Source organism: Streptomyces sp. NPDC006743, from assembly GCF_040703815.1.
Lineage (GTDB): Bacteria > Actinomycetota > Actinomycetes > Streptomycetales > Streptomycetaceae > Streptomyces.
In genome coordinates this window covers 56013-112771 of record NZ_JBEYJA010000022.1, presented here as the reverse complement: position 1 = coordinate 112771, position 56759 = coordinate 56013, and the positions used below count along the sequence as shown (strand labels likewise).

The 56759-nt window shown below is 73.0% G+C and carries 51 protein-coding genes and 2 pseudogenes (1 of these 53 only partly in view); 34 read left to right on the top strand and 19 right to left on the bottom strand.

Annotated elements, in window-relative coordinates; all coding sequences use genetic code 11:
* The first annotated feature begins 224 nt into the window (after positions 1-224).
* The 3 genes from ABZ719_RS19930 to ABZ719_RS19920 all read left to right on the top strand — a co-directional run bounded on the left by ABZ719_RS19930 (position 225) and on the right by ABZ719_RS19920 (position 2486).
* Entirely contained in the window at positions 225-1163 is a 939-nt protein-coding gene (locus ABZ719_RS19930; RefSeq protein WP_037860712.1) for a PAC2 family protein, read from the top strand.
* A 45-nt stretch (positions 1164-1208) separates the two neighbouring features.
* Positions 1209-1838, top strand: a complete 630-nt coding sequence (coaE, locus tag ABZ719_RS19925) for a dephospho-CoA kinase (protein ID WP_366726488.1) — start codon at positions 1209-1211, stop codon at positions 1836-1838.
* Between the two features lie 267 nt (positions 1839-2105).
* The gene (locus ABZ719_RS19920) at positions 2106-2486 is read left to right on the top strand and encodes a tetratricopeptide repeat protein (protein ID WP_037860714.1); all 381 of its coding nucleotides are present in this window, start codon (positions 2106-2108) and stop codon (positions 2484-2486) included.
* A gap of 75 nt (positions 2487-2561) precedes the next feature.
* Here ABZ719_RS19920 and ABZ719_RS19915 read toward each other — a convergent pair whose 3' ends face one another.
* The gene (locus ABZ719_RS19915; RefSeq protein WP_366726487.1) at positions 2562-2828 is read right to left on the bottom strand and encodes a DUF6343 family protein; all 267 of its coding nucleotides are present in this window, start codon (positions 2826-2828) and stop codon (positions 2562-2564) included.
* A 330-nt stretch (positions 2829-3158) separates the two neighbouring features.
* Here ABZ719_RS19915 and ABZ719_RS19910 point away from each other — a divergent pair, with 330 nt between their 5' ends.
* Positions 3159-3629: a DoxX family protein gene (locus ABZ719_RS19910; protein ID WP_366726486.1), complete on the top strand. Its 471-nt coding sequence runs from the start codon at positions 3159-3161 to the stop codon at positions 3627-3629.
* A 383-nt stretch (positions 3630-4012) separates the two neighbouring features.
* Here ABZ719_RS19910 and ABZ719_RS19905 read toward each other — a convergent pair whose 3' ends face one another.
* Complete coding sequence (locus ABZ719_RS19905; RefSeq protein WP_366726500.1) at positions 4013-4558, bottom strand: RNA-binding S4 domain-containing protein; 546 nt, start codon at positions 4556-4558, stop codon at positions 4013-4015.
* A gap of 253 nt (positions 4559-4811) precedes the next feature.
* On the opposite strand from ABZ719_RS19905, the pseudogene ABZ719_RS19900 reads away from it, so the two are divergent.
* Positions 4812-5501, top strand: a pseudogene (locus ABZ719_RS19900) (uracil-DNA glycosylase); the annotation flags it as partial.
* Positions 5502-5648: 147 nt separating this feature from the next.
* Positions 5649-6617 (top strand): prolyl aminopeptidase, encoded by a 969-nt coding sequence (gene pip, locus ABZ719_RS19895; protein ID WP_366726485.1) that lies wholly within the window; start codon positions 5649-5651, stop codon positions 6615-6617.
* Positions 6618-6643: 26 nt separating this feature from the next.
* Here the strand turns inward: pip and ABZ719_RS19890 are convergent, their stop codons facing one another.
* Positions 6644-7108, bottom strand: coding sequence for a GNAT family N-acetyltransferase (locus ABZ719_RS19890; protein WP_366726484.1), 465 nt, complete (start codon positions 7106-7108; stop codon positions 6644-6646).
* A 547-nt stretch (positions 7109-7655) separates the two neighbouring features.
* Between ABZ719_RS19890 and ABZ719_RS19885 the strand changes: the two genes are divergently transcribed.
* Both ABZ719_RS19885 and ABZ719_RS19880 read left to right on the top strand, forming a co-directional pair.
* On the top strand, positions 7656-8441 hold the full coding sequence (locus ABZ719_RS19885) for a nucleotidyltransferase domain-containing protein (RefSeq protein WP_366726483.1): 786 nt from the start codon (positions 7656-7658) through the stop codon (positions 8439-8441).
* Between the two features lie 176 nt (positions 8442-8617).
* Positions 8618-8803 (top strand): hypothetical protein, encoded by a 186-nt coding sequence (locus ABZ719_RS19880; protein WP_360962722.1) that lies wholly within the window; start codon positions 8618-8620, stop codon positions 8801-8803.
* A gap of 173 nt (positions 8804-8976) precedes the next feature.
* Here ABZ719_RS19880 and ABZ719_RS19875 read toward each other — a convergent pair whose 3' ends face one another.
* Both ABZ719_RS19875 and ABZ719_RS19870 read right to left on the bottom strand, forming a co-directional pair.
* Positions 8977-9447, bottom strand: coding sequence for a hypothetical protein (locus tag ABZ719_RS19875; protein ID WP_366726499.1), 471 nt, complete (start codon positions 9445-9447; stop codon positions 8977-8979).
* A 635-nt stretch (positions 9448-10082) separates the two neighbouring features.
* A pseudogene (locus tag ABZ719_RS19870) lies at positions 10083-10562 on the bottom strand (ATP-binding protein); the annotation flags it as partial.
* A 259-nt stretch (positions 10563-10821) separates the two neighbouring features.
* On the opposite strand from ABZ719_RS19870, the gene ABZ719_RS19865 reads away from it, so the two are divergent.
* Complete coding sequence (locus ABZ719_RS19865; protein WP_037860728.1) at positions 10822-11682, top strand: helix-turn-helix transcriptional regulator; 861 nt, start codon at positions 10822-10824, stop codon at positions 11680-11682.
* Positions 11683-11973, top strand: coding sequence for a DUF397 domain-containing protein (locus ABZ719_RS19860; protein ID WP_037860729.1), 291 nt, complete (start codon positions 11683-11685; stop codon positions 11971-11973).
* Positions 11974-12284: 311 nt separating this feature from the next.
* Here the strand turns inward: ABZ719_RS19860 and ABZ719_RS19855 are convergent, their stop codons facing one another.
* Entirely contained in the window at positions 12285-13772 is a 1488-nt protein-coding gene (locus ABZ719_RS19855; protein WP_366726482.1) for a glutamate synthase subunit beta, read from the bottom strand.
* Between the two features lie 104 nt (positions 13773-13876).
* Positions 13877-14605, bottom strand: coding sequence for a DUF2293 domain-containing protein (locus ABZ719_RS19850; RefSeq protein ID WP_366726481.1), 729 nt, complete (start codon positions 14603-14605; stop codon positions 13877-13879).
* A gap of 63 nt (positions 14606-14668) precedes the next feature.
* Between ABZ719_RS19850 and ABZ719_RS19845 the strand changes: the two genes are divergently transcribed.
* Positions 14669-15301 (top strand): uridine kinase, encoded by a 633-nt coding sequence (locus tag ABZ719_RS19845; protein ID WP_366726480.1) that lies wholly within the window; start codon positions 14669-14671, stop codon positions 15299-15301.
* A 61-nt stretch (positions 15302-15362) separates the two neighbouring features.
* The gene (locus tag ABZ719_RS19840) at positions 15363-16166 is read left to right on the top strand and encodes a methyltransferase domain-containing protein (protein ID WP_366726479.1); all 804 of its coding nucleotides are present in this window, start codon (positions 15363-15365) and stop codon (positions 16164-16166) included.
* A 25-nt stretch (positions 16167-16191) separates the two neighbouring features.
* On the opposite strand, the gene ABZ719_RS19835 is transcribed toward ABZ719_RS19840, so the two are convergent.
* Entirely contained in the window at positions 16192-17085 is an 894-nt protein-coding gene (locus ABZ719_RS19835; RefSeq protein WP_366726498.1) for a PfkB family carbohydrate kinase, read from the bottom strand.
* A 256-nt stretch (positions 17086-17341) separates the two neighbouring features.
* Here ABZ719_RS19835 and ABZ719_RS19830 point away from each other — a divergent pair, with 256 nt between their 5' ends.
* Positions 17342-17536, top strand: a complete 195-nt coding sequence (locus ABZ719_RS19830; RefSeq protein WP_366726501.1) for a hypothetical protein — start codon at positions 17342-17344, stop codon at positions 17534-17536.
* Positions 17537-17555: 19 nt separating this feature from the next.
* Here ABZ719_RS19830 and ABZ719_RS19825 read toward each other — a convergent pair whose 3' ends face one another.
* Positions 17556-18461: a pseudouridine-5'-phosphate glycosidase gene (locus tag ABZ719_RS19825; protein ID WP_366726478.1), complete on the bottom strand. Its 906-nt coding sequence runs from the start codon at positions 18459-18461 to the stop codon at positions 17556-17558.
* Positions 18462-18560: 99 nt separating this feature from the next.
* Here ABZ719_RS19825 and ABZ719_RS19820 point away from each other — a divergent pair, with 99 nt between their 5' ends.
* Positions 18561-18989 carry a VOC family protein gene (locus ABZ719_RS19820; RefSeq protein WP_366726477.1) on the top strand — a complete coding sequence of 143 codons (429 nt, stop codon included), beginning with the start codon at positions 18561-18563 and terminating at the stop codon, positions 18987-18989.
* 27 nt (positions 18990-19016) lie between these two features.
* Here ABZ719_RS19820 and ABZ719_RS19815 read toward each other — a convergent pair whose 3' ends face one another.
* Together ABZ719_RS19815 and ABZ719_RS19810 are read right to left on the bottom strand one after the other, a co-directional pair.
* Positions 19017-19589: a methylated-DNA--[protein]-cysteine S-methyltransferase gene (locus ABZ719_RS19815; RefSeq protein ID WP_366726476.1), complete on the bottom strand. Its 573-nt coding sequence runs from the start codon at positions 19587-19589 to the stop codon at positions 19017-19019.
* 170 nt (positions 19590-19759) lie between these two features.
* Positions 19760-20632: a glycerophosphodiester phosphodiesterase family protein gene (locus ABZ719_RS19810; RefSeq protein ID WP_366726475.1), complete on the bottom strand. Its 873-nt coding sequence runs from the start codon at positions 20630-20632 to the stop codon at positions 19760-19762.
* A 318-nt stretch (positions 20633-20950) separates the two neighbouring features.
* Between ABZ719_RS19810 and ABZ719_RS19805 the strand changes: the two genes are divergently transcribed.
* The 7 genes from ABZ719_RS19805 to aroQ all read left to right on the top strand — a co-directional run bounded on the left by ABZ719_RS19805 (position 20951) and on the right by aroQ (position 30042).
* Positions 20951-21820: an MHYT domain-containing protein gene (locus ABZ719_RS19805; protein ID WP_366726474.1), complete on the top strand. Its 870-nt coding sequence runs from the start codon at positions 20951-20953 to the stop codon at positions 21818-21820.
* A gap of 40 nt (positions 21821-21860) precedes the next feature.
* Positions 21861-24008: an excinuclease ABC subunit UvrB gene (gene uvrB, locus ABZ719_RS19800; protein ID WP_366726473.1), complete on the top strand. Its 2148-nt coding sequence runs from the start codon at positions 21861-21863 to the stop codon at positions 24006-24008.
* Between the two features lie 241 nt (positions 24009-24249).
* On the top strand, positions 24250-24828 hold the full coding sequence (locus tag ABZ719_RS19795; protein ID WP_037860746.1) for a TerD family protein: 579 nt from the start codon (positions 24250-24252) through the stop codon (positions 24826-24828).
* A gap of 53 nt (positions 24829-24881) precedes the next feature.
* A complete protein-coding gene (locus tag ABZ719_RS19790) occupies positions 24882-26942 on the top strand; it encodes a TerD family protein (RefSeq protein ID WP_366726472.1) in 2061 nt (686 codons plus the stop codon).
* A gap of 267 nt (positions 26943-27209) precedes the next feature.
* Complete coding sequence (locus tag ABZ719_RS19785) at positions 27210-28214, top strand: TerC family protein (protein WP_366726471.1); 1005 nt, start codon at positions 27210-27212, stop codon at positions 28212-28214.
* Positions 28215-28365: 151 nt separating this feature from the next.
* Positions 28366-29466, top strand: a complete 1101-nt coding sequence (locus ABZ719_RS19780) for an ionic transporter y4hA (protein WP_366726470.1) — start codon at positions 28366-28368, stop codon at positions 29464-29466.
* Between the two features lie 102 nt (positions 29467-29568).
* Positions 29569-30042 (top strand): type II 3-dehydroquinate dehydratase, encoded by a 474-nt coding sequence (gene aroQ, locus ABZ719_RS19775; RefSeq protein ID WP_366726469.1) that lies wholly within the window; start codon positions 29569-29571, stop codon positions 30040-30042.
* A 238-nt stretch (positions 30043-30280) separates the two neighbouring features.
* On the opposite strand, the gene ABZ719_RS19770 is transcribed toward aroQ, so the two are convergent.
* A complete protein-coding gene (locus ABZ719_RS19770) occupies positions 30281-30937 on the bottom strand; it encodes an MBL fold metallo-hydrolase (protein WP_366726468.1) in 657 nt (218 codons plus the stop codon).
* Positions 30938-31047: 110 nt separating this feature from the next.
* The gene (locus ABZ719_RS19765; RefSeq protein ID WP_366726467.1) at positions 31048-31734 is read right to left on the bottom strand and encodes a maleylpyruvate isomerase family mycothiol-dependent enzyme; all 687 of its coding nucleotides are present in this window, start codon (positions 31732-31734) and stop codon (positions 31048-31050) included.
* A gap of 235 nt (positions 31735-31969) precedes the next feature.
* On the opposite strand from ABZ719_RS19765, the gene uvrA reads away from it, so the two are divergent.
* Positions 31970-34990 carry an excinuclease ABC subunit UvrA gene (gene uvrA / locus ABZ719_RS19760; protein ID WP_366726466.1) on the top strand — a complete coding sequence of 1007 codons (3021 nt, stop codon included), beginning with the start codon at positions 31970-31972 and terminating at the stop codon, positions 34988-34990.
* A 283-nt stretch (positions 34991-35273) separates the two neighbouring features.
* On the opposite strand, the gene ABZ719_RS19755 is transcribed toward uvrA, so the two are convergent.
* Together ABZ719_RS19755 and ABZ719_RS19750 are read right to left on the bottom strand one after the other, a co-directional pair.
* Entirely contained in the window at positions 35274-36185 is a 912-nt protein-coding gene (locus ABZ719_RS19755; RefSeq protein WP_366726465.1) for a carbohydrate kinase, read from the bottom strand.
* Positions 36182-37234 (bottom strand): LacI family DNA-binding transcriptional regulator, encoded by a 1053-nt coding sequence (locus tag ABZ719_RS19750; protein ID WP_366726464.1) that lies wholly within the window; start codon positions 37232-37234, stop codon positions 36182-36184. Before ABZ719_RS19750 ends, ABZ719_RS19755 begins: the two co-directional genes overlap by 4 nt.
* A 190-nt stretch (positions 37235-37424) precedes the next feature.
* Between ABZ719_RS19750 and ABZ719_RS19745 the strand changes: the two genes are divergently transcribed.
* Positions 37425-37850 carry a Rieske 2Fe-2S domain-containing protein gene (locus tag ABZ719_RS19745; protein WP_366726463.1) on the top strand — a complete coding sequence of 142 codons (426 nt, stop codon included), beginning with the start codon at positions 37425-37427 and terminating at the stop codon, positions 37848-37850.
* A gap of 27 nt (positions 37851-37877) precedes the next feature.
* On the opposite strand, the gene ABZ719_RS19740 is transcribed toward ABZ719_RS19745, so the two are convergent.
* Positions 37878-38825 (bottom strand): hypothetical protein, encoded by a 948-nt coding sequence (locus ABZ719_RS19740; protein WP_366726462.1) that lies wholly within the window; start codon positions 38823-38825, stop codon positions 37878-37880.
* 399 nt (positions 38826-39224) lie between these two features.
* Here ABZ719_RS19740 and uvrC point away from each other — a divergent pair, with 399 nt between their 5' ends.
* From uvrC to ABZ719_RS19685, 11 genes are all read left to right on the top strand, one after another.
* Positions 39225-41396 (top strand): excinuclease ABC subunit UvrC, encoded by a 2172-nt coding sequence (uvrC, locus tag ABZ719_RS19735; protein WP_366726461.1) that lies wholly within the window; start codon positions 39225-39227, stop codon positions 41394-41396.
* Entirely contained in the window at positions 41393-42529 is a 1137-nt protein-coding gene (gene rapZ / locus ABZ719_RS19730) for an RNase adapter RapZ (RefSeq protein WP_366726460.1), read from the top strand. The genes uvrC and rapZ overlap by 4 nt, the downstream gene beginning before the upstream one ends.
* Positions 42526-43620, top strand: a complete 1095-nt coding sequence (gene yvcK, locus ABZ719_RS19725) for a uridine diphosphate-N-acetylglucosamine-binding protein YvcK (protein ID WP_037860765.1) — start codon at positions 42526-42528, stop codon at positions 43618-43620. The genes rapZ and yvcK overlap by 4 nt, the downstream gene beginning before the upstream one ends.
* A complete protein-coding gene (gene whiA, locus ABZ719_RS19720; RefSeq protein WP_037860766.1) occupies positions 43611-44600 on the top strand; it encodes a DNA-binding protein WhiA in 990 nt (329 codons plus the stop codon). Before yvcK ends, whiA begins: the two co-directional genes overlap by 10 nt.
* A gap of 724 nt (positions 44601-45324) precedes the next feature.
* On the top strand, positions 45325-48375 hold the full coding sequence (locus ABZ719_RS19715) for a M14 family zinc carboxypeptidase (protein WP_366726459.1): 3051 nt from the start codon (positions 45325-45327) through the stop codon (positions 48373-48375).
* A 249-nt stretch (positions 48376-48624) separates the two neighbouring features.
* Complete coding sequence (gap, locus tag ABZ719_RS19710) at positions 48625-49632, top strand: type I glyceraldehyde-3-phosphate dehydrogenase (protein ID WP_366726458.1); 1008 nt, start codon at positions 48625-48627, stop codon at positions 49630-49632.
* Between the two features lie 166 nt (positions 49633-49798).
* Positions 49799-51010: a phosphoglycerate kinase gene (locus ABZ719_RS19705; RefSeq protein ID WP_366726457.1), complete on the top strand. Its 1212-nt coding sequence runs from the start codon at positions 49799-49801 to the stop codon at positions 51008-51010.
* Positions 51011-51015: 5 nt separating this feature from the next.
* Complete coding sequence (gene tpiA / locus ABZ719_RS19700) at positions 51016-51792, top strand: triose-phosphate isomerase (protein ID WP_366726456.1); 777 nt, start codon at positions 51016-51018, stop codon at positions 51790-51792.
* 107 nt (positions 51793-51899) lie between these two features.
* The gene (gene secG / locus ABZ719_RS19695; RefSeq protein ID WP_366726455.1) at positions 51900-52136 is read left to right on the top strand and encodes a preprotein translocase subunit SecG; all 237 of its coding nucleotides are present in this window, start codon (positions 51900-51902) and stop codon (positions 52134-52136) included.
* 209 nt (positions 52137-52345) lie between these two features.
* Positions 52346-52681: an RNA polymerase-binding protein RbpA gene (locus tag ABZ719_RS19690; RefSeq protein WP_003957010.1), complete on the top strand. Its 336-nt coding sequence runs from the start codon at positions 52346-52348 to the stop codon at positions 52679-52681.
* 132 nt (positions 52682-52813) lie between these two features.
* Positions 52814-54085 (top strand): MFS transporter, encoded by a 1272-nt coding sequence (locus ABZ719_RS19685; RefSeq protein ID WP_366726454.1) that lies wholly within the window; start codon positions 52814-52816, stop codon positions 54083-54085.
* 141 nt (positions 54086-54226) lie between these two features.
* Here ABZ719_RS19685 and pgl read toward each other — a convergent pair whose 3' ends face one another.
* The 3 genes in view from pgl to zwf are tightly spaced (each overlapping or abutting the next) and all read right to left on the bottom strand, a layout consistent with a single transcriptional unit that may run on beyond the window.
* Positions 54227-55009 (bottom strand): 6-phosphogluconolactonase, encoded by a 783-nt coding sequence (pgl, locus tag ABZ719_RS19680; protein ID WP_366726453.1) that lies wholly within the window; start codon positions 55007-55009, stop codon positions 54227-54229.
* Entirely contained in the window at positions 55006-56064 is a 1059-nt protein-coding gene (opcA, locus tag ABZ719_RS19675) for a glucose-6-phosphate dehydrogenase assembly protein OpcA (protein ID WP_366726452.1), read from the bottom strand. Before opcA ends, pgl begins: the two co-directional genes overlap by 4 nt.
* Positions 56061-56759: the 3' portion of a glucose-6-phosphate dehydrogenase gene (gene zwf / locus ABZ719_RS19670; RefSeq protein WP_037860779.1), read on the bottom strand. The gene runs 840 nt beyond the window's last position; the window shows 699 of its 1539 coding nt (coding positions 841-1539); its start codon lies beyond the right edge, outside the window; its stop codon occupies positions 56061-56063. The genes opcA and zwf overlap by 4 nt, the downstream gene beginning before the upstream one ends.

The window sequence follows — 56759 nt, the reverse complement described above, 5'->3', positions numbered from 1 at the left end:
ACCGCTGCTAGGCGCTAGCCGTTGACCGCGGCCCGTACCCCCCGCCCGGGGGTACGGGCCGCAGTCGTACCCGCACAAGGCGCGTCCGCCCCACCCGCCGGCCTCGCGCGTGACCGCGGCCGGAAGCCAGCGTCGTCACGATTCCGGGTGATCGTGCGGCATCGGGGAATGCCCGCGCCCCGCTCCTCGTTGTGAACCTACGAACACGAGGAGGGGCGGTCACAGTGCTTGATCCGCAGGGTTTGTACGCATGGGAGCCGAAAGGCCTGGCGGTCGTCGACATGGCGCTCGCACAGGAGTCGGCCGGGCTCGTCATGCTCTACCACTTCGACGGATACATCGACGCGGGGGAGACCGGCGACCAGATCGTCGACCGGCTGCTCGACTCCCTGCCCCACCAGCTCGTGGCGCGCTTCGACCACGACCGGCTCGTGGACTACCGGGCCCGCCGCCCCCTGCTGACCTTCAAGCGCGACCGCTGGACCGAGTACGAGGAGCCGGCGATCGAGGTGCGCCTCGTCCAGGACGCCACGGGAGCGCCGTTCCTGCTGCTCTCCGGCCCCGAACCGGATGTCGAGTGGGAGCGCTTCTCCGCCGCCGTACGGGAGATCGTGGAGCGGCTCGGCGTGCGCCTGGCGGTCAACTTCCACGGCATTCCCATGGGCGTCCCGCACACCCGCCCGGTCGGCCTCACCCCGCACGGCAACCGCAGCGACCTCGTCCCGGGCCACCGCAGCCCCTTCGACGAGGCACAGGTCCCCGGCAGCGCCGAGGCCCTGGTGGAGTACCGGCTGATGGAGGCCGGGCACGACGTCCTGGGCGTCGCCGCCCACGTCCCGCACTACATCGCCCGCTCCCCGTACCCCGACGCGGCACTGACCGTGCTGGAGGCCATCACGGCGGCCACCGGCCTGGTCCTGCCGAGCGTCGCCCACTCCCTGCGCAACGACGCCCACCGCACGCAGACCGAGATCGACCGGCAGATCCGTGAGGGCGACGAGGAACTCACCTCCCTCGTGCAGGGACTGGAGCACCAGTACGACGCCGCCGCGGGCGCCGAGACCCGGGGCAACATGCTCGCCGAGCCCGTCGAGATCCCGTCCGCCGACGAGATCGGCCGCGAGTTCGAACGCTTCCTGGCCGAGCGGGAGGGCGAGAACTGACGCCCGCCGGGCCGGCGGCGCACGCCGGGGCCTAAGCTGCGGCACATGCTGAAGGTAGGCCTGACCGGGGGCATCGGAGCCGGTAAGAGCGAGGTGTCACGGCTGCTCGTGGAGTGCGGCGCGGTGCTGATCGACGCCGACCGCATCGCGCGCGAGGTGGTCGCCCCGGGCACACCCGGCCTGGCCGCGGTCGTCGACGCCTTCGGCGAGGAGGTACTCGCCGCGGACGGCAGCCTGGACCGCCCCCGTCTGGGAGCCGTCGTCTTCGCCGACCCCGAGCGGCTCGCCGTGCTGAACAAGATCGTGCACCCCCTGGTGGGCGCCCGTTCCCGCCGGCTCGAAGAGGCCGCCGACGAGGACGCCGTCGTGGTCCACGACGTCCCGCTCCTCACCGAGAACGGCCTCGCACCGCTGTACGACGTCGTGATCGTCGTCGACGCGAGCCCCGAGACCCAGCTCGACCGGCTCGTACGGCTGCGCGGCATGACCGAGGACGACGCACGCGCCCGCATGGCCGCCCAGGCCACCCGGGACGCGCGCCTGGAGATCGCCGACATCGTCATCGACAACGACGTCCCGCTGGAGCGGCTCCGGCAGCGGGTCCGGGAGGTCTGGACGGAACTGGCCCGCCGGGCCCACGACCCGCGCCGCCCGTCCGCGAAGACCCAGGGATAGGTTCGCGGAGACATCCACGGACATGCCCTGGAGGGACCGAGGGAGAGGTCCGGCCCCGACCGTCCGCGGACACCCGGGGCCGGGCCGCCAGAGGAACCCAGGGACGGGCCCCCCCGGGGGTGCGGTGCGCGGGGCGCCCGACGGCCGCACGTACGGCCGTACGCCAGGGCCGGTGCCTGCCTGTGCCGCGCCCCACCCCGGGTGCCCGCCGGAATACGGTTGTCCGGCCGGGGCGTTGAACCCTTCCAGCAAGGGAAGGACTTTGCCGTGCCCGAGACCAGCGGTTCCCCCGGACGTACTCCGGAGACGCATGTCATCGACTTCCGTGCCGCCGAACAGCTGCTCGCCGCGCGGGACCCACGGGGCGCGGTGAAGCTGCTCGACGGAGTCATCGCCGCGCACCCCGAGAACACGGCGGCCCGGCTGCTGCGCGCCCGCGCGTTCTTCGCCGCCGCACAACTGAGACCCGCCGAGCTGGAGTTCACCATCGTCCTGGAGCGGGAACCGGACAACGCGTTCGCGCACTTCGCGCTGGCCCGCACCTACGAGCGACAGGGCCGTGCCGACCTGGCCAAGCGTCACTTCCGGCTGGCGGCCGCGCTGGACCCGAACCCCGAATACCTTCAGCGCGCCAAGTTCGACACCTGACCGACCGGCCCGACGCGCCACCGCGCGTCCCGCCGGATCCGCCGCCGTGCCTTCGTACCGCGGCGCCTCGGGCGGCTACCCGTCCCGCCCCTCCGGTGGCCGGTACGGCGGGACGTCACGGCCCGGCTGGTAGTGCGGGCCCTGCCGCAGATGCCGCACGATGATCGCGAAGTCGACGGCGATCACCAGCCACAGCACACCGCACGCCGCCGCCCACCCGGGCCGGCCGAGCAGTACGAACACGGCGGTGCCGAACACCGCCCAGGCCAGCCCCCACAGGCTCAGCCAGAAACGCGCCCGCAGAGCACTGCGCGCGGTCGTCGGTTCACTGCCGGTACGCATCACCGCTCACCACTTCTCCTTGCAACGTACTCTTCCGCGGGGCGTTCACCAAAGGGAGCACCGGCGGCCCGCCCCGCTCGCCGGGGCCCCGCCACCGGGGCTCACTCGGCCGGGTGAACTGTGCCAGGCCGCGGAACGGCGGTGCGGACGCGGCCCGTTGTAGGGATGGACGGGCCGGGCGGGGCCGGCCCGAGGACCGACCCGTGGCTCCCCTGGGGACGTGGTGCGGCCGGCGCCCGAGGAACAGGCCGGACGGCGATGAGTTCCGCCACGGAGACCGGTCTTCCTTCTGTACAGCAGCCCGCTGACCGCTTCCCGCAGGAGACCCCCATGCCCGAGACCGTCGCCGCCCCCGCAGCCGCCCGCCTCTCCCCGGCCCCGTCCACCGCCGCGGGCGGCGCACCCGGTGCCCGCGGCCGCCGCGCCCGCGCCGTGGCCCTGCGCGCCGTCCAGGTGCTGCTCGCGCTCTTCTACGCCTTCGCGAGCGCCCTTCCCAAGCTCATCGCGCACCCTTCGGCCGTCGAATCGTTCGACCGGATGGGCTGGGGCAGCGCGGGCATGTACGTCATCGGCGCACTGGAACTGGCCGGCGCGGTCGCCCTGCTGGTCCCGGTGCTGCAGTCGGTCGCGGCGCTGGCCCTCGGGGCGCTGATGGTGGGCGCGTTCGTCGTCCAGCTCACCGTCTTCGACGGGCAGAACGCGGCCACGCCGGTCGTGCTGATCGTCCCGCTCCTCCTCATAGCGTGGGCCCGGCGGGGCGCCACCGCGCGCCTGCTGCGGCCGGCCCGCCGGCAGCACTGAACCCGCCACCGCGCCAGGCCGCCGGCGCAGCGGGCACCGGCCGCGCTGCCGCCCGGGCGGCCATGGGGCCACCGGGGCGGCGCGGCGCCGCATTGTCGACATGGCGACGCCGGACCGTGGCGGCGCTGGGCCATGGTCGCTCCGGGGCCGTGGCGGTGGCGCTGATCCGCGGTGGCTCCGGGGCCGTGGCGGTGGCGCTGATCCGTGGTGGCTCCGGGACCGTAGTGGTGGAGCCGGGCCGTGTTGGCTCCGCGGCCGTGAGGGGTGGTGGTGCTGGGCCGTGGTGGCGGCGCCGGGCCGTCAGGGCGTCGCTTGCGTCGTCGTGCGCCGGGCGGCCGTGGCGGGATTCGGCCGGTCTCCACGGCCGCGGTGCGCCGGACGGACTACCGGCTTCGCGGTCGGCCCGCCGGTCCGCTCGGCCCGTCCAGGCCGCCCATGTCGCGGAGGCGCTCCAGCTCGCGACGGTCCCGCTTCGTCGGACGCCCGGCACCGCGGTCGCGGACACCGGCGGGAGCGACGGCCTCGCGGGGCGGAGGCGGCGGCGAGTTGTCGACGTAGCACTGGACGGCGACGGGCGCGCCGACCCGTTTGCGGATCAGCCGCGTGACGACGACGATCCGCTCCCGGCCCTCGCCGCGCAGGCGGACCTCGTCGCCGATCCGGACGGAGTGCGCGGGCTTGACCCGCTCGCCGTTCACGCGGACGTGGCCGCCACGGCAGGCCGTCGCGCCGACCGAGCGGGTCTTCACCAGGCGGACGGCCCAGATCCAGCTGTCGATCCGCACGGTCTCACCGGGCCCCGGACCGGCGGCCTCGGCGGCGGCGACGGCGGCGGCGACCTTGGGATCCGTCCCGGCGGTGCCCTTCGGCTCCGCCGCACCACCGGCGCCGGCCCCGGTGGCCTCGGCACCACCGCTCTTCGGATCAATGGCCGCACCGGTCTTCGGATCCGTGGCGGCACCGGTGTCACCGGTCGTGGCGATCGCCGTGTCACGGGCCTTCGCGTCCGCGGCGCCGCCGGCCGCCGCCTCGTCCGCTGCCGCGGCCGACCGGGGGGAGGCCCCTCGCGGCCGTCCGCCCCCGCCGCCCCTGCCCTGGTCGCGGTCCATGTCGTCTCCCGAAGCCATGGTCCCGACCTTAGTCTCCCGGACCCACCGTCCCGCACGAAATTACGGTGGAGGCATGGACACCAGCAGCCTTGCCGTTCTCGACCAGCGGATCACCCGGTGCCGGGCCTGCCCGCGCCTGGTGACCTGGCGCGAGGAGATCGCCCGCACCAAACGGGCCGCGTTCGCCGACTGGACGTACTGGGGCCGCCCCGTGCCGGGCTTCGGGCCACCGGACGCACGGCTGCTGATCGTCGGGCTCGCACCGGCCGCGCACGGCGGCAACCGCACCGGCCGCATGTTCACCGGGGACCGCTCCGGTGACGTCCTCTACGCGGCACTCCACGACGTCGGGCTGGCCTCCCAGCCGACCTCCGTCTCGGCCGACGACGGCCTGGAACTGTACGGCGTGCGCATCACCTCGCCCGTGCACTGCGCCCCGCCCGCCAACAAACCGACGCCCGGCGAGCGGGACACCTGCCGGCCCTGGCTGGTCCAGGAACTGCACCTTCTGCGGCCCACCCTCCGGGCGGTCGTGGTGCTCGGGGCGTTCGGCTGGCAGGCCGCGCTGCCCGCCTTCACCGAGGCGGGCTGGACCGTGCCGCGTCCCCGCCCCCCCTTCGCCCACGGCGCCCACGTGGCGCTCGACGGACTCGACCTCTTCGGCTGCTTCCACGTGAGCCAGCGCAACACCTTCACCGGCCGGCTCACCCCCGGAATGCTCCGGTACGTCCTGCGGACGGCGGCACGAGCGGCGGGACTGCCGACCACCCCGGTGCCGGCCACACCCTCGGCCGGGACCGGGACCGGGACCGGAGCCGGAACGGGGGCCGGGGCCGGGGACGCGGACAAGGAGGGGGACGCGGCGGAAAACGGCGGGACGGGCCCATAGCCCGGCGGCTAGGGTGCGCCGATGCCCTTGTATCCGGAGATCGAACCGTACGACCACGGCCTGCTCGACGTCGGTGACAGCAACCGCCTGTACTGGGAGGTCTGCGGCAACCCGCACGGCAAGCCGGCGCTGATGCTGCACGGCGGTCCGGGCTCCGGCTGCACCCCGGGCCACCGGCGTTACTGCGATCCCGCCCGCTACCGGATCGTGGTGCTCGACCAGCGCGGCTGCGGACGCTCCACACCGCACGCGAGCGCGTACGACACCGACATGCGCGTCAACACGACCGCGCACGTGCTGGCCGACCTGGAACTGCTGCGCCGGCACCTGGGCATCGAACGGTGGCTGGTGTGGGGCGCCTCGTGGGGGGCGGTGCTGGCGCTGCGATACGCCCAGACCCGTCCCGGTGCGGTCTCCGAGCTGGTCCTGACCGGTATCGCGACCGGTTCGAACGCCGAGGTGGCCCTGCTGACCCATGGTCTGGGCAGGATCTTCCCCGACGCCTTCGCCCGCTTCCTGGCCGCACTGCCCGAGCACGCCGACCGCACCGGCAACCTCGCCGCGGCCTTCAACCGGCTGATCGAGTCGCCCGACCCGGCGGTACGGGAACGGGCGGCACGCGCCTGGACCGACTGGGAGACGGCGATCATCCCCGCACCGCCGCGCTCCGTCGCGCGCTACGAGGACCCGGCGTTCCGCATGGCCTTCGCCCGCACGGTGACGCACTACTTCGGCAACGACCACTTCCTCGGCGCGGGGAACGACGAGGGCGTCGTGCTGCGCGACGCCCCCTTGCTGCGAGGCATCCCCGGCACCCTGGTGCAGGGCAGCCTCGACCTCGGCAACCTCCTCGGCACGCCCTGGCGCCTGCACCGGGCCTGGCCGGACAGCGAACTGGTGATCGTCGATCAGGCGGGGCACAACGCGGCGGCGCCCGGCGTGGTGGACGCGCTGGTCGCGGCCACGGACCGGTACGGCACCGGCGACTGACGGAACGGACCGCGGGACCGGCCGCCTCACGGGCGCCAGACGTACCGTACGTCCGGCTCCCGTTCCTCGTTCCCGCTGCCGTCGGTGTACTCGGCGGCGACGAAGCCGTGCCGCTCGTAGAAACGGTGGGCGGGCTCGTTGACCTGGAAGGTCCACAGCGTCAGCCCCCGCGGGACGCGCTCCTTGGCCAGGGCGACGAACCGGTCGCCCAACCCCCGCCCCCGCCACCCCGGTTCGAGGTAGAGCTGGGACAACTCGTCGCCGTCGAGCACCATGACCCCGACGACACCGGCCCCGCCGCGGTCGTCGGCCACCCAGGTCTCCCGGAAGGGCACCACCACGTCCCGGAAGTAGGCGCGCACCTCGTCGTCGGAGTGCGGCCGTACGACCGTCGGCAGCGCGGCGGCGAAGGACCGCAGCCAGACGCCGGCCGCGGCTGTGGCATCGGGAGCGCCGGCCCGCCGCAGCTCCACGGAGTCCGCCGCGCTCATGCGCCGTGTCCCTGTCCCGCGGCCCCCGCGTCGCTCGCCGGCCCGTGCGCCGGGCCGCCGCCCACCGCGCGGAGCCGCTCAGGGAGATGGGCGGTCACCTGCTCGGCCCGGCGCGTGGGAGCACCCGCTCCGACGAGGCCGCCCCCGGCGCCGGCGTCCCACGGAACGGATCCGGCGTGGAAGGCCGGCTCCGTGAGCGCCCCGGCGACGGAGACGTGCGGGTGCCGGGGCGGCGGACAGGGGCGGGATGCTGTGATGTGCTGGATCAACGAGGCTCCTGGATCGGTCGGTTGGCGGCGGCGGGCGACGGACGACCCGCCGATGATGCGCGTCCGGGGACGCGGCCGCACCCGAATTTCCCGCGAACCGACGCTCCCCGGTGGCCGTGGACAAGGACCGGCGCCGGGGAGCGGCCGGCATCGGGAATCGGTAGTCGCCGGGGAACGGCAGGCGTCGGGCGATCGGCAGGGCGTCGGGCGGTCGGCGGGCGTCGGGAAACGGCGTGCGCCGGGGGACTAGAAGACGGAGAACGGAGAACAAGGTGCATATGGAGCTTTCGGACGAGGTCTTTCTCGACACCACCGCGGACCGCCTCGCCGCGCTCCCGGGCGTCCGGGCCGTGGCCCTGGGCGGCTCGCGCGCCCAGGGCACCCACCGGTCCGACAGCGACTGGGACCTCGCGGTCTACTACCGCGGGCATTTCGACCCCGCCGACCTGCGGGCCGTGGGCTGGCCGGGCGAAGTCTCCGAGATCGGAGGCTGGGGCGGCGGCGTCTTCAACGGCGGCGCGTGGCTGACCGTCGACGGGCGCCACGTCGACGTCCACTACCGCGACCTGGACGTCGTGGAACACGAATGGACCGAGGCGGAGGAGGGCCGGTTCCGGGTGGAGCCGCTGCTCTTCCACCTCGCCGGGATCCCGAGCTACCTGGTGGTGGCGGAACTCGCGGTCAACCGGGTGCTGCGCGGCGAGCTGCGGCAGCCGGCGGCGTACCCGGAGAAGCTGCGCCGGACGGCGCCCGGACACTGGTACGGCCTGGCCACCGCAACTCTCGGCTACGCGAAGGACGCACACGCCGCCAAGGGCGCGCTCGTCCAGACCGCCGGTGCGATCGCCCTCGCCGCGACCCAGACGGCCCACGCGGTGCTGGCCGCGCGGGGAGAGTGGGTCACCAACGACAAGGGGCTGGTCGCCCGCGCGGGCCTGGGTCGCGTCGACGGCATCCTCACCGGCCTGGCGGCCTCTCCCGCGGCGCTGAGACGGGCCGTCGCCGAGGCCGGACACGTCCTCGGCGACGCGGTGGGCGCCCGGCCAAAAGACACGAACGTGTGAACACGAACGGTGCACGGAGCGGAGCGGAAGGTGATCGTCTGGGCCGAAAGTGTGAGGTGAGACCCACTTTTGGCGTTGAACTCGTGTCAACTACGTCTCAGTACCGTCACTGGGCGAGGCGTTCACCCCATGCTTGGCGTTTAACTCTAGGAGTACAGCTCAACAGGAGGTGCAGGGTGAACGGGCGAACGGTGCTCGAGCGCTTTCCCGCCGGTGGTCCGCGCGGATCGTGGCCGGCGGAGGAGTTCGCGTATGCGCGGCGTCTGGAGGGCCTGCCCGCCGAGGTCGTGATGGACCTCGCGACGGACACATTCCTGGTGATCGTCAGGGGCGCCGAGGGTGGCGGTGACGTGACCGCCTGACCCTGGACGCGTACCCCGGCGTGAGGGCGCGACCGTCTGAATCCGGCGGTGCGGGCGCGACCGTGTGGAGCCGGCGCGCGTCCGCACGCGGGCGCCTGCCGCAGGGCGCGCGGGCGTGCCGGGAGGCGCGTGGTGGCGCGAGGGCGTGCGGACGCCCGTCGCGGGGTGGCCGCTCAGGCGCTGACGGGGCGGGACCAGGCCGGGGTCGTGCCCGTCACCCGGCACACCGCCAGGTAGAGCGGGATCGGAGGCGTGTAGGGCACCGGTCCGTCGGGGCGGTGGATGAGGGCGGGCACCCGGTCGCGTGCGGTGTCCGGCAGGACCGCGCCGGTCGCATAGTGCGCGGCGGCCGGCCAGCGGAGCGCGTAGTCGGAGTCCGACGGCACGATCCACCACCAGTGCGTCGCGTCGGCGTAGACACAGCCCACCCGTGGCAGCCGGGGCATCAGCTGGGGGCCGAAGCGGGCGGGAACCGCCACCGCGTCACAGCCCAGCGGAACGGTCATGCCCTCGGGGAGGGCCAGCCGGAGCGGCGGACCGGACCGGTCCGGACTGCCGGGTGCGGCGGGCGTACGCGTCGCGCGCCCGAGGCGTACGAGGGTGTCCAGGCTGGTCACCCGACCGGAGCCGGAAGCACCGCTCACAGCCATACGGCCCCCGTTCCATGAGGTTCCTGCGGTCGTGTTCCCTGTGATGCCTGCGGGAAGTGGGGTGCCTGCGCCGGATGCGCGGGATGCGGCCCGTGCGATCCATGGGAGCCATGCGGACCGTGCGGTGCGACATGCGGGGCTTGGGGTGCATAGGAACTCTGAGGTCCATGCGCTCCGTGCATCCCGTGCGGTGGCTGCGGGGCGTGCGACAGGTGGGGGCTGTGGCCGTGCGGAACGTGCGGGCTCTGTTGGTCGTGCGGGACGTAGGGCGGGTGCGCCCCCGCCCCCTGCGTCTGTCCCACGAGCCCTGCCTGCCCCGCCTGCGCCGTCTTCCGGGTCTCCCGTGCCGCCCGGGGGTCGTCCTCGTGGCCGGGCTGGCGGGCCGGTGCCGGCTTGGGACGGGCTCCCCAGCCGAGGTCCCCGCGAACCTCCCGTACGTCTTCCCGTAGGTCCTGCGATTCTCGTACGTCCTGCGTTTCCCGGACGTTCTGCGCTTCCCCCGCTCCGTGCGGGCCCGGTACCGCGCCGGGCGCGGCGTCCGGGAGTCCCGCCGGTGCCGGGACTCCGTGCGGTGCCGGGAGTTCCTGCGCGTCCGGCAGGCCGTCGCCCGGCTCCGCCGGACCGGTCGCGCGGGGCAGCTCGGCCCACACCACCAGCCCGGGGCCCTGCTCCTGCGCACCCCAGGCGTGACACAGGGCCTCGACGAGAAGCAGGCCCCTGCCGTGCTCCTCCTCCGGCCGCTGCGGCGACGGGTGGGGCTCACCCGGGGCGCAGCCCTCGTCACGCACGGATATGCGCACCAGGTCGTCACCGTCGAGCAGCTCGCAGACGATCTGGTTGCTCGCCGTGTGCACGATGGCGTTGGTGACCAGCTCGGAGACGACCAGGGCCGCGGTGTCGCAGGTGTCCTCGCACACCGACCAGCCGGTCAGCCGGCGTCTGGTCAGTCGTCTGGCCTGTGCGGGGGAACCCGGATGTGCGGCCAGTTCGAAACGGAACCGGCGCTCGGCAACGGCCCCGGTGGGGCCCGCTCCCGTGGCGGCGCCGGGGGCGAGGAGGCCCGCGGCGGCGTCTGTTCCTAAGGGCGGGGACGGAATCACGCTTGCCACTATCTCCCCGCCGTGAACACTTGGCAAGTGTCACTATGAAAAATGCAGAGTGCTGTGTGACGCGGTGAGGGGCCGTGGCACACTGCTCGCAACAGCATGTCGCGCGGCGCCAGTTGAGATCGTCCGAGGATCCGCCCGGGTCTTCGAATGAATCTTCGAATGGCGCCGCAGGCCTGTCGGGATTCTTCAGGGCCGTCCGGGCCCGTCGCGGGTCCGCGGACCCGTAGGAGCCCTCGGAACTTCTCAGGTGAGGTGGAGTGTGAGCGAACCGCGGTCCGCGCCGACGGTCGGCCAGGTCGTGCTCGGCCGACGCCTGCTCGACCTGCGGGAACGCGCGGGACTCAAGCGTGAGGAAGCGGCTCGCATCCTCCGCGTCGCCCCCGCCACCGTCCGCAGGATGGAGATGGCCGAGGTCGCCCTCAAGATCCCCTACCTGCAACTGCTGCTGAAGGCGTACGGCATCCCGGACGACGAGGCCGAGGCCTTCGTGCAACTGGCCGAGGACGCCAACCGGCCCGGCTGGTGGCAGCGGTTCCACGACATCCTGCCGGGCTGGTTCTCGATGTACGTCAGCCTGGAGGGTGCCGCCGCGCTCATCCGCTCCTACGAACCGCACTTCGTGCCCGGACTCCTCCAGACCGAGGACTACGCGCGCGGAGTGCTCACCTCGGGCGCCATAGGACAGACCAGCCCCGAGGACATCGAGCGCCATGTCGCGCTCCGCATGCAACGCCAGGACCTGCTCACCCGTCCCGACGCGCCCCGGTTCTGGGTCGTCCTGGACGAGACCGCGCTGCGCCGCCCGGTCGGCGGCCCGGAGGTGATGCGTGCCCAGATCGACAGATTGCTCGACGCCACGAAGCTGCCCAACGTGACGCTGCAGGTCGCCCCGTTCTCCTCGGGGCCGCATCCCGGCACGTACGGGCCCTTCGTGCTGTTCCGATTCGCCATGCCCGAACTGCCGGACATGGTCTACAGCGAGTACCTGACCGGTGCCGTCTACCTGGACGCGCGCAGCGAGGTGGCGACCCACCTCGAGGTCATGGACCGCATGGCGGCGCAGGCCGCTACGGCACATCGCACGAAGGAGATCCTCCGGGATCTCCGCAAGGAGCTGTGAATGGATCGCATCACGTCCCAGCCCTCGCCGAGCCGTCGCGGCCGGCGGCTCCGCGGCGAGCGGATCTACAACGGCATGCCGGCCAGGGAACTGGGCAGTGAAGGCTGGCACAAGCCGTGGAGCGGCGGTAACGGGGGCAACTGCCTGGAGGCGATGAAGCTGGCCGACGGCCGGATCGCGGTGCGCCAGTCGACCGACCCGGACGGGCCGGCCCTCATCTACACCACCGACGAGATGACCGCCTTCATCGAAGGCGCCAAGGCGGGGGTGGCCGACTTCCTGCTCTCCTGACCGGCGTACACCGGTCTTCTTGCTCGACTTCCTAATTTTGGTACGGACTTGAACATGTCGGACCCCGGCGGCTTCGACAGCCCCTACGCCCCCGATGACCCCTACGATCCCGATGGCTCATACGACCCCGATGGCTCATACGACTCCGGCAACTCCTACGGCTCCTGCGGCTCCGACGGCGTCAGCCGCTCATGGAGCGCCGCATGAGCTGACCTGGGCCGGACTGCCTGAGCCGTCCTGACCCGCACCTGGGCTGACGTGACCGTCACCGGCCGCCGGATCGCGCGCGCCGGTGACGGACTGCACCCCGCCTACACCGCCATGGGGCGGTCGTAGGGCCCGATCGGTGCCGGAAGGTGTGAACTGCCCGTCAGGTACCGGTCGACCGCCGCGGCCACCGCCCGTCCCTCCGCGATGGCCCACACGATCAGCGACTGCCCGCGTGCCGCGTCCCCGGCCGCGAACACGCCGGGGACAGCGGTCGCGAAGTCGGGGCCCCGCACGACGGTGCCCCGCGGCGCGAGTTCGATCCCCAGTTGGTCCACGAGGCCGTCCTCCCGGTCAGGTCCGGAGAAACCGAGCGCGAGCAGCACCAGATCGGCCGGCAGCGTGCGCTCGGTGCCCGGCAACGGGCGTCGCCGCGCGTCCACTTCGGTCAGGTGCAGCTCGCGCACGTGCCCTTGCCCGTCGCCGGTGAAGCGGAGCGTGGACGCCGCGAACAGACGTGCGTCCGCGTCCGCGGCGGGCGCCGTCCGCAGCGCACCGGCCTCCTCGTGCGCGGCCGAGAGCCGGTAGAGCTTCGGGTAGGTCGGCCACGGCTCGCTCTCCTCGTCGCGCTCCGTGCCGGGCTGGGCGTAGATGTCCAGCTGGGTCACGGACGCGGCGCCCTCGCGCACCGCCGTGCCCAGACAGTCGGCGCCGGTGTCCCCGCCGCCCACGATGACCACGTGGCGGCCCGCGGCGGACAGCGGTGAGACCCGCAGGTCGCCCTCGCACACCCGGTTGGCCAGCGGAAGGTACTCCATCGCCTGCCGTACACCGGACAACTCACGTCCCGGCACGTCGAGTTCCCGCCAGGCCGTCGCCCCGGTGGCGATCACCACCGCGTCGTAGCGCGCGCGCAACTCCGCCGCTTCGACGTCCCGCCCGACCGCGGTCGACGTACGGAACCGGGTCCCCTCGGTCCGCATCTGTTCCAGCCGGCGCTCCAGATGACGCTTCTCCATCTTGAACTCAGGGATGCCGTACCGCATCAGGCCGCCGAGCCGGTCGTCCTTCTCGTACACGGCGACGGTGTGTCCCGCGCGGGTGAGCTGCTGGGCCGCGGCGAGTCCGGCCGGCCCCGAGCCGATCACCGCCACCGTCCGCCCCGACAGCCGGTCCGGCGGCCGCGGCGGGGTGAAACCTTCCTCCCAGGCGCGGTCGGCGATGGCGCACTCGACGTTCTTGATGGTGACGGCCGGCTGGTTGATGGCGAGCACGCACCCCGCCTCGCAGGGCGCCGGGCACAACCGCCCGGTGAACTCGGGGAAGTTGTTCGTCGCGTGCAGCCGGTCACTCGCCGCCCGCCAGTCCTCCCTGGCGACCAGGTCGTTCCACTCGGGGATCAGATTGCCCAGCGGACAGGCGTCATGGCAGAACGGGACTCCGCAGTCCATGCACCGATCGGCCTGCCGGCTGATGATCGGCAGCAGCGCGCCCGGGACGTACACCTCGTCCCAGTCGCCCACCCGTTCCCGGACCGGCCTGCGGGGCCACTCCTCGCGGGGCGTGTTCATGAAACCCTTGGGATCGGCCATGGCCGTCTCCCTTGTGATCGGGCGGCCTTCCCGCCACGGGCGGCACTCCTGCGGCCACGATACGTCGCCCCGGCCGCACGCGCAGAGTGCGCGGGCCCTCCCTCTCAGGCCGCGCGTCCCACGCCGTCCCCCTCCTCCCGCTCCTGCCGCCACGCCCGCAGCACCGACTCCACGGCGTCCGCCGTGCGCCGACGCGCCTCGTGCCGTGCCACTTTCTCCATCAGCAGCCGGTCGTAGGGGGTGTCCAGATGCCGGACCGAGGCCCGCACCGCGCAGAGCACCGCGCCCTCGGACAGCGCCCGGCCCGCCGCGCTGCGCCCGACCCGGCCGCTGCCGCGCGCCGAGGCGTGCGCCGCGATCGCGTGCGCACGCCCGGCCGGACAGCCGGGGAACAGCCGCCGGATCTCCGCCGCGAACGCCTCCGTGAACCGTACGTCCTGCGCCGCCCGCAGCCGCGCGTCCCGGGCCCGCCGCCGCCGACGTGCCTCGGCGTCCGCCAGGCACCGCTCCTCCGCCCGGGCGAGAGCCGCCTCCTCCACGAGGAGTCCCTGCCGTTCGTACCGGCCGCGGCGCCGGCTGAACCGCACCACCACCGCCGACAGCGTGCTCTCCGCACGCGCCCTGCGGGTCAGCGCGGTGTCGCCGCGCGGCAGGAACAGCAGGTGACCGAGGTCGGCACAGTCCAGACAGCGGGGCCGCCCCTCCTCCAGGACGAGCAGGGACAGGGGCCCGCGGCGGCATGCGGCGCAGTGCTTCTTCCGCAGCGGCTGGACGACGAGGAGCCCCGGCGTGAGCGGGGCGGCCGTGGGTGGGGGAGGCGGAGTGCGGCCCATGGGAGGTTCATTCCCGTAGCGGCCCCCGGCCACCCGCCCGGCCGCCTGCCGCATCATGACCCTGTGCGACTCGAAGCGATCACCTGGGAACGACTCGGCGACCTCCTGGTCGAACGGCTGCTCGACCTGGAACCGGGCGACGGCGGAGCCTGGCCCCGCGTCGCCTTCGACGGTGCTCCCGCCGCCCGCCCGGGCGACCTGGCCGAACGCGTCAGCGAGACGCTGCGGGTGCGCGGCAGACCGTCCCTCGTCGTCGGCACCGAGGGGTTCCTGCGCCCGGCCTCCCTCCGGCTCGAACACGGCCACCGGGACGTGGACTCGTACTACGACGGCTGGCTCGACACGGGCGCCCTCTGGCGCGAGGTCTTCGGCCCGCTCGAACCTGGCGGGGACGGCCGGGTCCTGCCGGACCTGTGGGACCCGGGCACCGACCGGGCCACCCGCAGCTCCCGCGTCCGGCTCCCGCCCGGCGGGCTGCTGTTGCTGCACGGTCCCCTGCTGCTGCGGCACTGGTTCCCGTTCGACCTGAGCGTCCACGTCCTCCTCTCGCCGGGCGCCCTGCGCCGCCGCACGCCGGAGGCGGAGCACTGGACGCTGCCCGCCTTCGAACGCTACGAGGCCGAGACCGACCCGGCCGCCACGGCGGACGTCCTGGTCCGCGCCGACGACCCTCGCCACCCGGCCTGGAACGGCTGACCGCCTCGGCCCCGACCGGGCGGCGTTCGTCCGTTCGACGGTGCGGCGGCATGATCGGTGTATGACACACGGCGACGGTTACCTCCTCGACAACCGGCAGACCGAGGCGGGGGAGCGGTTCGACGCCTTCGCCCACCTCTTCGACCCCACGACCTTCCGGCACCTCGACGCGCTCGGCGCGCGGCGCGGGTGGCGGTGCTGGGAGGTCGGCGCGGGCGGCACGTCCGTCGTCTCCTGGCTGGCCGGCCGCGTCGGTCCCACCGGCCAGGTCGTCGCGACCGACATCGACACCACCCGGCTCGCCGCAGCCGCCCGGCCGCCGGTCGAGGTGCGGGTGCACGACGTCGGTGCCGAGGAACCGCCGGGGGAGGGCTTCGACCTGGTGCACGCCCGGCTCGTCCTGGTCCACGTGCCCGACCGGCACAAGGCGCTGCGGTCGATGATCGCGGCGCTGCGCCCCGGCGGACGGCTGCTGCTGGAGGACGCCGACCCCGCGTTGCAGCCGCTGCTCTGTCCCGACGAACACGGTCCCGCCGAGGAACTGGCGAACCGGCTGCGGCGCGGGTTCCGCCGGCTGCTCGCCGACCGCGGAGCCGATCTGTCGTACGGGCGCACGCTCCCGCGTCTGCTGCGCGAGGCGGGGCTGCACCAGGTCGAGGCCGACGCCTACTTCCCGGTCACCTCGGCCGCCTGCGCCGCCCTGGAGTCCGCCACGGTCCGTCAGATCCGTGACCGGCTCGTCGCCGCGGGCCTGGCCACCGACGAGGAGATCGACCGCCACCTCGCCAATGTCGCCACCGGCACCATGGACCTGGCCACGGCCCCGATGTTCTCGGCCTGGGGCCGGAAAGACCGGAAAGAGTAGAGGCCGGGCCCCGAGGACCGGGTCGTCAGGGAGCCCGCCGCGGAGGTCTCCCGCCCACGCGCGTCACCGCCAGCGCACCCGCACCGCACCCGGCCGCCGCCGCGGCCTCCGGCCCGGCGCCGCCGACCAGCGCGGCGAGGAAGGCGCCGGTGAACGCGTCACCGGCGCCCGTGGTGTCCAGCGGCACCGCCGGCCGGCCCCGCACCCTGGCGCGCACGGCGCCCGAGCGGGCCACGAGCGCGCCGTCCCGGCCGTGTTTCACCACCACCAGCGGGAACCGCCGGCTCAGCTCGGCCGCGGCGTCCGCCGGATCGGACAGCCCTGTGAGCAGACACGCCTCGTCGCGGCTGGGCAGCAGGACGTCCACCCCTCCGGTCAGCGCCAGGAACCGGTCCACGCCCAGCGACGCCAGGAAACCCGCGGAGGCCGGATCCAGGCTCACCGGCACGCCACGCGCGCGTGCCGCCGCGACGGCCACCGCCACGAAGGCCCGGCCCGGCCGGGAGAACAGCAGGTAACCCGACAGATGCAGTCGGGCCGCCCCGTCGAGCAGGCCGTCCGACCAGTCGCCGGGCTCCAGCCGCAGCGACGCTCCGCTGTCCGTGAGGAACGTCCGCTCGGCCGCTGCCGCGTCGTCGACCAGAGCGACCACCGTGCCGGTCGGTGCGCAGGGGTCCACCACGAGCCGGGGAAGCACGCCCGAAGCGATCAGCTCCCGTTCGTGCCAGGCGGCCGCGTCCGCGCCGACCCGGCCGAGCAGCATCACCCGCGGGCACCCGTGATGCGCTGCCCAGCAGGCCACGTTCGCCCCCGCGCCGCCCGGCACCAGCAGGATCGCGGCGGCCGTGTCGGTGCCGGGTGCGAGCGGCCCCCGGTGCCGTGCGACGACGTCCGTCACCACGTCCCCGACCACCAGCAGCGCACCGTCCCCGGCGCCGCCCGCCGCCCCCGCGCCCGTGGCAGGCCCCGTACGGGACCAAGCGGCAGGCCGCCCCGTACCGTCTGCCGGGGCAGACCCCGCGAAGGCGCCGGTGCCGCGCCCTGTGCCCGAGCCCGCGGCCGGAACCGCCTCGCAGCCTCCGGCCGGGGCTGCCTCGGCGCCCGTGGCCGAAGTTGTCTCGCAGCCCGTGCCCGACCCTGGGTTCGAGCCCGCGGCTGGAGCTGCTTCGGCGCCCGTGACCGGAGCTGCCTCGCAGCCCGAGCCGGGCCTCGTGTCCGAGGCCGCGGTCGGAACCGCCTCCCAGCCCCCGGCCGGGGTTGTCTCGCAGCGTGCCCCCGGAACCGCCTCCCAGCCCCCGGTGGCCCCGGTCGCCACCGCCGTCGCCGCCACCCCCGTTGCCGCCACCGTTCCCGCCTTCGGCGTCCGCTGACTGCCGGCGAGGCCCGTCGTCACACCCGGGCCCAGGCGGCGGCGATGCGGACGGCCAGCCGGACGTTGCCGCGCACGGCCGACAGATTGGCCCGGAGCGAAGCACCGTCCGTGTGCCGCACGAGGAAGTCGAGCAGGAACGGCGTGACCGCCTGCCCGGTGATGCCCTGCTCCTCGCACGCGTGCAGGGCGTCGGCGAGCACGCGCGCGTGCAGCGCGGGGTCCAGCTGTTCCTCCCGGGGCACCGGGTTGGCGACGATCAGCGCGGACTCGGGCGTGCGCAGCACGTTCTGCGCGCGCATGACCTCGGCCACCTCCTCGGGCGAGCGCAGGGTCCAGTCCACCGGCTGCCCGGAGTCCGACAGATAGAAGCCGGGGAAGCGGTCCGTGCCGTAGCCCGCCACCGTGACGCCCAGTGTCTCCAGCCGCTGCAGGGTCGCGGGCACGTCGAGGATCGACTTCACCCCGGCGCACACCACCGTGATCCGCGTGCGCGCGAGCAGGCCCAGGTCGGCGGACTCGTCCTGGGTCACCGTCCACTGCCGGTGCACCCCGCCCAGCCCGCCGGTCGCGAAGACGCGGACGCCCGCGAGCGCGGCCAGCAGCGCCGTCGCCGAGACGGTCGTCGCCCCGCTCGCCCCCGCGGCCACGGCCGGCGGCAGGTCGCGGTGGCCCAGCTTGCGCATCCCCTCCTCGTTCGCGACCCGCTCCAACTGCTCCTTGTCCAGACCGACACGCGGCCGCCCGTCCAGCACGGCGATCGTCGCCGGTACGGCGCCCTCCTGCCGGACCGCCTCCTCCAGCTCCAGCGCCACCTGGAGATTGCGCGGGCGGCGCAGCCCGTGCGCGATGATCGTCGACTCCAGGGCCACCACGGGGCGTCGCCCGGCGAGCGCTTCCCGTACCTCCTCGGACACCACCAGCACGTGCCTGCCTCCCGTCTGCCGCTCTCCTCTCATCTCTGGCGGGCGCCGGCCCCGGTCAAACCCTTGCGGCCCGGCGGGCGCGGCACCAGCCTGAGAACCATGACGGACCACACCCCACGTCTCGACCACGTCGTCCTCTGGGTGCGCGACCCGCTCGCGGCGGCCGGCTTCTACGAGAAGACGGTCGGCCTGGAGCCGCTGCGAGTCACCGAGTTCGCGGCGGGCGAGGCGCCCTTCCCCTCCGTACGCCTCAACGACGAGACGATCTTCGACCTCGCGCCGCTGGACCTCGTGCCGCGCATGAACATGCTTCCCGGTGCGGCCGGCAGCGCGGGCCACCCGGTGAACCACGTCTGCCTGTCCTTGCCGGCCGACGCCTTCGACGCCCTGCGCTCCCGCCTGGAGGAGGGTGACGTACCCGTGTCCGGCATCTCCGAGGACTCCTACGGCGCCCGCGGAGCGGCCCGGCGCAGCTTCTACTTCCGCGACCCGGACGGGAACGTCTTCGAGGCCCGGCACTACGACTGAACCCACCCGCGCCCTGCCCGGCCCGCCTCAGAACAGCGGCTCGGGCAGCACGCCCTCCAGCGCGAGCAGCGCGCGCTTGGTCTCCATGCCGCCGCCGAAGCCGCCTATGCCGCCGTCGTTCTCGACGACCCGGTGGCACGGGACCACGACCGGCAGCGGGTTGGAACCCATCGCCACGCCCACCGCCTGGGCCGCGCCGGGCCGGCCGACCCGCCCGGCCAGCTCGCCGTACCCGACGACCGTGCCGTACGGCACGGTCGCGGCGAGTTCGCGCAGCGCCTGCCCGTTGAAGCCGGCTCTCCCCGAGAGCAGGGACCAGTCCAGCGGCAGTTCGAAGTCCCGCCGCTCGCTCGCGAAATAGGCCTCCAGCTGGCGTGCGGCCTCCGCCAGCAGCGGCGAGCCGGGCGCCTCGACGGGCTCGGTGCCCAGCCGTGACGCGAGCCGGGCCAGTGCCCGGTCGCGGACCGCGTCGGTGGCGTGGAACACGACGTTGACCAGGCCCTCGCGGGTCGCCGCCAGCAGCAGGGGGCCGATGCCGCTGCCGACCACGGCCCACACGACCCGCGGTCCGCTGTGCTCGTCCTGCTCGTGGTTGTCCATGCCGACCACCGTACGGCCCGCCACTGACAACGCCCCCGGCCTGCGCGTTCGCTGCCGAGTGCCGAGTGCCGAGTGCCGAGTGCCGAGTGCCGAGTGCCGGGCGCCGAGTGCCGAGTGCCGAGTGCCGGGTGCCGGGTGCCGGGGTCCGTCCCGGCCGGTCGCGGCCGGGCTCAGGGAGCGTCCAGGGCGGTGCGCACGACGTCCGGTTTGTTGGAGATGATGCCGTCGACGCCGTACCCCGAGACGGTCCGGGCGCGAGGGGCGTCGTCGACCGTCCACGTGAACACCTTCAGCGGTCCGCCGTGCGGGCCGGTGACCGCGTGGACGTCGGCGACGTAGGCCGCGGTCACCGTGGTCCAGGAGGGGTTGATCAGGTCGGCGAACCCCGCGTACCGGCGCAGGTCCGCCGTCGCCGGCCGGCCGAGGAAGGCGGTCCTGACCGCGGGCTCCAGGCGGTGCACCGTGCGGACGCTGTCCGCGCTGAAGCTCTGCACGATCAGTCGGTCCGCCAGGTGCCGGTGGTCGAGCCAGCCCACGGCGCGGAGCACGTTCAGGGTCTGGCGCTCGATGCCGGGGTACAGCTGCGGGTTCTTGACCTCCAGGAGCAGCTTCTCGTGGTTGTGCTCCACCCGGCGCATGTACTCCCGCAGCGTCGGCACGCGCGTGCCCGCGTAGGCGGGGGAGAACCAGCTTCCCGCGTCCAGACGGGCGATCTCGGCGGCGGTGAAGTCCTTCACCTTCCACGGTGCCCGGCCGGGGAAGACCTGCTCGACGTCGGTGGTGCGCCGCAGGCTGTCGTCGTGGAGGACGACGAGTTCGCCGTCCTTCGTGCGCTGCACGTCGTTCTCCACCCAGCGCAGGCCGAGGGCGGCCGCCTTGTCGATGGAGGGCAGCGTGTTCTCCGGGGTGTAGCCGGCGGCGCCCCGGTGACCGACGACCAGCGGCCGCTCGTGACTGCCTGCCGCCCGGACCTCGGCGGTGGGCGACAGGGCCACGGCTCCCAGAAGTGCGGTGGTCGTGGCGGCGATCGCGCGCGCGTGCATGCGGACTCCTCACATGATCCGATCGCTTACAGTGCAAGATTGACAGCAGAAGGTCACCATGTGGGGACGTCAGCGGGGCGTCACGCGATCGAGGGAGTCGCCGAGGGGCCGCTCACCGCTGCCGCACGGGGCGCGGGGGTGCTTTCCGGGAGGCGGTGCTTCACATTGGGGAAGGGTCGTGCTTCTTTGCCGGAAAATCGTTCGACCATTCCGCCGGCAGTCATACTCTCTGCGTCGACGCCGACCGCGGGGGCGGTCACGAGGCGGGGGCGACTTCACCACATTCCGGGACTCAACAGGGCGGAAGGGCAACCGCGCATGCACGGCACGGTCGACGGATTCAGCTACGGGATCGTCACCCCCCTGGTGGCCTGTCTCATGGCCTGCCTGGGCGGGGCGCTCGGCCTGCGCTGCACCACCCGCGCCCTGCTCGTCGCCCACTCCTGGCGCCCCGGCTGGCTGGCCCTGGGCTCGGCGGCCATCGGCTCGGGCATCTGGACCATGCACTTCGTGGCGATGATGGGGTTCACCGTCCAGGGGGCGCCGATCCACTACGACAGGCCGACGACCTACGCGAGCCTGGCCCTCGCCATCGTCATGGTGGGCGTCGGCATCTTCATCGTCGGCTACAAGGGCGCGACCGGGTCGGCGCTGTTCACCGGAGGCACGGTCACCGGACTGGGCGTCGCCTCGATGCACTACCTGGGCATGGCCGGGATGCAGTTCGGCGGCACCTTCGAGTACAACACCCTCACCGTCGCCGCCTCGGTCGTCATAGCGGTCGTCGCGGCGACCGCGGCGCTGTGGGCGGCCGGGCAGGTCCGGGGGTTCCTCTGGAGCGTCGGCGCGAGCCTCGTCATGGGTCTGGCCGTCAGCGGCATGCACTACACGGGCATGGCGGCGCTCACCGTGCACCTGCACGGCACGGACGGCGGCGCCGTCCCCGGCGAGTCACCGGCGGCGCTGCTCGCCCCCATGCTCGTCGGTCCGCTCGCCTTCCTGCTCCTGGCCGGGGTCGTCGTCATGCGCGATCCGCTGATGGTCATGGGCAAAGCGGACTGGGTCCCCGTCGAGCACAAACCGGGCGTACCGGCCCGCGAACTCGTCGGCCACTCCGCCCGGCACCCGGCCGCCGACGCCCACCGCGCCCCCGCGGGGGGCGGGTGGCGCACCCCGCAGAACCGCTGATCGGTCCCCGTTGTCAGTGGCGGGTCGTACGGTGGATGACATGCGGCCCGTTTCCCAGATCGAACGCACGGTGGCGCCCTTCGAGGTCGTCAGCCCCTACCAGCCCAGCGGCGACCAGCCGCAGGCCATCGCCGAGCTGGCCCGGCGCGTCCGGGCGGGCGAGAAGGACGTCGTCCTGCTCGGCGCCACCGGCACCGGCAAGTCCGCCACCACGGCGTGGATGATCGAGAAGCTCCAGCGCCCGACGCTCGTGATGGCCCCCAACAAGACCCTGGCCGCGCAGCTGGCGAACGAGTTCCGCGAGCTGCTCCCCAACAACGCGGTCGAGTACTTCGTCTCGTACTACGACTACTACCAGCCCGAGGCCTACGTCCCGCAGTCGGACACCTACATCGAGAAGGACTCCTCGATCAACGAGGAGGTGGAGCGGCTGCGGCACTCCGCGACCAACTCGCTCCTCACCCGCCGTGACGTCGTGGTGGTCGCCTCCGTCTCCTGCATCTACGGCCTCGGCACACCGCAGGAGTACGTCGACCGCATGGTCCCCCTCCGGGTCGGCGACGAGATGGACCGCGACGAGATGCTCCGCCGCTTCGTCGACATCCAGTACACCCGCAACGACCTGGCCTTCACCCGGGGCACCTTCCGGGTCCGCGGCGACACCATCGAGATCTTCCCGGTCTACGAGGAGCTGGCCGTCCGCATCGAGATGTTCGGCGACGAGATCGAGGCGCTGTCCACCCTGCACCCGATCACCGGCGAGATCATCAGCGACGACCAGCAGCTCTACATCTTCCCCGCCTCGCACTACGTCGCCGGCCCCGAGCGCATGGAGCGCGCCGTCCGGGGCATCGAGGAGGAGCTGAAGGAGCGGCTGGCCGAGCTGGAGAAGCAGGGCAAGCTGCTGGAGGCCCAGCGGCTGCGGATGCGCACCACGTACGACATCGAGATGCTCCGCCAGATCGGCACCTGCTCGGGCGTGGAGAACTACTCGATGCACTTCGACGACCGTGCGCCGGGCACCCCGCCCAACACCCTGCTGGACTACTTCCCGGACGACTTCCTCCTCGTCATCGACGAGTCGCACGTGACCGTGCCCCAGATCGGCGCGATGTACGAGGGCGACGCCTCCCGCAAGCGCACCCTGGTCGAGCACGGCTTCCGGCTGCCCTCCGCCCTGGACAACCGCCCGCTGAAGTGGGAGGAGTTCCAGGAGCGCATCGGGCAGACGGTGTACCTGTCCGCGACCCCGGGGCAGTACGAGCTGTCGCGCTCGGACGGCCAGGTCGAGCAGATCATCCGCCCCACCGGCCTCGTCGACCCGGAGGTCGTCGTCAAGCCCACCGAGGGCCAGATCGACGACCTGGTGCACGAGATCCGCAAGCGCACCGAGAAGGACGAGCGCGTCCTGGTCACCACGCTCACCAAGAAGATGGCCGAGGATCTCACGGACTACTTCCTGGAACTGGGCATCCAGGTGCGCTACCTGCACAGCGACGTCGACACCCTGCGCCGTATCGAGCTGCTGCGCGAACTGCGCTCCGGCGAGTACGACGTCCTGGTCGGCATCAACCTGCTGCGCGAGGGCCTCGACCTGCCCGAGGTCTCCCTGGTGGCGATTCTCGACGCCGACAAGGAGGGCTTCCTGCGCTCGGGCACCTCGCTCATCCAGACCATCGGCCGCGCGGCGCGCAACGTCTCCGGACAGGTCCACATGTACGCCGACAAGATCACCCCGGCGATGGAGAAGGCCATCGAGGAGACCAACCGCCGCCGCGAGAAGCAGATCGCCTACAACAAGGCGCGCGGCATCGATCCCCAGCCGCTGCGCAAGAAGATCAACGACATCGTCGCCCAGATCGCCCGCGAGGAGGTCGACACCGAGCAGCTGCTCGGCACCGGCTACCGCAAGGGCAAGGACGGCAAGGGCGCCAAGGCCCCCGTTCCGGCCCTCGGCGACCAGGCCGTCAAGGGTGCCAAGGCCGGCAAGCCCGCCAAGGGCAAGGCGAAGGAGACGGTGCCCACCGATCGCCCCGCGGCCCAGCTAGCCGAGCAGATCGAGCAGATGACCGAGCGGATGCGCGCGGCCGCCGCCGAGCTGCAGTTCGAGGTGGCGGCCCGGCTGCGCGACGAGGTCTCCGAGATGAAGAAGGAACTGCGCCAGATGCGCGAGGCCGGCCTGGCCTGACCGGGCGGCGGCCGCCCCAGGGGCGCGGATGTGGGCGTGGGCGCGGCTCCGGAAACGGACACGGATGACGGACGCGGATGTCCGGGAGGGAACACCTCCCGGACATCCGCACCTGCGCTGTGTTGCAAGACCGACACAAAGTACGCACCGGAGTGCGGCGATGTCAGTGCCCCTGCGTAGGGTTCTGATCAACCGCGCGAATCCGCGGTAACAGGGGAGCAGTCCGAGAGGGGAATCAGCCGTGACCGTCAACTTGACCAAGGGTCAGGCCATCAGTCTGCAGAAGAACGACGGAGGCAGCCTGACCGCGGTCCGTATGGGTCTCGGCTGGCAGGCGGCCCCGCGCCGCGGCCTGTTCGGCTCCCGCACGCGCGAGATCGACCTCGACGCCTCGGCGGTGCTGTTCGCCGAGAAGAACCCGGTCGACGTCGTCTTCTTCCGGCACCTGGTGAGCGACGACGGTTCCGTGCGCCACACCGGCGACAACCTGGTCGGCGGGGTCGGCCAGGGCGGGGACGACGAGGCGATCCTGGTCGACCTGCAGCGCGTCCCGGTCCACATCGACCAGATCGTCTTCACCGTGAACTCCTTCACGGGCCAGACCTTCCAGGAGGTCCAGAACGCCTTCTGCCGTCTGGTGGACGAGACCAACGGCCAGGAACTGGCCCGCTACACCCTCGCGGGCGGCGGCAACTACACGGCCCAGCTCATGGCGAAGGTGCACCGCGCGGGCACCGGCTGGACGATGACGGCCCTCGGCGTCCCGGCCAACGGCCGCACCTTCCAGGACCTGATGCCCGCGATCCTGCCGCACCTGTAGGACGGTACGGCGAGCAGCGGCACGAGCGGGGCACGGCCCAGGGGGAGAAGGCGATGACGGCCGAGCTGGTGCGGGGGCAGAACCACCCGCTCTCCGAGACCCGCCTGGAAGTGCGGGTCTCGGCCGGAACGCCGGTGGTGGCCCTGGCCACGGCCGGCGACGCGAACGGCACGGTCGCGGGCAGTGCCGGGGTGGCCCACCCCGGCGCCCCGGTGCTGCCCGGCCTGGAAGTCCCCCGGCAGGCGGCCGCCGACCACCGGCTCGCCGTCGACCTGGACGCGCTGCCGGAAGCGGTCCACCGCGTGAGCGTGCTCCTCACCCTGCCCGGTGGCGGCCGGGGGCCGGCCAGGTTCGGAGCGGTCGCCGCCCCCTTCGTGGCCGTCACCGGCCTGGACGGCACCGAACTCGTCAGCTACACCCTCACCGGGCTGGGCGCCGAGTCGGCCGTGATCGCCCTGGAGCTGTACCGCCGGCAGGGCGCCTGGAAGGTGCGTGCCGTCGGGCAGGGCTACTCCGGCGGCCTGGCCGAACTCCTCACCGACCAGGGACTCGCGCAGGCCCGCGGGCTGGCGGACGCCGTCGAAGCGGCGGTGAGCCGGGGGCAGGCCCGTTCAGTGGCGGCCCCTCCGCCGCGCGCCGCGGACGGTGATCGTTCCCGGCAGGCGACCGCACCGGCCCCCGGCCCGGCCCCGGGGGACCCCGCGGCCTCCCCGGCCGCCACGAGTCCCGTACCGGCGCCTTCCGGGACCCCGTACGGGGACCGGGCACCCGGCGCCCCCGCGCAGCCGCCGTACCCGGACGGTGCCCCGCCGCCGCGAGCCGGCCAGGACGGCGGCACGACGCCCCGGCCCGACGCGGCCCCCCAGCCGACGGCTCCCGCCGGCCCCGGCGGTCCCGTCGACTACAGCCACCCCCGGCGGCAGACGACGGCCCCGCCGCCACCGGCACCCGCCGCGCCCTGCGCCGCACCGGGCCGGCCCGCCTCGCCCGTCGCGGGGGACGCGACCGGCTGGTCCATGGAGGAACGGCTCTACAACCAGGTCTGGGGCATGTTCGAGGACCTGGCCCGCACCACCGCCGCCTACCGCAGCGCTGTCGACTTCGCCGACGCCCGCAGGGAGAAGGAGCTGGACCAGGTCCTGTCCGACCCGCGCAGTCGCCTCAGCGGCCAGGGCGACGCCGCTCGGGAGGCGGCGCGCGTCCGGCACACCGAACTGGTCGAACAGGCCAGGGCCGCCCTCGACCGCGACCTCGCCCAGCTGACCGCCGAGTCCGAGGTGGTCGAGCCCGCGCTGCCTCCCGCGTACGCCGGCTGGGACAGCCCCGTCTGGCACGGGTACCGGGTGCCGATGGAGATGCCGATGGCCGTGCGGCTCGGCGACCTCTGCCTGCCCGAGGCGCCCTCCCTGCGCATCCCCATGCTGGTCCGGCTGCCGCTGGAGCGCGGACTGTGGATCGACAGCGGTCGTTCCGGAGGATCGGGCGGCGCGTTCACCGACGAGGCGGAAGCCGGGCGGCCGGCGATGGAGGCGGCCGTGGCGCACGCGGCCCGGCTGCTCGCCGTCCACCCGGCAGGCGAGTTCGGTGTCCACGTCATCGATCCCGCGGGTTCCGCGGCGGGAACGCTCGCGCCGCTGGTACGGACAGGTGTGCTCGCCACGCCGCCCGCGCCCGGCGCCGCCGGGGTCGCGGACGTGCTGGGCCGCCTCACCCAGAGGGTCGACCTGGTGCAGATGGCGGTGCGCGCCGGTGCTCCCGACTCGCTGCCGCCGGATCTCGACACGGCTGAGCAGCTCCTGATCGTCAACGACTTCCCGCACGGCTTCGACGACCGGGCCGTGACCCAGCTGCGCTACCTGGCGGACGAGGGCCCGGCGGTCGGTGTCCATCTGATGGTGGTCGCGGACCGGGAGGACGCCGCCGCCTACGGTCCGCTGCTCGATCCCCTGTGGCGTTCGCTGATGCGCCTCACCCCGGTACCCGACGACCACCTCGCCGACCCCTGGGTCGGCCACGCCTGGACGTACGAACCGCCACTCGTGCCGCCCGGCAGCCAGGTGGTCGAGCAGGTGCTCACCCGCGTCGCCGCGGCCCGCCGCGACGGGCACCGGTGACGTCCGACCACCGGGCAGATCAGCGTCAAGGAGAAGTAAAGTCCCTCTGATCAGGGAGTTTGATCTTTTCTTTGCCTTCCACTTTACCTTTCCTTGGTGATTCGGGTACTGTTTTCCGTACGGAGAGGAGTACTCCCTGTCTGCTGCGGCGTACCCGTCAATACGGATCCGACCGGATCCCGGGGCGCCGGCCCGTCCCGGGTGGAAGAGACCTCCGGCAGCGACGACGCTGACTCATCTGCCCGTGACGCACCTGCCGGAGGCGCAGTGGAAGTTTCCATCACCCTGTGGACCCTGACCATCGTCGGCCTGGCCGCCCTGATCGCGGTCGACTTCTTCATCGGCCGCAAACCCCATGACGTGTCCGTGAAGGAAGCCGGGGTCTGGACCGTCGTCTGGATCGCCCTGGCCTGCCTCTTCGGGCTCGGCCTGTTCCTCTTCGCGGGCGGCCGGCCGGCCGGAGAGTTCTTCGCGGGCTTCATCACCGAGAAGTCGCTGAGCGTCGACAACCTCTTCGTCTTCGTCCTGATCATGGCGAAGTTCGCCGTGCCCTCGCAGTACCAGCAGCGGGTGCTGCTGGTCGGCGTCCTCATAGCCCTGGTGCTGCGGGCCGCCTTCATCGCCGCCGGCGCCGCGATCCTCGCCGGCTTCTCGTGGGTGTTCTTCCTCTTCGGGGCCTTCCTCATCTGGACCGCCTGGAAGCTGATCCAGGAGGCCCGCTCGGGCGGGGAGGACGAGGAGTTCGAGGAGACCAGACTGCTCAAGGCCGCCGAGCGCCGCTTCGGCGTGGCCGACCGGTACCACGGCACCAAGCTGTGGATCCGGGAGAACGGCAAGCGCGTGATGACGCCGATGCTGGTCGTGATGCTCGCCATCGGTACCACCGACGTGCTGTTCGCCCTCGACTCGATCCCCGCGATCTTCGGCCTCACCCAGGACCCGTACATCGTCTTCACCGCCAACGCCTTCGCGCTGATGGGGCTCAGGCAGCTGTACTTCCTGATAGGCGGCCTGCTGAAGAAGCTGGTCCACCTCTCCTACGGCCTGTCGGTCATCCTCGGCTTCATCGGCGTCAAGCTCGTGCTGCACGCGCTGCACGAGGCCGGTGTGCACGTCCCGGAGATCAGCATCCCCGTCTCCCTCGGCGTGATCTGCGCGGTGCTGATCGTCACCACCGTCACCAGCCTGATGGCGACCAGGGGCCGGGCCGCGACGGAGGAGGTGCGAGAAGGGCAGGGCGACACCGAACGCAAGGACCGCATCGATGCCTGACCGTTCCAGGACCGCGAACCGCCGCTCCAGGACCGCGCACCCCGGCCCCGCACCACCCGGTTCCGGGTCCCCGCACCCGGGTGCTGCGGGGGCCACCGCCCGGGCGGCCCACCGGAATGCGAAGGAGCCGGGCCTCTGCGACGATCACAGCATGATCACGCGGCTCAGGGGACTCGCCAGGGCGTGGACGACGGCCGTACCGGTGCTCGCGGTCGTCCTGCTGGTCCTCACCTGGGGGCGGAGTCTGCCCGCGGCTGTCGTCGTGCTGGTGACCGTGGTGCTCGCCGGCGCGGTGCTCGCCGCGGTGCACCACGCCGAGGTGGTCGCCCACCGGGTCGGGGAACCCTTCGGGTCCCTGGTCCTGGCCATCGCCGTCACCGTCATCGAGGTCGCCCTCATCGTGACCCTCATGCTGGACGGCGGCGACAAGAGCGCCACCCTGGCCAGGGACACGGTGTTCGCAGCCGTCATGATCACCTGCAACGGTGTGGTCGGACTGTGCCTGCTCGTCGGCTCGCTCCGGCACGGCACGGCCGTCTTCAACGCCGAGGGCACGGGCGCGGCACTGGCCACCGTGGCGACCCTGGCCACCCTCAGCCTGGTCCTGCCGACGTTCACCACCAGCAAGCCGGGGCCGGAGTTCTCCGGTGTGCAGCTCACCTTCGCCGCCCTGTCCTCACTGATCCTCTACGGCCTGTTCGTGGCCACCCAGACCGTCCGGCACCGGGACTACTTCCTGCCCATCACCCGCCAGGGCGAGGTGATCACCGGCGACGACCACGCGGAGCGGCCCTCCGCCCGCATGGCCTGGACCAGCCTGGGCCTGCTGGCACTCGCCCTCATCGGCGTGGTCGGACTGGCGAAGGGCGTCTCGCCGACCATCGAGGCCGGGGTGGCGTCCGCCGGTCTGCACCACGCGGTCGTCGGCGTGATCATCGCCCTGCTGGTGCTGCTGCCGGAGACCATCGCCGCCCTCCGCTCCGCCCGCCGAGACCGGGTGCAGACCAGCCTCAACCTCGCCCTGGGCTCCGCGATGGCCAGCATCGGCCTGACCATCCCGGCCGTCGCCCTGGCCTCCGTCTGGCTCTCCGGGCCGCTCGTGCTCGGCCTCGGCTCCACCCACATGCTGCTGCTCCTGCTCACGGTGGTGGTCAGTTCCCTGACCGTGGTGCCGGGCCGGGCCACCCCCCTGCAGGGCGGCGTCCACCTCGTCATCTTCGCGGCCTACCTGGAACTGGCCATCAACCCCTGAGACGGCCCTCCGGCCGCCGGCCGCGCGGCCGGTGCCCCGTGATAGACCGGGGCCAGCGGCGGTCGCAGCCGACCGCCGTGCACCGACGGACCCGGAGGAACCGTGCCCCGCACCCTGGCCAGCGCCCCGATCATGATCCTCAACGGCCCCAACCTCAATCTGCTCGGGCAGCGGCAGCCGGAGATCTACGGCTCCGACACGCTCGCGGACGTGGAGGCCCTGTGCGTGAAGGCGGCCGCCGCCCGCGGCGCCACGGTGGACTTCCGCCAGTCCAACCACGAGGGAGAACTGGTCGACTGGATCCACGAGGCACGGCTGCACCACTGCGGCATCGTCATCAACCCGGCCGCCTACTCGCACACCTCCGTGGCGATCCTGGACGCGCTCAACGCCTGCGACGGCATGCCGGTGATGGAGGTCCACATCTCCAACGTCCACCGGCGCGAGCCGTTCCGGCACCACTCCTACGTCTCCCTGCGCGCCGACGGTGTCATCGCCGGCTGCGGCGTGCAGGGCTACGCCTTCGCGGTGGAGCGGGTGGCGGCTCTGGCCGCGGGGGACGGCCCGCAGGCGTAGCGTCCGCGCAGGCCGCTGCTGCCCGGCGCCACGGCGGCGTCCACGACGCGCCGGGGCCGCCGGTCGAGGGCGGGGAACGAGGACCGGCGGCCCGTGCCGCGCAGGAGCCGTCTTCCTGAGCGGGGCTGGTCCCAGTGGACCGCCCGTCGCGGCGAGCGGGGAGAGCACGTGCGCCACCGGTGCGGACGAAGGCTTCACACGGGGTGCGAAGACCCGGCGCGACGGGGTCGCCGCCCGCTCACCACCCGCGCGCGTGCCACTCCGGCAGGTGCGGGCGCTCCGCGCCCAGCGTCGTGTCGTTGCCGTGCCCGGGGTAGACCCAGGTCTCGTCCGGCAGCGGTGCGAAGATCTTCGTCTCGACGTCGTGGATCAGGCTCGCGAAGGCCCGGGAGTTCTTGAAGGTGTTGCCCACACCTCCGGGGAAGAGGCAGTCACCCGTGAACACGTGCGGGTGCCCGTGCGGGTCGTCGTAGACCAGTGCGATGGAGCCCGGCGTGTGCCCGACGAGGTGGCGGGCGGTGAGCCGCACGTGTCCGACACTGATCGTGTCGCCGTCCTCCACGAGGACGTCGGTCGGCACGGGGATGCCCTCGGCGTCGTCCCGGCCCGCGTACGTCCGCGCGCCCGTGGCCGCCACCACCTCGGCCAGCGCCTGCCAGTGGTCCGCGTGCCGGTGGGTGGTGACGACGGAGGCGATGCCGTCGTCGCCGATCATGCCGAGCAGCGTGTGCGCGTCGCTGGCCGCGTCGATGAGCAGTTGCTCGTCCGTGTCCCGGCAGCGCAGCAGGTAGGCGTTGTTGTCCATCGGGCCGACCGCGATCTTGGTGATCATCAGGTCTTTCAGCTCGTGCACGTCCGCCGGGCCGCCGACCGTCACCTCTCCGCTGTACGTCATGGTCGTCAGCCTATAGGCGCGTACGGCGCGGGAGCGCCGCACGCGTCTTTCACGAGGAGGCCGGAGCGCCGCCCGCGCCTGTCACGAGGAGACCGGGACGGGCAGCGGCCTCACAGGGGCGGGAGCGCCGGCAGGGGGCCGCCCGCCACGGTGAGGGCGGCGCCGTCCCGCCGGCCGGCGAGCCAGCCGAGCAGGTCCGCCGCGGTTCCCGTGACGGTGACCGCTCCCTCGTCCTGCTCCCGGCCCGTGCTCCACGCGCGCGTGCCGTCGGTCAGCCTGGTCGCGGGCACGTCGGCGTGGCCCGCGAACCGCTGGGTGAGGAAGTCGATCTCCCGCTCCGCGAACTCCTGCGGCACGTCCTCCAGCTCGTAGCCGATGCCGAGGTCGACGTGGTGCAGCTCGACCTCGGCCCAGCGCCGGAACGGCAGCCGGGACACGGTGTCGGTGATCCCGTTGCGCAGTTCCACGGTGCGCGACCAGTCGGCCGGCACCAGGCCCGCCGCCTGGAAGCGGGCCGCGCTCTCGCGCACGTCCGCGAGGTGCGCGTCCAGCGGGCGCCGTGCGTCGCGCTCGATGTCCGCGTCCCGTGCCTCGGCGGAGGCGTACATGGGGCGCCCTTCGAGGACGTTGACGAGCGCGTCCGCGTTGCGGGCGAGGTGGGCGAGGACATGGCCGCGGGTCCAGCCGGGCAGGCGTGACTGGTCGGTCACAGCCGCGTTGTCCAGTTCGCCGGCCGCGGTGAGCAGTCGTTCGGTGGCTTCCTGTACAGACGCCAGGTCACGTGCGTGATCCATCATGCGCCCGACCCTAGCGGCGCCACTCCTTCGGGTGAAGGCGGCCGAGCGCAGCCGTGAATCGAATGTGCGTGCGATATTGTCGGCGGCGGCGTCGGGCATGCTGGAGAGCCGGGGATTGTTGAGTATCCGGGCGGATCCGGGAAATCCCACCCGGCGTTGTCAGTGGCTCCCCCTAGTCTGAAGAAGCACGGGGGCCCCGCCCCTGTCACTTCTCTCAAGAAAGGTGCGGACCGGCGTGGCCGACCGTCTCATCGTCCGTGGCGCGCGCGAGCACAACCTGAAGAACGTGTCGCTCGACCTGCCTCGTGACTCGCTCATCGTCTTCACGGGCCTGTCCGGTTCGGGCAAGTCCTCCCTGGCCTTCGACACGATCTTCGCCGAGGGCCAGCGGCGCTACGTGGAGTCCCTTTCCTCGTACGCCCGTCAGTTCCTCGGCCAGATGGACAAGCCGGACGTCGACTTCATCGAGGGGCTGTCGCCGGCGGTCTCCATCGACCAGAAGTCGACCTCCCGCAACCCGCGCTCCACGGTCGGCACCATCACCGAGGTCTACGACTACCTGCGCCTGCTGTTCGCCCGCATCGGCAAGCCGCACTGCCCCGAGTGCGGGCGGCCGATCTCCCGGCAGTCGCCGCAGGCCATCGTGGACCGGGTCCTCGAACTGCCCGAGGGCAGCCGCTTCCAGGTCCTCTCGCCGCTGGTACGCGAACGCAAGGGCGAGTTCGTCGACCTGTTCGCCGATCTCCAGACCAAGGGCTACTCCCGCGCGCGGGTGGACGGCGAGACCGTCCAGCTCTCCAGCCCGCCCACGCTGAAGAAGCAGGAGAAGCACACGATCGAGGTGGTCGTCGACCGCCTCACCGTCAAGGACTCCGCCAAGCGCCGTCTGACCGACTCCGTGGAGACCGCGCTCGGCCTCTCCGGCGGCATGGTCGTGCTCGACTTCGTCGACCTCCCCGAGGACGACCCCGAGCGCGAGCGCATGTTCTCCGAGCACCTGTACTGCCCGTACGACGACCTGTCCTTCGAGGAGCTGGAGCCCCGCTCCTTCTCGTTCAACTCGCCCTTCGGCGCCTGCCCCGAGTGCACCGGCATCGGCACGCGCATGGAGGTGGACCCGGAGCTGATCGTCCCCGACGAGGACAAGTCCCTCGACGACGGCGCCATCCACCCCTGGTCGCACGGGCACACCAAGGACTACTTCGCCCGGCTGATCGGCGCCCTCGCCGACGCGCTCGGTTTCCGTACCGACATCCCCTTCGCCGGGCTGCCGCAGCGCGCCAAGAAGGCCCTGCTGTACGGCCACAAGACGCAGATCGAGGTCCGCTACCGCAACCGGTACGGACGCGAGCGCGTCTACACCACCCCCTTCGAGGGCGCGGTGCCCTTCGTCAAGCGCCGGCACAGCGAGGCCGAGAGCGACGCCAGCCGCGAGCGCTTCGAGGGCTACATGCGCGAGGTGCCCTGTCCCACCTGTGAGGGCACGCGCCTGAAGCCGGTCGTCCTCGCGGTCACGCTCATGGGCAAGTCGATCGCCGAGATCTCCGCCATGTCGATCAGCGACTGCGCGGACTTCCTGCGCGAGCTGAAGCTCGACGGCCGCGAGAGGAAAATCGCCGAGCGGGTCCTGAAGGAGGTCAACGAGCGGCTGCGGTTCCTGGTCGACGTCGGCCTGGACTACCTCTCGCTGAACCGCGCGGCCGGCACCCTCTCCGGCGGCGAGGCCCAGCGCATCCGCCTGGCCACCCAGATCGGCTCCGGCCTCGTCGGCGTCCTCTACGTGCTGGACGAGCCGTCCATCGGCCTGCACCAGCGCGACAACCACCGGCTGATCGAGACCCTCGTCCGGCTGCGCGACATGGGCAACACGCTCATCGTCGTCGAGCACGACGAGGACACCATCAAGGTCGCCGACTGGGTGGTGGACATCGGCCCCGGCGCGGGCGAGCACGGCGGCAAGGTCGTGCACAGCGGCTCCCTGAAGGAACTGCTCGCCAACGCCGAGTCGCAGACCGGCCAGTACCTCGCCGGCAAGAAGTCGATCCCGCTGCCCGACATCCGGCGGCCGCTCGACCCCGCGCGGCAGCTCACGGTGCACGGCGCCCGGGAGAACAACCTCCAGGACATCGACGTGTCCTTCCCGCTGGGCGTCTTCACCGCCGTCACCGGTGTCTCCGGTTCCGGAAAGTCGACCCTGGTCAACGACATCCTCTACACCCACCTGGCCCGCGAGCTGAACGGCGCGCGCAACGTCCCCGGGCGGCACACGCGCGTGGACGGCGACGACCTCGTCGACAAGGTCGTGCACGTCGACCAGTCGCCCATCGGCCGCACCCCGCGGTCCAACCCGGCGACGTACACCGGCGTCTTCGACCACATCCGCAAGCTGTTCGCCGAGACCACCGAGGCCAAGGTCCGCGGCTACCTGCCCGGCCGCTTCTCCTTCAACGTCAAGGGCGGCCGCTGCGAGAACTGCGCGGGCGACGGCACCATCAAGATCGAGATGAACTTCCTCCCGGACGTCTACGTCCCGTGCGAGGTCTGCCACGGGGCCCGGTACAACCGGGAGACCCTGGAGGTCCACTACAAGGGCAAGTCCATCGCCGACGTGCTGAACATGCCCATCGAGGAGGCGACCGACTTCTTCGAGGCGGTTCCGGCGATCGCCCGGCACCTCAAGACCCTCAAGGACGTCGGCCTCGGGTACGTCCGGCTCGGCCAGTCCGCGACCACCCTGTCCGGTGGCGAGGCGCAGCGCGTGAAGCTCGCCAGCGAACTGCAGCGCCGCTCCACCGGACGCACGGTCTACGTCCTGGACGAGCCGACGACCGGCCTCCACTTCGAGGACATCAGCAAGCTGCTGAAGGTCCTCTCCGGTCTGGTCGACAAGGGCAACACGGTCATCGTCATCGAGCACAACCTCGACGTGATCAAGACCGCCGACTGGATCGTCGACATGGGTCCCGAGGGCGGCGCGGGCGGTGGCCTCGTCGTGGCGGAGGGCACGCCCGAGCAGGTCGCCGGGGTACCGGCCAGCCACACAGGCAAGTTCCTGCGCGAGATCCTCGGCGCGGACCGGATCAGCGACGCGGAGCCGGTGAAGGCGGTGAAGGCCCCGCGCCGGGCCGCCGCCAAGAAAGCGGTGGCGGCCGCGTCGACGGGCCGCAGGACGGCCACCGCCAGGACGACGTCCGGCAGCACGGGGAGCAAGAAGGCGGTGCCCGCGAAGAAGACCACGCGCACGCGCAAGGCCTGAACGCCCTCCCGGCCGCAGCAGCGGGCGCCCCGCGGAACCTCCCGCGGGGCGCCCGCCCATGCCGCCCGGCCGTCAGGCCCGGCCCGTCCGGGCCTGCGTCCCACCTCTTCCGGACGGACCGCGCCGGACCGCCTGCGCCCAGGCCGGCCCCGTCCGGGCCTGAGCCTCGCCTCTACCGGTCTGCGCCTCGCGGCGCCCCTTCCGAGCCCGACCCTCGCCCCCTCCGCCGCGAACCGGGGGCCTGAGCCTCGCTCCCGCCGCCCTGAACCGGGTTCCTTCCCGCCTACGGCTCGCCCACCTCGGAGGCGTACGGGGGCTCCGCGCCCGGGCGTGAGCAGGTGATCGCCGCCGCGCGGGCCGCGAACCGCAGCAGCGCGGTCCAGCCCGCCGAGCCGAGACCCGCCAGGGCCTCGCGGGACAGCGCGTCGCGGACGGCCAGGCCGTGCAGGAGCGCGGCGTTCACGGTGTCACCGGCTCCGATCGTGTCGACGACCGTCACCTTCTCGCCCGGAACCGAGTGCTCCGCGCCGTCCGGCGTGAGCGCCGTGAGCCCGTCACCGCCGTGGGTGATCACGACGGCCGCCGGCCCCTCGGCCAGCCACTCGCGCGGGGTGCCCCCCAGCCACCGCGCGTCCTCCTCGGAGAGCTTCAGCAACGACACCGAGGGCAGCCAGCTGCGAAAACGCGCCCGGTAGGCGTCCGGGTCCGCGATCAGCCCGGCCCGGATGTTCGGGTCCAGCGCCGTGAACACCCCCTCGGCCGCCGCGGCCCGCAGCAGCTTCTCGTAGGCGCTCGCACCCGGTTCCAGGACGAGTGAACAGGTGCCGAACGACACCGCGCGGGTTTCGGCGGGCAGCGCGGCGGGGGCGGTGAACAGGCGGTCGGCGGTGCCGTCGACGTAGAAGGAGTACGCGGCCGATCCGTCCGTCCCGACCGTCGCGACCGCCAGCGTGGTCGGCTCGCTGCCGCGCTGTACGCCCGAGACGTCCACTCCGGCCCGCCGCAGCCCGTCCAGCAGGGCCTCGCCGAAGGCGTCGCGCGAGGTGCGCGAACAGAAGGCGGTGGGGGAGCCGAGGCGGCCGAGCGCGACGGCCGTGTTGTAGGGGCCGCCGCCGAGCGCCGGCTTGAGGTCGGCGAGGGCACCGGTGCCCCGCGGTACCAGGTCGATCAGGGCCTCACCGGCGACGACGATCACGAGTCGGTTCCTTCCTCGGGCTGTGCGGGGCAACCGCAGGACGTGCGGTGAACGAACGTGCAGGGCAGACGCACCGTGCGGGCGGGCCGCTCCGGTGCGGCCAGTCGGTCCAGGAGCAGTCGGACCGATCCTGCGCCCAGCTCCCTGCCGGGCTGGGCGATCACGGTCAGCCGGGGCGAGAACAGGTCGGCCCACTCGAAGTCGTCGAAGCAGCACAGCGCCATGTCCTCGGGCACGGACAGGCCCCGCCCGCGCAGGGCGCGCAGGGCACCGAGGGTCATCGCGTTGTTGGCCGTGACGAGCGCCGTGGGCGGTACGGCGAGGGACAGCAGCGCGGCGGTCGCCCGCTGTGCGCCGTCCTCGGCGGAGTCGCCGTGCACGACGAGCCGCTCGTCGTGGGGGAGTCCCGCGGCGGCCAGGCCGTGACGGTAGCCGGTCATCCGCTCCCGGGTCGTGCTCAGGCCGGGCAGACCCGCGACCAGGCCGATCCGGCGGTGCCCCAGACCGGCGAGGTGGGTGACGAGCCGGGCGGTCGGACCGGCGCTGTCGGCGCAGATCTGGTCGAAGGGCGGCCCGTCACCGGCTTCGGTCTCCGGTCCGCTGCCGATCAGGCGGTCGAGGAAAACGGTCGGTACGGCGTGCCGCGCGAGGTACGCGACGAGGTCGTGGGGACGGGCGGAGGGGGCGACGATCATGCCGTCCACCCGGCGCTCGTGCAGGAGCTGCACCACGGTGCGCTCATGCTGGGGATCGTCGTGCGGATCGGCGATCAGCAGGCTGTATCCGTGCTCCAGGGCCGCGGCCTCGACGCCCTGGAGGATCTCCGTGAAGTACGGGTTGCTGATGGCGGACACCGCGAGCCCGATGGACCGGGTCCGCGAGGTGACCAGCGAGCGGGCGAGCCCGTTGGGCGTGTAACCGAGCTGCTCCACCGCGTCGAGCACCGCCTGACGGGTGTGGGGCAGCACGGGGCGGGTGCCGTTCAGTACGTGCGAGACGGTCGCCACGGAGACCCCGGCGCTGCGTGCGACGTCGGCCATGGTCGGCATCGTGTCCCCTCCCCGAGAGCCGCCGTCCGGCGATTGCCCGTGGCCGGGACGGTATCGCATCACCGGGCCCGCGTAAACGCTTGCGCAAGCGTTTACGCGCCTCCCTCCGTGCCGCCGCCCCGCTCCCCGGCCGGGGGAGGGCGGTCGGTATCGTCGGGCCTGCACCACCCGCCGAACCAGGGGAGTCCCCATGCCAGGCCGTTCCGCCGCGAGCCGCCGTACGATCCTGCGGACGGCGGCCGTCACGCCCGTCGCCGGGCTCGGGCTGGCCGCCTGCGGGCCGGGGGGCGGCAGCGCCTCTCCCGCGGCGCCGACGGCGCCCGTCGACCTCGGTGCCGAGAGCGCCGTCCCCAAGGGCGGCGCCAAGCTGTTCCAGGACCACAACGTGGTGGTCAGCAGGGCCGCCGACGGCACCCTGAAGGCGTTCAGCACGATCTGCACGCACGCGGGGTGCGCGATCAGCAAGCTGGAGGGCACGACACTGGAGTGCCCCTGCCACGGCAGTCAGTTCGACGCCACGACCGGCAAGGTGGTGCAGTCCCCGGCCACCTCGCCGCTGCCCGAACTGCCGGTCCGCGCCGACGGCGGCAAGATCGTCGCGGGTCCCGGCGCCTGACCGGGGCGGACGGTCGGCCCCGGCCCCTCACTCCCACTCCCAGGCGATCCCCACGGCCCCCGGCCGCACCCGCGGCTCGACGACGTGGACGGAACGGTGGCGCGCGCTCACCACCAGCTCCTGCCGGCCACCGCGCGGGGCCGCCGCCGACGGCTGGGTGAACCGGTGGCAGCGCGCCGGGAGCGCCCCCGCGTCGAAGCGCACCTGCAGGGCGTACTGGCCGCCCGCCGACTCGAAGGTCCGCAGGTACTCCCGGCACACACCCGCGGTGCCGTCCTCGACGCCGTACCGGAACAGGAACGTGTCGCCGGCCCGCAGCCGGGTGTCGAAGAGGAACTCCGCCACGAGCAGTCCCGTGCCGTGGTCACGGCGTACGCGCCCGGCACGGCAGTTCTCCAGCGCGTGCACGCGCATGGCCTCCGGCACGCACTGCGGGTCGCCCTGGTGGACGGCCACGAACCGGTCCACGCCGTCCCGGTGGGCGCGCACGATGTGCTGGGACTCGTGCCCGGCCAGTTCCCGGCGCGCCCCGACCCGTACGCGCTCGTGGTGGCCGAGGGCCCGCAGTCCGCTGTCGACAGGGGCGTCCAGCCCGGCCAGCAGGCGGCGCAGGGCGTCCGACGTCTCGACGAGGGAACGGTAGGGGCGCGTGCCGGGCCTGTGGGCGACGGTGCGTTCCCCGGTCTCGGCCAGCAGCCGGATCAGTGACTCGTCCGGCAGCCGCAGGATCTCCTCCAGGGCCCGCACGGCCCGCAGAGACTCGGGGCGCTGCGGACGCCGGGCGCCCTGCTGCCAGTAGCTCAGGCTGGTGACCCCGACCCGGACGCCGTGGCGCGACAGATGGTGCTGCACGCGCTGCAGGGGCAGCCCGCGGGCGGCGATCGCGGCGCGCAGCGCCACGTGGAACGGACCACCCCGCAGGGCCGTGTCCAGTTCCGCGGTGGCGACGTCCGCCTGCTGGGGGGCGTGCGGCATGCAGGGGCCTCTCTGTGAAGGGTGCACGACTGCGGGAAAGGCGCACGACGGCTGGTCAGACCGTTCACGCGGAGCGCCGGGACCGCCCGCGGGCAGGAACGGGGGAGCCGTCCGCGCCCGTACACGTCCGTGTGCCGTCGTCCGCGGCCCCGACGTCCCCCGCATTGAAGCGTGTCGGCCAAGCCCCGACAACACCCCTGACCCCGCGGGCGGCGGTCCTGGCCGAGTCCGCACCCCGGCGCCGGCCGGGCCCGGTGCTCCCGTGCGGCGCCGTCCACCGGGCGAAGGCCGCTGGTCACGGCAGGCAGCCGTACATCTGTCCGGGCGGCGGCCGGGTGCCCGGGCCGGGTTGTCCACAGGCTCACCGCCCTGTCACCCCGCGCCAGTAGGGTGTGAGACATGGCCGACCCCTCCAGCTACCGCCCCAAGCCGGGAGACATCCCGGACTCTCCCGGGGTGTACAAGTTCCGTGACGAGCACCGCCGGGTGATCTACGTCGGAAAGGCGAAGAGCCTGCGCCAACGCCTGGCGAACTACTTCCAGGACCTGGCGAACCTCCACCCGCGCACCCGCACCATGGTGACCACGGCCGCCTCCGTGGAGTGGACCGTGGTGTCCACCGAGGTCGAGGCGCTGCAGCTGGAGTACTCCTGGATCAAGGAGTTCGACCCCCGGTTCAACGTCAAGTACCGCGACGACAAGAGCTACCCGTACCTCGCGGTGACGATGAACGAGGAGTTCCCGCGCGTCCAGGTCATGCGCGGTCACAAGAAGAAGGGCGTGCGCTACTTCGGGCCGTACGGGCACGCGTGGGCCATCCGCGACACCGTCGACCTGCTGCTGCGGGTCTTCCCCGTCCGCACCTGCTCGGCCGGCGTCTTCAAGAACGCCGCCCGCACCGGCCGCCCCTGCCTCCTCGGGTACATCGGCAAGTGCTCGGCGCCCTGCGTCGGCCGCGTCTCCGCCGAGGAGCACCGGGAGCTGGCCGAGGAGTTCAGCGACTTCATGGCCGGCCGGACGGGGACGTACCTGCGCCGCCTGGAGCAGCGGATGGCACAGGCGGCCGAGGAGATGGAGTACGAGCGGGCCGCCCGCCTGCGCGACGACATCGGGGCCCTGAAGAAGGCCATGGAGAAGAGCGCGGTCGTGCTCGCCGACGCGACCGACGCCGACCTCATCGCCGTCGCCGAGGACGAGCTGGAGGCCGCCGTGCAGATCTTCCACGTGCGCGGCGGACGCGTGCGGGGCCAGCGCGGCTGGGTGACCGACAAGGTCGAGGAGGTCACCACCGGCGCCCTCGTCGAGCACGCCCTGCAGCAGCTGTACGGCGAGGAGAGCGGGGACGCCGTCCCCAAGGAGGTCCTCGTCCCCGCCCTGCCCGACCCGGTCGAGCCGGTCCAGCAGTGGCTCACCGACCGCCGTGGCGCGAACGTGTCCCTGCGCATCCCGCAGCGCGGCGACAAGAAGGCCCTCATGGAGACCGTCCAGCGCAACGCGCTGCAGGCGCTCGCGCTGCACAAGACCAAGCGCGCCTCGGACCTGACCACCCGCTCGCGCGCCCTGGAGGAGATCGCCGAGGCCCTCGGCCTGGACAGCGCCCCCCTGCGGATCGAGTGCTACGACATCTCCCACCTCCAGGGCGACGACGTGGTGGCCTCCATGGTCGTCTTCGAGGACGGCCTCCAGCGCAAGGGCGAGTACCGGCGCTTCCAGATCAAGGGCTTCGAGGGGCAGGACGACGTCCGCTCCATGCACGAGGTGATCACCCGGCGCTTCAAGCGGTACCTGGCGGAGAAGGAGCGCACCGGCGAGTGGGCCGACGGCGAGGAGAGTGCCGTGCCCGACGGGACGGCCGCCGCACCGGCGGCCGGCGCCACCGTCGACGGCTCGCCCGCCGAAGCACCCGGCGCGGCGCCCGGCGGCCCGGCCGGCAGCACGGTCGCCGGCCCGGCCGGCGCCTTCACCGAGGACGACGGACGCCCCAAGCGGTTCGCCTATCCACCGCAGCTCGTCGTCGTCGACGGCGGACAGCCGCAGGTCGCCGCGGCCCAGCGGGCCCTGGACGAGCTGGGCATCGACGACATCGCGGTGTGCGGGCTGGCCAAGCGCCTGGAGGAGGTCTGGGTGCCCGGCGAGGACGACCCGGTGGTCCTGCCGCGCAGCAGCGAGGGGCTGTACCTGCTGCAGCGCGTCCGTGACGAGGCCCACCGCTTCGCCATCACCTACCAGCGCACCAGACGCGCCAAGCGCTTCCGGGCCGGCCCGCTGGACGACGTGCCCGGTCTGGGCGAGACGCGCAAGCGGGCGCTGCTCAAGCATTTCGGCTCGGTGAAGAGGCTGCGGTCCGCCACGATCGACCAGATCTGCGAGGTGTCCGGCATAGGCCGCAAGACGGCCGAGACGATCGCCGTGGCCCTGGCCCAGGCGGCCCCGGCCGCACCCGCCGTGAACACGGCGACCGGAGAGATCATGGAAGACGAGGAAGACACGGCACCCGGGACGACGCCGGGGGCCGCAGGGGAGCCCGTGCCCACGGGCGCCCCGGCCGAACGACGGGGGCAGGAGACATGACCGAGGACGAGACGCAGCCCACAGCGCCACGAGATCGGACAGCGGCGCGACCCGACCGGGCCCGCACGGCGTCCCGGGAACAGACACCCGCGCCGCCGCACCGGGAAACCGACGCGGACACGCACAGGAGCGCGCCGGCGCACGGGGACACGCACACGCAGACGCCCGCGGACGCGCCCCCGCAATCGCACGAGGACCAGCGGCAGCACCCGGTCCAGGAACACGGAGCACAGGTGAGTACGGGCATCGACACGGCAGGCGTCCCCGACGCGGCCATCCCCGAACTGGTGATCATCTCCGGAATGTCGGGGGCGGGCCGGTCGACGGCCGCCAAGTGCCTGGAGGACCTCGGCTGGTTCGTCGTCGACAACCTGCCGCCGGCGCTGATCCCCACCATGGTGGAACTGGGCGCCCGCTCGCAGGGCAACGTCGCGCGCATCGCGGTCGTCGTCGACGTCCGCGGCCGCCGTTTCTTCGACAACCTCCGCGAGTCCCTGGCCGACCTGGAGGCGCGCGACGTCACACGGCGGATCGTCTTCCTGGAGTCCTCCGACGAGGCCCTGGTGCGCCGCTTCGAGTCGGTGCGCCGCCCCCACCCCCTCCAGGGCGACGGCCGCATCGTCGACGGCATCGCCGCCGAGCGGGAGCTGCTGCGCGAGCTGCGCGGCGACGCCGACCTCGTCATCGACACCTCCAGCCTCAACGTGCACGAACTGCGCGCCAAGATGGACGCCCAGTTCGCCGGCGAGGAGGAGCCCGAGCTGCGGGCCACCGTGATGTCCTTCGGCTTCAAGTACGGCCTCCCGGTCGACGCCGACCTGGTCGCCGACATGCGGTTCCTGCCCAACCCGCACTGGGTGCCGGAGCTGCGCCCGTACACCGGCCTCAACGAGGAGGTCGCCGGGTACGTCTTCAACCAGCCCGGCGCCAAGGAGTTCCTGGACCGCTACGCCGAACTGCTGCGGCTCGTCGCGGCCGGCTACCGCCGGGAGGGCAAGCGGTACGTGACCATCGCCATCGGCTGCACGGGCGGCAAGCACCGCTCGGTGGCCATGTCGGAGAAGCTCGCCGCGCGACTGGCGGCCGAGGGTGTGGAGACCGTCGTCGTCCACCGGGACATGGGGCGCGAGTGACCGGACGTACTCCGCGGCTGAGCAGACTGCGCCGCGCGGTCCCCGAGGGCCGCGCGGCACGTCTGGCGGCCGAGGGGCGGGCCGGCCGGCCCGCCGAGGCCCGCGGCGCACGGCCGCGCCGCCGGGGCGCCCAGCCCAAGGTGGTCGCCCTCGGCGGCGGCATGGGACTGTCCGCCTCGCTCGCCGCACTGCGCCGGATCACCGGCGACCTCACCGCCGTCGTCACCGTGGCCGACGACGGCGGCTCCAGCGGGCGCCTGCGCGACGAACTGGGCGTGCTGCCCCCCGGCGACCTGCGCAAGGCGCTGGCGGCGCTGTGCGGGGACGACGACTGGGGCCAGACCTGGGCGCGCGTCATCCAGCACCGCTTCACCTCCCAGGGCGACCTGCACGACCACGCGGTCGGCAACCTGCTGATCGTCGCGCTGTGGGAACAGCTCGGCGACCACGTCCAGGCCCTCGACCTGGTCGGCAAGCTGCTGGGCGCGCACGGTCGCGTACTGCCCATGTCCGCCGTGCCGCTGGAGCTACAGGCCCTGGTCAAGGGCCACGACGTGGACCGGCCCGACGACGTCGACACGGTCCGCGGCCAGGCGACCGTCGCGCTCACCCCGGGCGAGGTGCAGTCCGTGCACCTCGTGCCGCACGACCCGCCCGCCGTGCCCGAGGCCGTCGAGGCGGTCCTGGACGCGGACTGGGTGGTGCTCGGTCCCGGCTCCTGGTTCTCCTCGGTCATCCCGCACCTGCTCGTGCCCCAGCTCCTCGACGCACTCACCGAGACGAAGGCGCGCCGGGTCCTCTCCTTGAACCTCGCCCCGCAACCGGGAGAAACCGCCGGCTTCTCCCCGCAGCGTCATTTGGAGGTTTTGGGACGACACGCCCCTAAACTCGCCCTGGACGTGGTGCTGGCCGACGAGGCCGCCGTGCCCGACCGCGAAGTCCTCACCGAGGCCGCCAAGCGGTTCGGCGCCGCGGTCGAGCTGGCGCCGGTGGCCCGGAGGGACGGAACTCCGCGGCACGACCCGGAGCTGCTGGCCGCCGCGTACGACCGTATTTTTCGGATGCATGGAAGGATCGGCCCATGGCGATGACGGCAGCGGTGAAGGATGAGATCTCCCGGCTCCCCGTCACCCGGACCTGCTGCAGGAAGGCGGAGGTCTCCGCCATTCTGCGGTTCGCCGGCGGCCTCCACCTGGTCAGCGGGCGCATCGTGATCGAGGCGGAACTGGACACCGCGATGGCGGCGCGGCGCCTGAAGCGGGACATCCTGGAGATCTTCGGGCACAGCTCGGAGCTGATCGTGATGGCGCCCGGCGGCCTGCGCCGCGGCTCGCGCTACGTGGTCCGGGTCGTCGCGGGCGGCGACCAGCTGGCCCGCCAGACCGGCCTGGTCGACGGCCGCGGCCGCCCGATCCGCGGCCTGCCCCCGCAGGTGGTCTCGGGGGCCACCTGCGACGCGGAGGCCGCCTGGCGCGGGGCGTTCCTCGCGCACGGCTCGCTCACCGAGCCCGGCCGCTCCTCGTCGCTGGAGGTGACCTGCCCGGGCCCGGAGGCCGCGCTCGCCCTGGTCGGCGCCGCCCGCAGACTCTCCATCGCCGCCAAGGCCCGCGAGGTGCGTGGAGTGGACCGGGTGGTCGTCCGTGACGGTGACGCGATCGGCGCGCTGTTGACGCGTCTGGGCGCGCACGAGTCCGTACTGGCCTGGGAGGAGCGGCGGATGCGCCGCGAGGTCCGCGCCACGGCGAACCGGCTGGCCAACTTCGACGACGCCAACCTGCGCCGTTCGGCCCGCGCGGCGGTCGCCGCCGGTGCCCGGGTGCAGCGCGCCCTGGAGATCCTCGCGGACGACGTCCCCGAGCACCTGGCCGCCGCGGGGCGCCTGCGCATGGAGCACAAGCAGGCCTCGCTGGAGGAACTGGGCGCGCTCGCCGACCCGCCGCTGACCAAGGACGCCGTCGCCGGCCGCATCCGCCGACTGCTGGCCATGGCCGACAAGCGCGCCGCCGACCTGGGCATCCCCGGGACGGAGGCCAATTTGAGCGAGGAACTGGCGGACAACCTCGCGGGCTGAGCCGCGTGCGCCGCGCAGCAGGGCCCGTCCGCCGGGGCGGCCGGGCCCGGCCACCCCTTCGGACGGGCCCTGCCGGACCGCGTGCCGCCCCCGCCCGGCCGGCCCGGCCGCGCCTTCGCCTGATATCCGACGGCCGCGCGCCGGACCGGGCCGACCGGGCCTGACCCGCGGGCGTGTCTGCCGACCCCGGATGCCGAGGGCCGCGCCCCGGCCGCCGGGGACAGCGGGCGGGCGGGGCTGAAGACCGCCGACCGTGCGCCCGCCCCGGTCCGCGGATCCGCCCGTCGGCTCCGGCCGACCGAGGGCCGCGCCCCGGCCCGGCCGGCCGAAGGCCGCATTCGGCACCCGGCCCGGCCTGCGGGCCGTCGACCCCGGACGTCGACAACCGGGACTCAGCCCCTGACCCGCGGACCCGCACGCCGACCCTGGCCGGCTGAAGGTCGCGCCCGGGCCCCAGTCCCTGACCCGCCCAGCCCCTGACCCGCGCCCCGACCCCGGCCGGCTGAGGGACGCGCCCGGGACCCAGCCTGAGCCGCAGCCCCCCAGCCCCGCAGACCTACAAGCCCCGCAGGCCCCACGCCCGCAGGAGGCCCCCGGCCCGCACCCCCTCCACGCCGACCCTGATGTCCGTACCGTGACTGAGGAGGCACCCTTGACCCCTGGTCTGAGTGACATGAACCTGGCAGATCTCCGCCGGTCCGGCGGACCACCGTCAGGGGGGTTCATGAGACGCAGCACGAGACACGGAGCGAGATCGGTCCTGGCCGTCGGTGCGCTCCTGCTCGGCGGAGCGGGCCTCGCGCCCCTCGCCCAGGCGCAGGGCGCGACCCCACCGCGGCCGGTTCCGGACGAGGTGAAGGTGTTCCGCGCCGACGTCACCGCGCGGCAGGTGCCCCTGTTGCTGAAAGCCGGTCAGGACGCCCACGAACTGGGGAACCGGGCGCCCGGCGAGGGCCGGAGCACCGTCGAGCTGTACCTCACCGACGCGCAGGCCGGCAGGCTGCGCGAGCAGGGCGTCCGGCTCACCGAGCACTCGCTCACGGCCGCGACGCGGCGGCGGGTGGCCACGGCGGGCCAGGGCGTGTTCCGGCCCTACAGCGGCAAGGGCGGCCTGCGCGAGGAGATCCTCCGTACCGCCCGGACCCACCCCGGCCTCACCAAGGTCGTCTCCCTCGGCACGACCGTGCGCGGACAGGACATCCTCGCCCTGAAGCTGACCGGCCGCGCGCGCGAGACGAAGGACGGCGCCAAGCCCGCCGTGCTGTACCTGTCCAACCAGCACGCGCGCGAGTGGATCACGCCGGAGATGACGCGCCGGCTGATGCACCACTACCTGGACCACTACCGCACCGACCGCCGGATCAGGAAGATCGTCGACACCACCGAACTGTGGTTCGTCCTCTCCGCCAACCCCGACGGCTACGACTACACCTTCAAGGACGACAGCACCCGGCTGTGGCGCAAGAACCTGCGGGACGTCAACGGCGACGGCGTCGTCTCCAGCGGCGACGGCGTCGACCTCAACCGCAACTTCCCCTACAAGTGGGGCTACGACGACGAGGGTTCGTCACCGGAGCCCGCCGGTGAGACCTACCGCGGCCCGGCACCGGCCAGCGAGCCCGAGACGAGGGCGCTCGACCGGTTCGAGAAGCGCCTCCGCTTCCGGTACGCCGTCAACTACCACTCCGCGGCCGAACTCCTGCTCTACGGCGTCGGCTGGCAGGTGGCGACCCCGACCCCGGACGACGTCCTCTACCGGGCGCTCGCCGGCACCCCGGACCACCCGGCGATCCCCGGCTACCGCTCCCAGCTCTCCTCGGAGCTGTACACCACCAACGGCGAGGCGGACGGGCACGCGGGCAACGTCAACGGCACGGCCATGTTCACGCCCGAGATGTCGACGTGCGAGACCGCCTCCGACGCCGACCCGGACGACGCCTGGAACGCCGCCGACTGCCGGTCGGTCTTCATTTTCCCCGACGACGAGAAGCTGATCCGGCGGGAGTTCGAGAAGAACCTCCCCTTCGCGCTCGCCGTCGCCGAGACCGCCGCCCACCCCGACCGGCCGAGTTCACCGGCCGGCCCGCCGGCCGCCGACTTCACCCCGGCCGCGTTCTCGACGTCGTACGCGCGCGGCGCCGGCCAGGAGGTCTCGGTCGTCGTCCGCAAGTCCGTGCGGGACAAGAAACTGCGCTACCGCGTGGACGGGGGGCCGACCCGGACGGGAGCGCTGCGGCCCTGGAAGGGCGGCACCACCTACGGCGGCGCGGACCACCTCTACTTCGACGAGTACCGGGCCCACGTCCACGGCGCGGCTCCGGGCGACCGGGTCGAGGTGTGGTTCACCGGCCGCACGGGCAGCGGACCCGGGGCCGGGAAGCGGACGGCGAGCGAGCACTTCACCTACACCGTGGCCCGCCTCCCGTCCGCCGGCACGCCCGCGAGCGCCCGCACAGGCACGCCCACCGACACCCGCGCGGGAACGGACGCAGGCACCCGCGCCGACACCCTCGTCGTCGCGGAGGAGGGTGCTCGGGCCGTCCGGGCGGGCGCGTACGTGGACGCCCTGCGGGCGAACGGCCACCGGGCGCTCGTCTGGGACGTCGCGACCCAGGGCGCGCCCGACGCGCTCGGCGTGCTGAAGCACTTCAGGACGGTCGTGCACTACTCGGGCGCCCCGGGCCCGGGCAACGCCACCCAGCTCCAGCTGCGTTCCTACCTCAACGAGGGCGGACGGCTGATCGAGGCCGGCGAGCAGGCCGGCGGCAGCGTCGACCTGGGCGGCGGAAACCTCTCGGACGACTTCAGCCAGTACTACCTGGGGGCCTACTCGCGCACCCCGGCCCCCGGGGCCACCGGCTTCACCGGCGCGGGGAAACTGGCGGGCTTCTCCGGCCCGCTCGGCGACGCGCCGGGCGAGCCGCTCGACGGAGTTGGTGCCTACGGGGTGACGTCACAGGAGCTGCCGGCGGCCGGCCACCCGTGGTCCGCGAGTGAGGGGGCGGGGCGGTTCACCGGCACCACCGACCCGTACAGCCCCTACACCGGCTCCTTCATGGCCGCCGCCGTGCACACCGACGACGCCTACAAGCGCCTCACCCGCACCGTCGACCTCACCGGGGTCACCGCGGCGGACCGGCCCGCCCTCCGCACCCGCCTGCTGTGGGACACCGAGCGCGGCTACGACCACGCGCTGCTGGAGGTCCACACCACCGGCGCCGACGACTGGACGACACTCCCGGAGGCGGGCGGCAGGAGCACCGCGGCCGTGCCCGCCGAGTGCGGGGCCGGCTTCCTGATCGCCGACCACCCATGGCTCAGGCACTACCTGACGCCGGGCTCCGGCGGCTGCGCCGCCCGCGGCACCAGCGGGGCGTGGAACAGCTTCACCGGCTCCTCCGGCGGGTGGCAGCAGGCGAGTTTCGACCTGAGCGCGTACGCCGGGCGGACGGTCGAGGTCTCCCTCGCCTACGTCAGCGACCCCGGCACCGGCGGCCACGGCGTCCTGGCCGACGACGCCTCGCTCGTCGTCGGCGGCGCCACGAGGGACACCGAGGGCTTCGAGACGTCGCTGGGCCCCTGGAAGGTGTCGGGACCGCCTCCGGGCAGCCCGCCCGTCCGCAAGGACTGGGCCCGCACCGGCACCCTCTTCCGGACGTACGCGGCGGTCACCACCGACCGTTCCGTGCTGCTCGGGTTCGGGCTCGGACACCTCCGCTCGGCGGCCGGCCGGGCGGCCCTCGTGGGGCGGGCGATGGCGGCACTCGACAAGTGAGCCGGGGCCTGCACGAAAGAGTGATGAATATGGTCAACGCGTACGGACACTCCGTACCCTAATGGAGTGATTCGGGCGCCCGTCCACGACCGCCCGGACGCCTACTGGCGCGTACGGCCCGCCATGCCCTCCAGGGGGTCTCCGAATGTCACTCAGGAGGCTCCAGGGAGGTAGGGTCGGGGGTGGTCGGGGACATCCCAATACAGCTCGCCGGCGTCGAAACCGGCGTACCAACGAGGAGATCGGTTCGTGACGATCCGCGTAGGCATCAACGGCTTTGGCCGCATCGGTCGTAACTACTTCCGCGCGCTGCTGGAGCAGGGTGCAGACATCGAGATCGTGGCTGTCAACGACCTGGGTGACACCGCGACCACCGCTCACCTGCTGAAGTACGACACCATCCTCGGCCGCCTCAAGCAGGAGGTCACGCACACCGAGGACACCATCACCGTCGACGGCAGGACCATCAAGGTCCTCTCCGAGCGCAACCCGGCCGACATCCCCTGGGGTGAGCTGGGCGTGGACATCGTCATCGAGTCCACCGGCATCTTCACCAAGAAGGAAGACGCCGAGAAGCACATCGCCGGCGGCGCCAAGAAGGTCATCATCTCCGCTCCGGCGAAGAACGAGGACGTCACCATCGTGATGGGCGTCAACCAGGACAAGTACGACGCCGCCAAGGACAACGTCATCTCCAACGCCTCGTGCACCACCAACTGTGTGGCGCCCATGGCGAAGGTCCTCGACGAGAACTTCGGCATCGTCCGCGGCCTGATGACCACGGTGCACGCGTACACCAACGACCAGCGGATCCTGGACTTCCCGCACAAGGACCTGCGCCGCGCCCGCGCCGCCGCCGAGAACATCATCCCGACCACCACCGGTGCCGCCAAGGCCACCGCGCTGGTCCTCCCGCAGCTCAAGGGCAAGCTGGACGGCATGGCGATGCGCGTCCCGGTCCCGACCGGCTCGGTCACCGACCTCGTCGTCGAGCTGTCCCGCGAGGTCACCAAGGAAGAGGTCAACGCCGCCTTCCAGAAGGCCGCCGAGGGCGAGCTGAAGGGCATCCTCGAGTACACCGAGGACCCGATCGTCTCCTCGGACATCGTCAACGCCCCGGCGTCCTGCACCTTCGACTCCTCCCTGACGATGGTCCAGGAGGGCAAGAACGTGAAGGTCATCGGCTGGTACGACAACGAGTGGGGCTACTCCAACCGCCTCGTCGACCTCACGGTCTTCATCGGCAACCAGCTCTGATCGGCAGAGCAGGCACCTCGATGTGAGAACAGGGCTCGGGCAGCGCACCACCGCGCGGTCCGGGCCCTGACGCACGTACGGCGGGCCGCTTCCTGCGGCCCGCCCGCGTGCGGATCGACCGGCCCTCGTACGATCAAGAGCCCCTCCTCCCAGGAGTCCCATTCCCATGAAGACGATCGACGAACTTCTCAGCGAAGGTGTGGACGGCAAGCGGGTCTTCGTCCGCGCCGACCTCAACGTGCCCCTGGCCGACGGCGTCATCACCGACGACGGCCGCATCCGGGCCGTGCTGCCCACCGTCAAGGCGCTCGCCGGCGCCGGTGCCAAGGTGATCGTGGCCTCGCACCTGGGCCGCCCCAAGGGCGCCCCGGACCCCGCCTTCTCGCTGCTGCCCGCCGCCGAGCGGCTCGGTGAACTGCTCGGCGCGCCCGTGGCCTTCGCCCAGGACACCGTCGGCCCCGCCGCCCACGACGCCGTGGACGGCCTCGAGCCCGGCCAGGTCGCGGTCATCGAGAACCTGCGTTTCAACCCCGGCGAGACGTCCAAGGACGACACCGAGCGCGGCGAGTTCGCCGACGCCCTCGCCGCCCTCGCGGACGTCTACGTCGGCGACGGCTTCGGCGCGGTGCACCGCAAGCACGCCTCGGTCTACGACCTGCCGGCCCGGCTGCCGCACTACGCCGGTCACCTCATCGCCACCGAGGTCGGCGTCCTGAAGAAGCTCACCGAGGACGTCAAGCGTCCCTACGTCGTCGCCCTCGGCGGCGCCAAGGTCTCCGACAAGCTCGCCGTCATCGACCAGCTGCTCGGCAAGGCCGACCGGCTGCTCATCGGCGGCGGCATGGCGTACACCTTCCTCAAGGCCAAGGGCTACGAGGTCGGCAAGTCCCTCCTCCAGGAGGACCAGATCCCGGCCGTCAAGGAGTACATGGAGCGCGCCGAGAAGCTGGGCGTCGAGCTGGTGCTGCCGGTGGACGCGCTGGTCTCGCCCGACTTCCCGGACCTGAAGACCAAGGCCCCGGCGCACCCCACCGCGGTCGCCGCCGACGCCATCCCGGCCGACCAGGAGGGCCTGGACATCGGCCCGCGGACCCGGGAGCTGTACGCCTCGAAGCTCGCCGACGCCGCCACCGTCTTCTGGAACGGGCCGATGGGCGTCTTCGAGCACCCCGACTTCGCCGAGGGCACCAAGGCGGTCGCCCAGGCCCTCGTCGACTCCGGCGGATTCACCGTGGTCGGCGGCGGCGACTCCGCCGCGGCCGTCCGTACGCTCGGTTTCGACGAGAACGCATTCGGCCACATCTCGACCGGCGGCGGCGCCTCCCTCGAATACCTCGAGGGCAAGACGCTCCCCGGCCTCGCCGCACTGGAGGACTGACCTCAATGACCACCCGCACGCCGCTGATGGCGGGCAACTGGAAGATGAACCTCAACCACCTCGAGGCCATCGCGCACGTCCAGAAGCTCGCCTTCGCCCTGGCCGACAAGGACTACGACGCCGTCGAGGTCGCCGTCCTGCCGCCCTTCACCGACCTGCGCTCCGTGCAGACCCTGGTCGACGGCGACAAGCTCAAGATCAAGTACGGCGCCCAGGACATCTCGCAGCACGACTCCGGCGCCTACACCGGCGAGATCTCCGGCCCGATGCTGGCCAAGCTCAAGTGCACCTACGTGGCGATCGGGCACTCCGAGCGGCGCCAGTACCACAACGAGACCGACGAGCTGGTGAACGCCAAGGTCAAGGCCGCCTACAAGCACGGCCTGACCCCGATCCTGTGCGTCGGCGAGGAGCTGGACGTCCGCGAGGCCGGCAACCACGTCTCCCACACCCTCGCCCAGGTCGAGGGCGGTCTGAAGGACATCCCGGCCGAGCAGGCCGAGTCCGTCGTGATCGCCTACGAGCCCGTCTGGGCCATCGGCACCGGCAAGGTCTGCGGCGCCGAGGACGCCCAGGAGGTCTGCGCCGCCATCCGCGCCAAGCTCGCCGAGCTGTACTCGCAGGACGTGGCCGACAAGATCCGCATCCAGTACGGCGGCTCCGTCAAGTCGGGCAACGTCGCCGAGATCATGGGCCAGGCCGACATCGACGGCGCCCTGGTCGGCGGCGCCTCGCTGGACGCCGACGAGTTCGTCAAGATCGTCAGGTTCCGCGAGCAGTGAGCCGGACGTGAGTAGGCGGTAGCGGCGATACGTCGTACCCTGGCGGGGGCACAGCCGAGGTGCTGTGCCCCCGTCGTCCATCCGTATCCGAGGAAGTTGGTCCAGCCGTGGTTTTGGGGTTCTCGATCGCCCTGATCGTCTTCAGCCTGCTGCTGATGCTGCTGGTGCTGATGCACAAGGGGAAGGGCGGCGGCCTCTCCGACATGTTCGGCGGCGGCATGCAGTCGTCCGTCGGCGGCTCCTCCGTCGCCGAGCGCAACCTCGACCGCATCACCGTCGTGGTCGGTGTGCTGTGGATCGCGTGCATCATCGTCCTCGGCATCCTGATGAAGTCCAACAGCTGACGAGCCGGCGAACGCCGTACATTCCGCACGGAAGGCCCCATGGTCGGTACGCGCTCACGAGCGCGGCCTATCATGGGGCTTGCGTCTGTGTGCGGGGGACGGTAACTCCCATCACTGGACGCGCGTTGGGCCTTACGTAGACTGAGGCGCTCGCAGCGAAGCGGTACGCCGACTCGTTTCGCGGCACCATCACGCAGGGAGTTACGACCGTGGCAAGTGGCAACGCGATCCGGGGGAGCCGGGTCGGAGCGGGGCCGATGGGCGAGGCCGAGCGCGGCGAGTCCGCGCCGCGCCTGCGCATCTCCTTCTGGTGCTCCAACGGGCACGAGACGCAGCCCAGTTTCGCCAGCGACGCACAGGTGCCCGACACCTGGGACTGCCCGCGCTGCGGCTTCCCGGCCGGCCAGGACCGGGACAACCCGCCGGACCCGCCGCGCACCGAGCCCTACAAGACGCACCTCGCCTACGTGCGCGAGCGGCGCAGCGACGCGGACGGCGAGGCGATCCTCGCCGAGGCGCTTGCCAAACTGCGGGGCGAGATCTAGCAGTTGACGCCCCGTCGGGTGCCCTCCCGGCACTCGTGACGAGGCCGCGCCCTCCCCGGCCGGCCGCCGCCGAGGCGATTGTCAGTGGTGCCCTCTACGGTTTGTGCATCGGCGAATCGTGAGGGGGCGGCGATGACGACGCTGGACGCGGCCGAGGCCGTGACACGGCCCGCGTGGGGCGGGGCTTTCGGACGGCTGTGGAGCGCCGCCGTGCTGTCCAGCTTCGGCGACGCGCTGCGCACGGCCGCGCTGCCCCTGCTCGCCGCCTCCCTGACCGGTGACCCCCTGCTCATCGCCTCCGTCGCGGCCTGCGGCTATCTGCCCTGGATCCTCTTCGGGCTGCTGGGCGGAGCGGTCGCCGACCGGGTGGACCAGCGGCGCGCGATGTGGACGGTGGACGCGGTACGCGGCCTGCTGGTCGGTGGTTTCGCCGTGACCGTCGCCCTCGGACACGCCTCGATCGCCCTGCTCATCGCCCTGGCCTTCGCGCTCACCACCCTCCAGACCCTCTTCGACAACGCGGCGACGGCCCTGCTGCCCGCCCTGGTGGACCGGACGGCGCTCGGCAGCGCCAACGCCCGGCTGATGACGGGACAGCGCATCGCCGGCGGCCTCCTGGGCGGTCCGGTGGTGCCCGTCCTGCTCGCTGCCGGTGCCGCCGCGCCCTTCGCCGCCGACGCCGTCACCTTCGTCCTGGCCGCGGCGCTCGTGGCCTCGCTGCGCACCGCGGCACCCGAGCGCGCACCGAGACCGGCGGGCAGCACCCTGCGCCGGGAGATCACCGACGGCCTGCGCGTACTGGGGCGGGATCGGGCACTGAGAGGCCTGTGCGCCGCCACCGCCCTGTGCAACGTCGGCATGGCCGCGCTCATCGCGACCCTGGTCGTGCTGGTGACGCGCTGGCTGCACGCCGGACCCGGCGGGTACGCGGCGGCGATGACCGCCTACACGGTCGGCAGCCTGGCCGGGGGAGCGGTCAACGGCCCGGTCGTCGCCCGCCTCGGCCGGATGCGGGCCGTGCTGCTGGCCGGAACGACGCAGATCGCGGCCCTCACCGTCATGGGCACGGTGCGCAGCCTGACCGCACTGGTGGCGGCGATGGCCGTCTTCGGCCTCATGGGCATGGTGTGGAACGTGAACACGACCACGCTGATGCAGCAGCGCAGCCCCGCCCCCGTGCTGGGCCGGGTCAGCGCCGCCTTCCGGACCCTGGCCGTCGCCGGGGCTCCGCTGGGCGCCCTGCTGGGCGGTGCCGTCGCCACCGCCTGGGGCCCCGGCACACCGGCGCTGCTCACGGCCGGGTTCTTCGTCCTGTCCGTCGCCGCGCTGATACGCGTGCGCGAGGAGCCCCCGGCCGGCAGCGCCGCGGGGGACGGTGCGGCGCCGGCTCAGGACACCCGCTGAGCCGGCGGGGGAAGGGCGGAGCGGCGCCGTCCCGGCCGTGAGGGTGCCGGGCCGGTCCGGCCGAGCGCGTACGACGGGGGCGGCACGAGCCGTACTGCCCGTGCCGCCCCCGGATGCCGATCCGTCGTCGCCCCTCGCCCGTCAGGCCGACGCCGGCGGGTACAGCGACCTCGGCAGCTGCGAGGCCGCCGCCGTGTCCAGCAGCCACAGCGTGCGCGCGCGGCCGTACGCGCCCGCCGCCGGGGCCTGGATCTCGCCCGCGCCGGACAGCGCCATCGCCACCGCGTTCGCCTTGTCCTCGCCCGCCGCGAGCAGCCACACCTCACGGGCCGAGCGGATCGCGGGCAGGGTGAGGGAGACCCGGGTGGGCGGCGGCTTCGGCGCGCCGTGCACGCCGATGACCGTGCGCTCCGTCTCCCGCACCCCCGGCAGCTCCGGGAACAGGGACGCCACGTGCGTGTCCGGGCCGACGCCCAGCATCAGCACGTCGAAGGTGGGGACCGAGCCGTGGTTGGCGGGGCCGGCCGCGTGGGCCAGCTCCTCGGCATAGGCCTCCGCCGCCGCCTCGACGTCCGTACCCCACGGGCCGTCCGAGGCGGGCATCACGTGCACCCGCTTCGGATCCAGCGGGACGGAGTCCAGCAGGGCCTGCCTGGCCTGCGTGACGTTGCGCTCGGGATCGCCCTCGGGCAGGAACCGCTCGTCACCCCACCACAGGTCGAGCCGGCCCCAGTCGACGGCGTCCCGGGCGGGCGCCGCGGCCAGCGCGGCCAGCACGCCGTTGCCGTTGCGGCCACCGGTCAGCACCACGGACGCGGAGCCCGTGGAGGCCTGCGCGTCCACGATCTTCGTGATCAGCCGGGCCGCGGCGGCCTGCGCCATCAGCTCCTTGTCACGGTGGACGACCAGCTGCGGAGTGCTCACTTCGCCGCCGCCTTCCGGGTCGGGGCCTTGCGGGCGGTCTTGGCGGCGGCGCGCCGTGCGGGCGCCTTCGCCGTCTCCTCCTCGGAGGTGGCCACCGCGACCGCCGCCCCCGCGGAGGTCTGCGGCGCGGAGCTGTTCAGCCGCTCCACCCCGAAGCGCAGCGCCGACGCGTAGGTGTCGTCCGGGTCGAGCCGCCGCAGTTCCTCCGCGATGAGTTCGGCCGTCTCCCGCCGCTTGAGGGCCACCGCGCGTTCCGGCTGCCCCTGGACGGAGAGCGTGGCCAGCCTGCCGTCGGCCCGGCCCAGCTCGATCGGACCGCAGGTGGTGTCCATGCGGACCGCGGTCAGCCCGGGCCCGGAGGACAGCGAGCGCTTCACCGGCACGTCCAGCCGGTCCGCGAGCCACATCGCCAGCAGCTCGCAGCTCGGGTTGAACTCCTCGCCCTCCACCTCGACCGACCGGACCTCGCACGTCACCTGGTCGAGCGCGGCGGCCAGCATGGAACGCCACGGCGTGATCCGGGTCCATGCCAGATCCGTGTCGCCGGGGGTGTACGCCTCGGCCCGCGCGGCCAGTTCCCGCACCGGGTCCTCGCAGGCGTAGGCGTCGGTGACCCGGCGCTGCGCCAGCGCGCCGAGGGGGTCCTCGGCCGGGGCCAGCGGGCCGTTCACCGGCCACCAGACGACGACCGGCGCGTCCGGCAGCAGCAGCGGCAGCACCACGGACTGGGCGTGGTCGCAGACCTCGCCGTACAGCCGCAGGACGACCGTCTCGCCGGTGCCGGCCTCCGCGCCCACCCGCACCTCGGCGTCCAGCCGCGAGGCCGTGCGGTCGCGCAGGGTGCGCGAGACGCGCCGGATGACGACCAGGGTGCGCGAGGGGTGTTCGCGGGAGGCGTCGCCGGCGGCCTTGAGGGCGTCGTAGGCGTTCTCCTCGTCGGTGACGATGACGAGGGTGAGCACCATGCCCACGGCAGGCGTGCCGATCGCCCGGCGGCCCCGCACGAGCGCCTTGTTGATCTTCCCGGCGGTGGTGTCGGTCAGGTCTATCTTCATGGCCGGCGCCAGCTCCGTCCGTCTCGTGCGAGCATCTCGTCCGCCTCGGCCGGTCCCCACGTCCCGGACGCGTACTGCGCGGGCCTGCCGTGGGTGTCCCAGTACTCCTCGATCGGGTCGAGGATCTTCCAGGACAGCTCGACCTCCTCCGTGCGCGGGAAGAGGTTGGAGTCGCCGAGCAGCACGTCCAGGATGAGGCGTTCGTACGCCTCCGGGCTGGACTCGGTGAAGGACTCGCCGTAGGCGAAGTCCATCGAGACGTCCCGGATCTCCATCGAGGTGCCCGGCACCTTCGAGCCGAAGCGCACGGTCACGCCCTCGTCGGGCTGGACGCGGATGACGACCGCGTTCTGGCCCAGCTCCTCGGTGGCCGTGGTGTCGAAGGGGGAGTGCGGGGCGCGCTGGAAGACCACCGCGATCTCGGTGACCCGGCGGCCCAGCCGCTTGCCGGTGCGCAGGTAGAAGGGGACGCCCGCCCAGCGGCGGTTGTCGATCTCCAGCTTGACGGCCGCGTAGGTGTCGGTCTTCGACTTCTTGTCGATGCCGTCCTCTTCGAGGTAGCCGATGACCTTCTCGCCGCCCTGCCAGCCGGCCGCGTACTGCCCGCGCACGGTCGTCGAGCCGAGGTCCCCGGGCAGCCGGACGGCGCCGAGCACCTTCTCCTTCTCCGCCGCCAGCGCGTCCGCGCCGAAGGA

Bases quoted from the DNA above. Each gene is read 5' to 3' on its own strand.
- coaE (WP_366726488.1), top strand. From the start codon at position 1,209: ATGCTGAAGGTAGGCCTGACCGGGGGCATCGGAGCCGGTAAGAGCGAG.
- ABZ719_RS19915 (WP_366726487.1), bottom strand. From the start codon at position 2,828: ATGCGTACCGGCAGTGAACCGACGACCGCGCGCAGTGCTCTGCGGGCG.
- ABZ719_RS19910 (WP_366726486.1), top strand. From the start codon at position 3,159: ATGCCCGAGACCGTCGCCGCCCCCGCAGCCGCCCGCCTCTCCCCGGCC.
- pip (WP_366726485.1), top strand. From the start codon at position 5,649: ATGCCCTTGTATCCGGAGATCGAACCGTACGACCACGGCCTGCTCGAC.
- ABZ719_RS19890 (WP_366726484.1), bottom strand. From the start codon at position 7,108: ATGAGCGCGGCGGACTCCGTGGAGCTGCGGCGGGCCGGCGCTCCCGAT.
- ABZ719_RS19885 (WP_366726483.1), top strand. From the start codon at position 7,656: ATGGAGCTTTCGGACGAGGTCTTTCTCGACACCACCGCGGACCGCCTC.
- ABZ719_RS19860 (WP_037860729.1), top strand. From the start codon at position 11,683: ATGGATCGCATCACGTCCCAGCCCTCGCCGAGCCGTCGCGGCCGGCGG.
- ABZ719_RS19855 (WP_366726482.1), bottom strand. From the start codon at position 13,772: ATGGCCGATCCCAAGGGTTTCATGAACACGCCCCGCGAGGAGTGGCCC.
- ABZ719_RS19850 (WP_366726481.1), bottom strand. From the start codon at position 14,605: ATGGGCCGCACTCCGCCTCCCCCACCCACGGCCGCCCCGCTCACGCCG.
- ABZ719_RS19840 (WP_366726479.1), top strand. From the start codon at position 15,363: ATGACACACGGCGACGGTTACCTCCTCGACAACCGGCAGACCGAGGCG.
- ABZ719_RS19820 (WP_366726477.1), top strand. From the start codon at position 18,561: ATGACGGACCACACCCCACGTCTCGACCACGTCGTCCTCTGGGTGCGC.
- ABZ719_RS19815 (WP_366726476.1), bottom strand. From the start codon at position 19,589: ATGGACAACCACGAGCAGGACGAGCACAGCGGACCGCGGGTCGTGTGG.
- ABZ719_RS19810 (WP_366726475.1), bottom strand. From the start codon at position 20,632: ATGCACGCGCGCGCGATCGCCGCCACGACCACCGCACTTCTGGGAGCC.
- ABZ719_RS19805 (WP_366726474.1), top strand. From the start codon at position 20,951: ATGCACGGCACGGTCGACGGATTCAGCTACGGGATCGTCACCCCCCTG.
- uvrB (WP_366726473.1), top strand. From the start codon at position 21,861: ATGCGGCCCGTTTCCCAGATCGAACGCACGGTGGCGCCCTTCGAGGTC.
- ABZ719_RS19790 (WP_366726472.1), top strand. From the start codon at position 24,882: ATGACGGCCGAGCTGGTGCGGGGGCAGAACCACCCGCTCTCCGAGACC.
- ABZ719_RS19780 (WP_366726470.1), top strand. From the start codon at position 28,366: ATGATCACGCGGCTCAGGGGACTCGCCAGGGCGTGGACGACGGCCGTA.
- ABZ719_RS19770 (WP_366726468.1), bottom strand. From the start codon at position 30,937: ATGACGTACAGCGGAGAGGTGACGGTCGGCGGCCCGGCGGACGTGCAC.
- ABZ719_RS19765 (WP_366726467.1), bottom strand. From the start codon at position 31,734: ATGATGGATCACGCACGTGACCTGGCGTCTGTACAGGAAGCCACCGAA.
- ABZ719_RS19750 (WP_366726464.1), bottom strand. From the start codon at position 37,234: ATGCCGACCATGGCCGACGTCGCACGCAGCGCCGGGGTCTCCGTGGCG.
- ABZ719_RS19745 (WP_366726463.1), top strand. From the start codon at position 37,425: ATGCCAGGCCGTTCCGCCGCGAGCCGCCGTACGATCCTGCGGACGGCG.
- ABZ719_RS19740 (WP_366726462.1), bottom strand. From the start codon at position 38,825: ATGCCGCACGCCCCCCAGCAGGCGGACGTCGCCACCGCGGAACTGGAC.
- uvrC (WP_366726461.1), top strand. From the start codon at position 39,225: ATGGCCGACCCCTCCAGCTACCGCCCCAAGCCGGGAGACATCCCGGAC.
- rapZ (WP_366726460.1), top strand. From the start codon at position 41,393: ATGACCGAGGACGAGACGCAGCCCACAGCGCCACGAGATCGGACAGCG.
- whiA (WP_037860766.1), top strand. From the start codon at position 43,611: ATGGCGATGACGGCAGCGGTGAAGGATGAGATCTCCCGGCTCCCCGTC.
- ABZ719_RS19715 (WP_366726459.1), top strand. From the start codon at position 45,325: ATGAGACGCAGCACGAGACACGGAGCGAGATCGGTCCTGGCCGTCGGT.
- ABZ719_RS19705 (WP_366726457.1), top strand. From the start codon at position 49,799: ATGAAGACGATCGACGAACTTCTCAGCGAAGGTGTGGACGGCAAGCGG.
- tpiA (WP_366726456.1), top strand. From the start codon at position 51,016: ATGACCACCCGCACGCCGCTGATGGCGGGCAACTGGAAGATGAACCTC.
- ABZ719_RS19685 (WP_366726454.1), top strand. From the start codon at position 52,814: ATGACGACGCTGGACGCGGCCGAGGCCGTGACACGGCCCGCGTGGGGC.
- opcA (WP_366726452.1), bottom strand. From the start codon at position 56,064: ATGAAGATAGACCTGACCGACACCACCGCCGGGAAGATCAACAAGGCG.